At 61.3% G+C, this 57,188-nt stretch carries 54 protein-coding genes and 4 pseudogenes (1 of these 58 running past the window's edge); 36 read left to right on the top strand and 22 right to left on the bottom strand.

The window, feature by feature from the left end; all coding sequences use genetic code 11:
• The 3 genes from GWE18_RS24910 to GWE18_RS24900 form a co-directional block, all read right to left on the bottom strand.
• Positions 1-2,267 carry the 5' portion of a phosphoketolase family protein gene (locus tag GWE18_RS24910; protein WP_275188338.1) on the bottom strand. It extends 148 nt beyond the left edge of the window, so 2,267 of the gene's 2,415 nt are visible here — the first part of the coding sequence; its start codon is at positions 2,265-2,267; its stop codon lies off the left edge, out of view.
• Positions 2,268-2,401: 134 nt separating this feature from the next.
• Positions 2,402-2,569: a hypothetical protein gene (locus GWE18_RS24905; protein ID WP_275188337.1), complete on the bottom strand. Its 168-nt coding sequence runs from the start codon at positions 2,567-2,569 to the stop codon at positions 2,402-2,404.
• Positions 2,570-2,707: 138 nt separating this feature from the next.
• Positions 2,708-3,313 (bottom strand): Hsp20/alpha crystallin family protein, encoded by a 606-nt coding sequence (locus GWE18_RS24900; protein ID WP_342804293.1) that lies wholly within the window; start codon positions 3,311-3,313, stop codon positions 2,708-2,710.
• On the opposite strand from GWE18_RS24900, the pseudogene GWE18_RS24895 reads away from it, so the two are divergent.
• The 6 genes and pseudogenes from GWE18_RS24895 to GWE18_RS24870 form a co-directional block, all read left to right on the top strand.
• Positions 3,308-3,501, top strand: a pseudogene (locus tag GWE18_RS24895) (alcohol dehydrogenase catalytic domain-containing protein); the annotation flags it as partial. The gene GWE18_RS24900 and the pseudogene GWE18_RS24895 sit on opposite strands and share 6 nt — an antisense overlap.
• Positions 3,502-3,632: 131 nt before the next feature.
• Positions 3,633-3,758 (top strand): hypothetical protein, encoded by a 126-nt coding sequence (locus tag GWE18_RS24890; protein ID WP_275188336.1) that lies wholly within the window; start codon positions 3,633-3,635, stop codon positions 3,756-3,758.
• Between the two features lie 348 nt (positions 3,759-4,106).
• The gene (locus tag GWE18_RS24885; protein ID WP_275188335.1) at positions 4,107-4,940 is read left to right on the top strand and encodes a universal stress protein; all 834 of its coding nucleotides are present in this window, start codon (positions 4,107-4,109) and stop codon (positions 4,938-4,940) included.
• Between the two features lie 36 nt (positions 4,941-4,976).
• A complete protein-coding gene (locus GWE18_RS24880; RefSeq protein ID WP_275188334.1) occupies positions 4,977-5,363 on the top strand; it encodes a hypothetical protein in 387 nt (128 codons plus the stop codon).
• 111 nt (positions 5,364-5,474) lie between these two features.
• Positions 5,475-5,837: a hypothetical protein gene (locus GWE18_RS24875; protein WP_275188333.1), complete on the top strand. Its 363-nt coding sequence runs from the start codon at positions 5,475-5,477 to the stop codon at positions 5,835-5,837.
• 18 nt (positions 5,838-5,855) lie between these two features.
• Positions 5,856-7,712 (top strand): alpha/beta fold hydrolase, encoded by a 1,857-nt coding sequence (locus GWE18_RS24870; RefSeq protein ID WP_275188332.1) that lies wholly within the window; start codon positions 5,856-5,858, stop codon positions 7,710-7,712.
• 24 nt (positions 7,713-7,736) lie between these two features.
• On the opposite strand, the pseudogene GWE18_RS24865 reads toward GWE18_RS24870, so the two are convergent.
• Positions 7,737-7,943 (bottom strand): annotated as a pseudogene (locus GWE18_RS24865) (DUF2892 domain-containing protein).
• A gap of 225 nt (positions 7,944-8,168) precedes the next feature.
• Here GWE18_RS24865 and GWE18_RS24860 point away from each other — a divergent pair.
• Entirely contained in the window at positions 8,169-10,862 is a 2,694-nt protein-coding gene (locus GWE18_RS24860) for a bifunctional acetate--CoA ligase family protein/GNAT family N-acetyltransferase (protein ID WP_275188331.1), read from the top strand.
• 115 nt (positions 10,863-10,977) lie between these two features.
• Here the strand turns inward: GWE18_RS24860 and GWE18_RS24855 are convergent, their stop codons facing one another.
• From GWE18_RS24855 to GWE18_RS24825, 7 genes are all read right to left on the bottom strand, one after another.
• Positions 10,978-11,247, bottom strand: a complete 270-nt coding sequence (locus GWE18_RS24855) for a hypothetical protein (protein WP_275188330.1) — start codon at positions 11,245-11,247, stop codon at positions 10,978-10,980.
• Positions 11,248-11,332: 85 nt separating this feature from the next.
• Complete coding sequence (locus tag GWE18_RS24850; RefSeq protein ID WP_275188329.1) at positions 11,333-12,172, bottom strand: universal stress protein; 840 nt, start codon at positions 12,170-12,172, stop codon at positions 11,333-11,335.
• Between the two features lie 86 nt (positions 12,173-12,258).
• Complete coding sequence (locus tag GWE18_RS24845) at positions 12,259-14,817, bottom strand: cation-translocating P-type ATPase (RefSeq protein ID WP_275188328.1); 2,559 nt, start codon at positions 14,815-14,817, stop codon at positions 12,259-12,261.
• Complete coding sequence (locus tag GWE18_RS24840; RefSeq protein WP_275188327.1) at positions 14,817-15,494, bottom strand: hypothetical protein; 678 nt, start codon at positions 15,492-15,494, stop codon at positions 14,817-14,819. Before GWE18_RS24840 ends, GWE18_RS24845 begins: the two co-directional genes overlap by 1 nt.
• 13 nt (positions 15,495-15,507) lie before the next feature.
• The gene (locus GWE18_RS24835) at positions 15,508-15,918 is read right to left on the bottom strand and encodes a hypothetical protein (RefSeq protein ID WP_275188326.1); all 411 of its coding nucleotides are present in this window, start codon (positions 15,916-15,918) and stop codon (positions 15,508-15,510) included.
• A 21-nt stretch (positions 15,919-15,939) separates the two neighbouring features.
• Positions 15,940-16,434, bottom strand: a complete 495-nt coding sequence (locus GWE18_RS24830) for a phage holin family protein (RefSeq protein ID WP_275188325.1) — start codon at positions 16,432-16,434, stop codon at positions 15,940-15,942.
• 1 nt (position 16,435) lies between these two features.
• The gene (locus GWE18_RS24825; RefSeq protein ID WP_275188324.1) at positions 16,436-16,768 is read right to left on the bottom strand and encodes a hypothetical protein; all 333 of its coding nucleotides are present in this window, start codon (positions 16,766-16,768) and stop codon (positions 16,436-16,438) included.
• 107 nt (positions 16,769-16,875) lie between these two features.
• Between GWE18_RS24825 and GWE18_RS24820 the strand changes: the two genes are divergently transcribed.
• From GWE18_RS24820 to GWE18_RS24745, 15 genes and pseudogenes are all read left to right on the top strand, one after another.
• The gene (locus GWE18_RS24820; protein ID WP_275188323.1) at positions 16,876-18,012 is read left to right on the top strand and encodes an MlaE family lipid ABC transporter permease subunit; all 1,137 of its coding nucleotides are present in this window, start codon (positions 16,876-16,878) and stop codon (positions 18,010-18,012) included.
• Between the two features lie 2 nt (positions 18,013-18,014).
• Positions 18,015-18,788 carry an ATP-binding cassette domain-containing protein gene (locus GWE18_RS24815; protein WP_275188322.1) on the top strand — a complete coding sequence of 258 codons (774 nt, stop codon included), beginning with the start codon at positions 18,015-18,017 and terminating at the stop codon, positions 18,786-18,788.
• A gap of 3 nt (positions 18,789-18,791) precedes the next feature.
• Positions 18,792-19,895 carry an MlaD family protein gene (locus GWE18_RS24810; protein WP_275188321.1) on the top strand — a complete coding sequence of 368 codons (1,104 nt, stop codon included), beginning with the start codon at positions 18,792-18,794 and terminating at the stop codon, positions 19,893-19,895.
• Positions 19,896-19,981: 86 nt separating this feature from the next.
• A complete protein-coding gene (locus GWE18_RS24805; RefSeq protein WP_275188320.1) occupies positions 19,982-20,641 on the top strand; it encodes a DUF6064 family protein in 660 nt (219 codons plus the stop codon).
• Between the two features lie 635 nt (positions 20,642-21,276).
• Positions 21,277-21,906: a helix-turn-helix domain-containing protein gene (locus GWE18_RS24795; protein WP_275188318.1), complete on the top strand. Its 630-nt coding sequence runs from the start codon at positions 21,277-21,279 to the stop codon at positions 21,904-21,906.
• 382 nt (positions 21,907-22,288) lie between these two features.
• Positions 22,289-25,027, top strand: a complete 2,739-nt coding sequence (locus GWE18_RS24790) for an MFS transporter (protein ID WP_275188317.1) — start codon at positions 22,289-22,291, stop codon at positions 25,025-25,027.
• Between the two features lie 11 nt (positions 25,028-25,038).
• Positions 25,039-28,791, top strand: coding sequence for a nitrate reductase subunit alpha (locus GWE18_RS24785; protein ID WP_275188316.1), 3,753 nt, complete (start codon positions 25,039-25,041; stop codon positions 28,789-28,791).
• The gene (gene narH, locus GWE18_RS24780) at positions 28,788-30,308 is read left to right on the top strand and encodes a nitrate reductase subunit beta (protein WP_275188315.1); all 1,521 of its coding nucleotides are present in this window, start codon (positions 28,788-28,790) and stop codon (positions 30,306-30,308) included. The genes GWE18_RS24785 and narH overlap by 4 nt, the downstream gene beginning before the upstream one ends.
• On the top strand, positions 30,308-31,015 hold the full coding sequence (gene narJ / locus GWE18_RS24775; protein ID WP_275188314.1) for a nitrate reductase molybdenum cofactor assembly chaperone: 708 nt from the start codon (positions 30,308-30,310) through the stop codon (positions 31,013-31,015). The genes narH and narJ overlap by 1 nt, the downstream gene beginning before the upstream one ends.
• Positions 31,016-31,025: 10 nt before the next feature.
• Positions 31,026-31,742: a respiratory nitrate reductase subunit gamma gene (gene narI / locus GWE18_RS24770; RefSeq protein WP_275188313.1), complete on the top strand. Its 717-nt coding sequence runs from the start codon at positions 31,026-31,028 to the stop codon at positions 31,740-31,742.
• A gap of 3 nt (positions 31,743-31,745) precedes the next feature.
• A pseudogene (locus tag GWE18_RS24765) lies at positions 31,746-32,571 on the top strand (peptidylprolyl isomerase).
• Between the two features lie 9 nt (positions 32,572-32,580).
• Positions 32,581-32,919 carry a hypothetical protein gene (locus GWE18_RS24760; protein ID WP_275188312.1) on the top strand — a complete coding sequence of 113 codons (339 nt, stop codon included), beginning with the start codon at positions 32,581-32,583 and terminating at the stop codon, positions 32,917-32,919.
• A gap of 21 nt (positions 32,920-32,940) precedes the next feature.
• A complete protein-coding gene (locus GWE18_RS24755) occupies positions 32,941-33,699 on the top strand; it encodes a carbonic anhydrase (protein ID WP_275188311.1) in 759 nt (252 codons plus the stop codon).
• Between the two features lies 1 nt (position 33,700).
• Positions 33,701-34,240, top strand: coding sequence for a molybdopterin adenylyltransferase (mog, locus tag GWE18_RS24750; protein WP_275188310.1), 540 nt, complete (start codon positions 33,701-33,703; stop codon positions 34,238-34,240).
• Positions 34,241-34,277: 37 nt separating this feature from the next.
• Positions 34,278-34,799, top strand: coding sequence for a DUF2478 domain-containing protein (locus GWE18_RS24745; RefSeq protein ID WP_275188309.1), 522 nt, complete (start codon positions 34,278-34,280; stop codon positions 34,797-34,799).
• A gap of 282 nt (positions 34,800-35,081) precedes the next feature.
• On the opposite strand, the gene GWE18_RS24740 is transcribed toward GWE18_RS24745, so the two are convergent.
• Positions 35,082-35,441, bottom strand: coding sequence for a hypothetical protein (locus GWE18_RS24740; protein WP_275188308.1), 360 nt, complete (start codon positions 35,439-35,441; stop codon positions 35,082-35,084).
• Here GWE18_RS24740 and GWE18_RS24735 point away from each other — a divergent pair.
• Positions 35,434-36,084, top strand: a complete 651-nt coding sequence (locus GWE18_RS24735) for a molybdopterin-binding protein (RefSeq protein ID WP_275188426.1) — start codon at positions 35,434-35,436, stop codon at positions 36,082-36,084. The genes GWE18_RS24740 and GWE18_RS24735 overlap by 8 nt on opposite strands.
• 248 nt (positions 36,085-36,332) lie before the next feature.
• On the top strand, positions 36,333-37,547 hold the full coding sequence (locus GWE18_RS24730; RefSeq protein ID WP_275188307.1) for an OpgC domain-containing protein: 1,215 nt from the start codon (positions 36,333-36,335) through the stop codon (positions 37,545-37,547).
• 754 nt (positions 37,548-38,301) lie between these two features.
• On the opposite strand, the gene GWE18_RS24725 is transcribed toward GWE18_RS24730, so the two are convergent.
• The 5 genes from GWE18_RS24725 to GWE18_RS24710 all read right to left on the bottom strand — a co-directional run bounded on the left by GWE18_RS24725 (position 38,302) and on the right by GWE18_RS24710 (position 40,705).
• Positions 38,302-38,781 (bottom strand): hypothetical protein, encoded by a 480-nt coding sequence (locus tag GWE18_RS24725; RefSeq protein ID WP_342804292.1) that lies wholly within the window; start codon positions 38,779-38,781, stop codon positions 38,302-38,304.
• Positions 38,726-38,911, bottom strand: a complete 186-nt coding sequence (locus GWE18_RS42345) for a hypothetical protein (RefSeq protein WP_342804291.1) — start codon at positions 38,909-38,911, stop codon at positions 38,726-38,728. The genes GWE18_RS24725 and GWE18_RS42345 overlap by 56 nt, the downstream gene beginning before the upstream one ends.
• A 110-nt stretch (positions 38,912-39,021) precedes the next feature.
• Positions 39,022-39,555: a PepSY domain-containing protein gene (locus GWE18_RS24720; protein WP_275188306.1), complete on the bottom strand. Its 534-nt coding sequence runs from the start codon at positions 39,553-39,555 to the stop codon at positions 39,022-39,024.
• Positions 39,556-39,666: 111 nt separating this feature from the next.
• The gene (locus tag GWE18_RS24715) at positions 39,667-40,254 is read right to left on the bottom strand and encodes a hypothetical protein (RefSeq protein ID WP_275188305.1); all 588 of its coding nucleotides are present in this window, start codon (positions 40,252-40,254) and stop codon (positions 39,667-39,669) included.
• 241 nt (positions 40,255-40,495) lie between these two features.
• A complete protein-coding gene (locus GWE18_RS24710; protein ID WP_275188304.1) occupies positions 40,496-40,705 on the bottom strand; it encodes a hypothetical protein in 210 nt (69 codons plus the stop codon).
• 120 nt (positions 40,706-40,825) lie between these two features.
• Between GWE18_RS24710 and GWE18_RS24705 the strand changes: the two genes are divergently transcribed.
• The 3 genes from GWE18_RS24705 to GWE18_RS24695 are packed head-to-tail and all read left to right on the top strand — an operon-like array spanning position 40,826 to position 42,292.
• Positions 40,826-41,170, top strand: a complete 345-nt coding sequence (locus GWE18_RS24705; RefSeq protein ID WP_275188303.1) for a hypothetical protein — start codon at positions 40,826-40,828, stop codon at positions 41,168-41,170.
• Positions 41,171-41,174: 4 nt separating this feature from the next.
• Positions 41,175-41,612, top strand: coding sequence for a hypothetical protein (locus GWE18_RS24700; RefSeq protein WP_275188302.1), 438 nt, complete (start codon positions 41,175-41,177; stop codon positions 41,610-41,612).
• 11 nt (positions 41,613-41,623) lie between these two features.
• Positions 41,624-42,292 (top strand): TetR/AcrR family transcriptional regulator, encoded by a 669-nt coding sequence (locus GWE18_RS24695; RefSeq protein ID WP_275188301.1) that lies wholly within the window; start codon positions 41,624-41,626, stop codon positions 42,290-42,292.
• Position 42,293: 1 nt separating this feature from the next.
• Here GWE18_RS24695 and GWE18_RS24690 read toward each other — a convergent pair whose 3' ends face one another.
• Positions 42,294-42,956, bottom strand: a complete 663-nt coding sequence (locus tag GWE18_RS24690; RefSeq protein ID WP_275188300.1) for a TetR/AcrR family transcriptional regulator — start codon at positions 42,954-42,956, stop codon at positions 42,294-42,296.
• Between the two features lie 246 nt (positions 42,957-43,202).
• Between GWE18_RS24690 and GWE18_RS24685 the strand changes: the two genes are divergently transcribed.
• The 5 genes from GWE18_RS24685 to GWE18_RS24665 are packed head-to-tail and all read left to right on the top strand — an operon-like array spanning position 43,203 to position 49,914.
• Positions 43,203-44,033 (top strand): sensor histidine kinase, encoded by an 831-nt coding sequence (locus tag GWE18_RS24685; protein WP_275188299.1) that lies wholly within the window; start codon positions 43,203-43,205, stop codon positions 44,031-44,033.
• A complete protein-coding gene (locus GWE18_RS24680; RefSeq protein WP_275188298.1) occupies positions 44,030-45,163 on the top strand; it encodes an efflux RND transporter periplasmic adaptor subunit in 1,134 nt (377 codons plus the stop codon). The genes GWE18_RS24685 and GWE18_RS24680 overlap by 4 nt, the downstream gene beginning before the upstream one ends.
• Positions 45,160-46,230, top strand: a complete 1,071-nt coding sequence (locus GWE18_RS24675; RefSeq protein ID WP_275188297.1) for an efflux RND transporter periplasmic adaptor subunit — start codon at positions 45,160-45,162, stop codon at positions 46,228-46,230. The genes GWE18_RS24680 and GWE18_RS24675 overlap by 4 nt, the downstream gene beginning before the upstream one ends.
• 2 nt (positions 46,231-46,232) lie before the next feature.
• On the top strand, positions 46,233-49,385 hold the full coding sequence (locus GWE18_RS24670) for an efflux RND transporter permease subunit (RefSeq protein WP_275188296.1): 3,153 nt from the start codon (positions 46,233-46,235) through the stop codon (positions 49,383-49,385).
• A gap of 13 nt (positions 49,386-49,398) precedes the next feature.
• Positions 49,399-49,914, top strand: coding sequence for a hypothetical protein (locus GWE18_RS24665; protein WP_275188295.1), 516 nt, complete (start codon positions 49,399-49,401; stop codon positions 49,912-49,914).
• A 10-nt stretch (positions 49,915-49,924) separates the two neighbouring features.
• Here the strand turns inward: GWE18_RS24665 and GWE18_RS24660 are convergent, their stop codons facing one another.
• A complete protein-coding gene (locus tag GWE18_RS24660) occupies positions 49,925-50,074 on the bottom strand; it encodes a hypothetical protein (RefSeq protein ID WP_275188294.1) in 150 nt (49 codons plus the stop codon).
• Between the two features lie 221 nt (positions 50,075-50,295).
• Here GWE18_RS24660 and GWE18_RS24655 point away from each other — a divergent pair, with 221 nt between their 5' ends.
• The 4 genes and pseudogenes from GWE18_RS24655 to GWE18_RS24640 all read left to right on the top strand — a co-directional run bounded on the left by GWE18_RS24655 (position 50,296) and on the right by GWE18_RS24640 (position 54,803).
• Positions 50,296-51,447, top strand: a complete 1,152-nt coding sequence (locus tag GWE18_RS24655; protein WP_275188293.1) for a DUF3734 domain-containing protein — start codon at positions 50,296-50,298, stop codon at positions 51,445-51,447.
• A gap of 35 nt (positions 51,448-51,482) precedes the next feature.
• Positions 51,483-52,275, top strand: a pseudogene (locus GWE18_RS24650) (acetoacetate decarboxylase).
• 85 nt (positions 52,276-52,360) lie between these two features.
• Positions 52,361-53,149, top strand: a complete 789-nt coding sequence (locus tag GWE18_RS24645) for a 3-hydroxybutyrate dehydrogenase (protein WP_275188292.1) — start codon at positions 52,361-52,363, stop codon at positions 53,147-53,149.
• 631 nt (positions 53,150-53,780) lie between these two features.
• Positions 53,781-54,803 carry an alcohol dehydrogenase catalytic domain-containing protein gene (locus GWE18_RS24640; protein WP_342804290.1) on the top strand — a complete coding sequence of 341 codons (1,023 nt, stop codon included), beginning with the start codon at positions 53,781-53,783 and terminating at the stop codon, positions 54,801-54,803.
• Between the two features lie 1,086 nt (positions 54,804-55,889).
• Here the strand turns inward: GWE18_RS24640 and GWE18_RS24635 are convergent.
• From GWE18_RS24635 to GWE18_RS24625, 3 genes are all read right to left on the bottom strand, one after another.
• Positions 55,890-56,243 carry a hypothetical protein gene (locus tag GWE18_RS24635; protein ID WP_275188290.1) on the bottom strand — a complete coding sequence of 118 codons (354 nt, stop codon included), beginning with the start codon at positions 56,241-56,243 and terminating at the stop codon, positions 55,890-55,892.
• Positions 56,244-56,303: 60 nt separating this feature from the next.
• Positions 56,304-56,768: a hypothetical protein gene (locus GWE18_RS24630; protein WP_275188289.1), complete on the bottom strand. Its 465-nt coding sequence runs from the start codon at positions 56,766-56,768 to the stop codon at positions 56,304-56,306.
• Between the two features lie 70 nt (positions 56,769-56,838).
• The coding region (locus tag GWE18_RS24625; protein ID WP_275188288.1) for an Hsp20/alpha crystallin family protein at positions 56,839-57,188 on the bottom strand (350 nt) is incomplete at its 5' end.

Below are 57,188 nucleotides of genomic sequence, written 5' to 3'. Positions count from 1 at the left end.
GCGATGCCGAGGCCGGGAACGCGTTCGATGACCTCGATCGCCAGATGAAACCGGTCAAGCTCGTTCAGCACCACCATGTCGAACGGTGTTGTCGTGGTGCCTTCTTCCTTAAAGCCGCGGACGTGCATTCCGGCGTGGTTGGTCCGATTATAGGTCAGGCGGTGGATAAGGTAGGGATAGCCGTGATAGGCAAAAATCACCGGCCTGTCGCGGGTGAAGATGCCATCGAAATCGCGCTCGCTAAGGCCGTGCGGATGCTGCTCGTTCGGCTGCAGCGTCATGAGATCGACCACGTTGACAACGCGGATTTTCAGCTCGGGCAGGGATTTTCGAAGCAAGTCTACCGCAGCCAGCGTTTCGAGCGTCGGAACGTCGCCGGCACAGGCCATCACGACATCCGGCTCGGAGCCTTCGGTTTCGCTACCGGCCCATCTCCAGATTCCGATGCCCGCGTCGCAATGCGTCGCTGCCTGCTGCATAGTCAGCCACTGCGGCGAGGCCTGTTTGCCGGCGACAATCACGTTGATCCTGTCATAGGTCCGCAGGCAATGGTCGGTGATCCAGAGCAGGGTATTGGCGTCAGGTGGAAAGTAAACGCGTACAATGTCGGCCTTCTTGTTGGTGACGAGGTCGACAAAACCCGGATCCTGATGACTGAAGCCGTTGTGATCCTGCTGCCAGACGTGCGACGTCAGGAGATAGTTGAGCGAGGCGATCGGGCGTCGCCATGGCAGGCTGCGCGAAACTTTCAACCATTTGGCGTGCTGGTTGAACATAGAGTCCACGATGTGGATGAAAGCCTCGTAGCAGGAGAAAAGGCCGTGCCGGCCGGTGAGCAGATATCCCTCAAGCCAACCCTGGCAGAGGTGCTCGCTCAGCACCTCCATCACCCGGCCGTCTTGGGCGAGATGAACATCATAAGGCTCAGTCCCCTCCATCCATACCCGCTCGGTTGCCTCGAACACCGCATCGAGACGATTTGATGCGGTTTCATCCGGCCCCATGATCCTGAAGTTCCGCGCCTCAGCGTTCAGGCGCACTACGTCGCGAAGGAAGCGCCCCATCAAGCGCGTCGCCTCGGCATTGACGCCACCGGACCGGGGCACATCAACCGCATAGTCCTGAAAGTTCGGCAGCTTCAGGTCGCGTTTCAACAATCCGCCGTTAGTATGGGGATTGGCGCCCATTCGTCGCTCTCCGGTTGGCGCAAGCGCCTGTAATTCAGGGAGGAGGCGGCCAGTGTCGTCGAACAAGGTCTCGGGCTGGTAGCTGCGCATCCATCGCTCGAGGAGTTCAAGATGCTGGGGATTTTCGCGTGGATTGGCGATCGGAACCTGATGGGCGCGCCAGAACCCTTCGACCTTTAACCCATCGACTTCCTTGGGGCCGGTCCAACCCTTAGCACTGCGGAGCACGATCATCGGCCATTTTGGGCGGTCGCTCGTCGTACGTCCGTTGCGCGCGTTTCGCTGGACCGAACGAATGCTCTCGATGGCCCGATTCAGTACCTCGGCCATCTGCCGATGCATCAGCCCGGGCGCGTCACCTTCCACGAACAGGGGTTCGTGACCATAGCCGGCAAAGAGCTGACGGATCTCGTCGTCGTCCATCCGGCCGAGCACGGTCGGGTTGGCGATCTTATAGCCGTTAAGATGAAGGATCGGCAGAACCGCGCCGTCATGGACGGGGCTCAGAAACTTGTTGGAATGCCATGAGGCCGCGAGCGGCCCGGTTTCGGCTTCGCCGTCACCCACCACGCAGGCAACGATAAGGTCGGGGTTGTCGAAAGCTGCGCCATAGGCGTGCACCAGCGCGTAACCGAGTTCGCCACCCTCGTGGATCGACCCCGGCGTCTCCGGGGCGACGTGACTGGGGATGCCGCCCGGGAAGGAGAACTGCCGGAACAGACGTCGCAGACCATCGGTATCCCGACTGACATCGGGATAGATCTCGCCGTAGGAGCCTTCCAGATAGGCATTGGCGACGACGCCAGGGCCGCCATGGCCGGGCCCGCAAACGTAAATGACATTGAGATCCAGGGCACGGATCGCACGATTGAGGTGAGCGTAGATGAAGTTTAGCCCAGGTGTCGTCCCCCAATGTCCCAGCAGGCGCGGTTTGATGTGCTCTGGCCGCAGCGGTTCCTTCAGCAGCGGATTATCAAGCAGATAAATCTGACCGACCGACAGATAGTTGGCGGCGCGCCAGTAGCGGTCCAGCAAGTTCAGGTCATCGATATTCGGCAGCTCATCGTTCGCTCTTGTCATTCCCATCTCGATCCCTCCGGGACGGCCTCCGTATCAACCGGATCGAAGGCCAATCGATCCGTCCCGCCAGTCAAAAAGGTCCGCATTGATGGTCTATGCGGGGAGCAGAGTAGGACGCGGTTGGCGTGGTCCATCTAGAGTTCGCGTCGCGCTTTCCATGCGACGGCGATGGCAGCGGCCCCGATAATCAACGTAATCATCAGCAAGGTTTGCATGATGCCAAAATTCAAAGCGTCGCGCGCGACGAACAGCGAGGTGATCGCCGCGGCAACTGCCGAGAGGAAACGAAAAAGCCAAGCCATTTTGAAGCCATTTCTATCTGTACGTTACTGTAGCGCGACGGGTCATGATTTGATGGGCGCGCATGGTGATCGCCAGTTCGATGCCGTCTTACAGCCGGCGGAATGCCGCCGATTTGCGCGGCATTCTGCCAACTTTGGTCAGGCGGCGGTCTTGAACTCAATTTTTTTGCTCTGCTTGGGGGCAGGCTTCTGCACCGTCACCTTCAGAACGCCGTTAGCGATCTCGGCCGAAATATCCTCGACCTTGACGCCAGAGGGCAGTTCGACCAAACGCGAGAACGAGCCATAGCTGCGTTCGACTAGGTGATAATCCTTGTTCTTCTCCTCGCGTTCGTTCTTCTTTTCACCGCGAATGGTGAGGAGATTGTCGGCAACGTTGAGCTCGACATCCTTCTTCTCCAGTCCCGGGAGCTCGGCGGTAATCTCGATCACCTTGTCGGTCTCGCTGATATCCATGCTGGGCATAGTCGTCGCGGCGAGGCCAGGAAGATTGCGTGTGACGCCTTCAAAGAGCCGATCGATCTCTTGCTGCAGAAGTGAGAACGGATTGGTTTCGCGGCGGGTCACAGCACGCTGGGTTCCAACTGGGATCACGGATTTCGCATTCATGTGCACCTCCTGATAAAAGCGTACCGGCATGCGCATATTAAGAGAGGCGAGCCCTGCTTCTTTGACGAGGGTCAAACTTGAAGAACGTGTATCTTGCACACGCTTGCGTGAGAGATGAGAGGGCGAGAGATGCACGCAATGGTCCTGACGGCACCTGGAGCGCCGCTTCGGCTGAGGCGCGGCAGGATCCGGCGCCCGGGCGTGGAGATGTGCGCGTGAAGGTCGGCGCCTGCGGCGTATGCCGGACCGATCTGCACGTCGTCGAAGGAGAATTGCCTGATATTGTCTATTCGGTCGTTCCCGGCAGGAAGCGGAGCGGGCAGAGCCCGCGAGCCTGGCGTGCAAGCTCGGCGTCCGCTTCGTCGGCCTGTTCCTGACTGCGGATCTGGCGACCCGGCTGGCGCGGATCGAGCAGCGCAAGAGCGATGCATCCGATGCGACGCGGGATATTGTCTTGATGCAGGAGACCTTCGCGATCGGCGCGGTGGATTGGCACATGGTCGATGCCTCGGGTACGCCTGGTCAGTCGCTGAGCAGCGTTCGTGGGTTGTTGCTTGATTCGGGGCCGGGCGAGGCCTGAAGATGGCGAGGCGCCCAACCAAGACGTCCTGCTGGCGCGAGACCTCTGCGGCAAGTGGCCCCGATTGCGTAACCGCATTCCAGAAGAGCGGCAGCTCGGCGAATTAAGGTCATCAAGGCGCGTCCCAGCACGGCGAACGCCGATGATGCCCAAGGCGGTGCATCAGATCCGCGTCGCGGCCACGCGGATGCGCACAGCCGTGGCGCTCTTCGCGCCGATCCCAGTCGATGCGAAATGGCGACATTTCCCCAGTTTGATGTGCATCAACGTCGACCGGGCACCCGTGAGTTACGCTCCACGCAGAAACCAAGGGGCCGAGCGTCCTCGCGAATGTTTGGGAGAACGGCGATGTTCAGGAACATTCTGGCTCATATTCCCTCGGAGCGTCCGGTCAGGCCGGTGATTGAGGTCGCCATCGCATTGGCGATGGCGCGCCGGTCGCATCTCGATGCGGTGGCCATCGGCTATGAATCGATGGGCGGCGTCGGAATGTTGGTGGGGAGCGGTGGAGCCGCCATTGCCTCCGCAGTGGGGGCCGAACAGGAGCGGGCCCAGGAAAGGGCCGACGCGGCGATTTCGGTTTTCAAGGTCGAGGCCAAACTCGCCGAAATTGCCTATGGCATCAGGAGTTTCGCGGCGATCCCGGCCGAAGCCGGAGAAGCCATCGGAGCGCTTGCGCGGCTTTACGACATGACCATCGTGCTCCAGCCCGACTCGTCGAAATCCAGGTACGACAATGACATTCCGGAGGCCGTCCTGTTCAATTCCGGCGGTCCGATGCTGATGGTTCCCTACACCCACAAGGGGCCGCTCGACACGCACCATGTCGGGATCGCCTGGGACGGCAGCCGTCTCGCCGCCCGTGCGTTGCGCGATGCGATGCCGTTTCTAATGGGCGCGAAAGCAGTGACCGTGATTGCGGTTAACGAGGAAGCAGGCGAGGCATCCTCGGACCAACTCGTAGGCCATTTGGCCCGGCGTGGCGTCGCAGCGAGGGTCCAACGGCTGGCCGTGGAGCGCGGCGATGTTCAAGCAGCCATTCTATCGATTGCAGCCGAGAGCAATATGGGTCTGCTGGTGATGGGCGGATATGGCCATTCGCGATTGCACGAGCGAATTCTCGGCGGCGTCACACGAGGCATGTTCGAATCGATGACCGTGCCGGTGCTGATGTCACACTGATCTGATTTCGATCCGTTCGTTCACAAGGGAAAAAGCATGACCGTACACAACCACGCCGTCGTCTGGGTCGATCACCGCGTCGCCAAGGTTTTCTACCTGGGCCTGGAGACCGTCGACGAGCGGGCCATTCATGCCGACCTGGCAAGGCCGCATCTGCATCACAGGGCTAACACGATCGGCTCCGGCAAGGTCGAGGACGATCCGGCCTTTTTTCCGCGGATCGATGAGGCGCTGGAACATTGCGAGGCGGTCCTTGTCGTGGGTCCCGGAAACGAGAAGACGCTGCTGCTGAAGCATCTGAAGGAGAGCTGTCGTGCGCCCGGGGATCGCGACCTTCGCGCCAAGTCCTGCGATCACCCGACTGACCGCGAAATCGTCGCGCTCGGGCGCCGTCACTTCCATCTCGGCGAGCCCGTGCGTTGAAATCGGGCGTGGGCTGACCGGCCGCTATCCCGCCAGTTTGATGCATCTCAATGTCCGCCCGATGACTGTCGGTATCGTTTCCCAGACCCCAGAAATCGAAGGGAGATTGTCATGGCAGAGCTATCTGAACGGGCCGTATCCGATTCCTCCCAATCATCCGTCAACGGGGAGGCGCAAGCCTCCAAATTGAACCAGAGTGCACTGGAGTTCATGTTCGGCGCGCAAAGGATGATGTTTGAGGAGTTCGTTTTCTTCACCGACGAGATGCTGGAGCGAGCGCGTACCGAAATGCATCTTTTTTCGGAGTTCGCGGCGAAGTCGGCGGGCGCGAATTCCGTCAAGGACATCAAGACGATGTGTCAGGAATGCGGGCAGCATCAGCTCGACTTCCTTCGCCGCGACTCCGAACGGCTGTTCAAGCATGGCGAGCGGATGATAGCGACCACGTCGAACCTGATTAGCGGCGTTCGCTGAACTGATCGGCCAAATGCCATGCAGCCGAAATCAACACTGCCAACGGCGGAGGTGACCGTTCTGCCACTCCGTGCCCGTGCCGCGGACCTGGGCGACGACCGGCAATCCGCCGTGCCGGCCGAACTGCCAGTTGCGCCCGTAACGCAAGTCGTGGACGGCGAGACATATCAGGCCGATCGCGCCCTTCATGCAATGCTGGCGCGCCTGAGCGGCGGCATCTCGCCGGCGGCGCTGCTGTTGGCCTATACAGACTGGCTTTCGCATTTCGCCTCGTCGCCGCAGCGACAGATCGAGATTTCGCAGGACGCGCTGGTCGAAGGGAAGCGGTTTCTTGAAGCCGTACAGCACTTCTATTCGCCCGGGCAGGGAGGGTGGTCGCTGATCAGGCCGCAAGCGCAGGACCGGCGCTTCGATCGGCCGGATTGGGAACATCCACCATTCAATCTGATGGCGCAGGCGTTTCTCTTGGGCCAACAATGGTGGCACAATGCTACCACGGGCGTGCGCGGCGTGGCGAAGCAGAACGAGGCCATCGTCGAGTTTTCGGTCCGGCAGATGCTGGACGTGTTGTCGCCCTCCAATTTTGCCGCGACCAATCCGGAAGTGCTGCGGAAATCGTTCGAGAGCGGCGGCAAGAATTTCGTGCGAGGCTGGCGAAATTTCTGCACCGACTGGATGAGCCTGGCGTCCGCGGGTCTTGGACCTGTCAAAACCGGCGATTTCGTTGTCGGCGAAACCGTCGCGACGTCGCCCGGCAAGGTGGTGTTCCGCAACGAATTGATCGAGCTGATCCAGTATTATCCGACCACCAAACAGGTGCATCCGGAACCTATCCTGATCGTGCCGGCCTGGATCATGAAGTACTACATTCTCGATCTGTCGCCGCAGAACTCGCTGGTGAAGTATCTCACTGGCGAAGGCTTCACCGTCTTCATGGTTTCGTGGCGCAATCCGGACGCGACCGACCGTGAAATCGCCTTCGATGACTATCGAAAGCTCGGCGTCAAGGCTGCGCTCGACACGATCGGCGATATCGTGCCCGATCGCCAGGTTCATGCGCTGGGCTATTGCCTGGGTGGAACGCTGTTGTCGATATCAGCTGCGACCATGGCGCGGGATGGCGACGACCGCTTGAAGTCGATAAGCTTGCTTGCCGCGCAAACGGATTTCACCGAGGCCGGCGAGCTGACGCTATTCATCAACGAGAGCCAGGTCGCGTTCCTCGAAGACATGATGTGGGAGCGCGGCGTGCTCGACACCACGCAGATGGCAGGTGCATTCCAGCTGCTGCGTTCCAACGATCTGATCTGGTCGCGGCTCACCCGCGACTATCTAATGGGAGAGCGGGCGGTGCCGAGCGATCTGATGGCGTGGAATGCCGACGCCACCCGCCTGCCATACCGGATGCACTCGGAATATTTGCGCAAGCTGTTTCTCAACAACGACCTCGCCGGGGGCCGATACGTTGTCGAGGGAAAGCCGATCTCGCTGTCGGATATTCACACCCCGACGTTCGTGGTCGGGACGCTTCGCGATCACGTCGCGCCGTGGAAATCCGTCTACAAGATTCACTACCAGGTCGATGCCGACGTGACCTTCCTTCTCACCAGCGGCGGCCATAACGCGGGTATCGTGGCGCCTCCTAGCGAGCAGGGCCACACCTATCGGGTCAAGACCGAGGCGGCGGATGCGACCTATACTGGTCCCGACGAATGGCTGAAGACGGTGCCGGTGGTCGAAGGATCGTGGTGGCCGGAATGGACAAAATGGTTGGCGGCACGATCCGGTGAGCCATCCGAGCCGCCGCACATGGGCACCAAAGTTGCGGACGAGAACAATCTGCCCGATGCGCCGGGCGACTACGTGCGTCACTGATCGCGCATCTGGGAAGCCGTCGATCTATTGGCGGACCGGACAGCTTGAAACGCCCAGAGCGGCATAAAGCGGGCAACTCCTGAAAAACGCCGTCGCAAGCGGCACCAGCCCGAGCAGCCCGGCCCAGCGCTATCCCTCGATGGCAAGACCGTCCTGTAACGCATAGGCGACCAGCGCCAATCCCAACACGATCCGCACGTACTGATCAATGGTCCCGATATTTACCTGCATGGCACTGCTCCCTCGGATGTGCCTCGGTGAAACCGAAGTAAGTTCTCATGCGAAGTCGGTGCCGGCTTTGATCTGTCTCAACAATGAGTTGGCTACGACGGATACGGAAGACGAGAGCGGATTTGTCATCAGGCCGAGACCGGTGCCGGGCTATCTTGCCGCGCTAGAAACACATTGTGTGGGATACCTTCACAGGGCCCGCGACCCACCGGGTATTGAACACCGATGTCCACCTATCGCCTGAAGAATCTGCTTTCGCCGCATTCCGTCGCGCTGGTCGGGGCCAGTCCGCGCCATGGCTCGGTCGGCCGCGCCATTCTCAACAATATTCGCAAAGCCCAATTCAAGGGCGAATTCGGCCTCGTCAATCCGCGCTATCACGAGATCGATGGTGTCGCGACCGTCGGCAGCATCGCAAAACTGGCTTTTGCGCCGGAGCTCGTTGTCCTGACCGCGCCGGCTCGTGCCATCGCAGGCCTGATCGATGAGGCGGGCCGCCGCGGTACGGCAGGCGCCGTCATTGTCAGTGCCGGACTCGGTCACGGTCCGGGTTCGCTGGCGGATGCAGCGGAGCGCGCCGCGCAAAAACACGGCATGCGGCTGATCGGACCGAATTGCCTGGGCATCATGATGCCTTGCGTCAGTCTCAATGCGAGCTTTTCCGCGCATATGCCGGCCGCGGGAAATCTGGCGCTGATCTCGCAGTCCGGCGCCATTGCCGCGGGCATGGTGGACTGGGCGGCACAGCGGGCCGTTGGATTCTCCGGAATCGTGTCGATCGGCGATCAGCTCGATGTCGATATCGCCGACCTGCTCGATTACTTCGCGCTGGACGAAAAAACGCATGCCATCCTGCTTTACATCGAGGCGATCAAGGATGCCCGCAAGTTCATGTCGGCGGCGCGAGCCGCCGCGAGAATAAAGCCCGTCGTGGTCGTCAAGTCAGGCCGGATGGCGCAGGGCGCGCGGGCGGCTGCAACCCATACCGGCGCGCTGGCCGGGGCAGACGCCGTCTACGACGCCGCGTTTCAGTGCGCCGGCGTCCTGCGCGTATCGGATCTTCGGGAATTGTTCGACTGTGCCGAAACGCTCGGGCGGCTCAAATCGCCACCCGGAAAGCGGCTCGCGATCCTGACCAATGGCGGCGGCATCGGCGTATTGGCGACTGACCGGCTGGTCGAACTCGGCGGTATTCCCGCCGACATCTCGCCTGCGACCCGCGACAAGCTCGATGCGGTATTGCCCCCGACATGGTCGAAATCGAACCCGGTCGATATCGTTGGCGACTCCGATCCCGCGCGCTATGCCGCGGCGCTCGAAGTGTTGCTGGCCGACGCGAGCAACGACGCCGTGCTGGTGATGAATGTCCAGACGGCGATCGCCCGTGCCGATGATATTGCAGCGGCCGTGATCGGCGTGGTCGGGAAATATCGCGCCGAACGCCGCATGTCGCCGAAGCCCGTGCTGGCGGTCTGGGTCGGGGCGGACCAGTCGATCAGCGATTTGCTGAGCGGCGCAGGCATTCCGAACTATCAAACCGGTGGCGACGCCGTCCTCGGCTTCATGCATCTGGTGCGCCATCGCGAGGTGGTGGAGGCGCTGGCGCAGGTTCCGCCCGCCATGCCGAGCGAATTTGCGCCCGATATCAATGCGGCGCGGCAGATCGTTGCCGCGGCGCTGGCTGACGGCCGCTCCTGGCTCGATCCGATCGAGGTCAAGCGGCTGCTCGACGCCTACGAGATCGCCGTCGTGCCGACGTTTGCCGCCGCCAATGCCGAAGAGGCGGTCGCGCATGCGACCGCAATCTTTGCACAGGGCTCGACCGTCGTGCTCAAGATCACGTCGCGCGACATCGTGCATAAATCCGATGTCGGCGGCGTCGTGCTCAACCTCACCAGCGCCGAAGCGGTGCGCAAGGCGACCGCCGAGATTCTCGCGCGCGCAAGATCGTTGCGGCCGGAGGCGCGGATTTCGGGCGTGATGGTGCAGGCGATGGTGGTGCGGGCGAAGGCGCGCGAACTGATTCTCGGCCTCGCCGACGATCCGACCTTCGGCACCGTGGTCGTGTTCGGCCGCGGCGGCACGGCGGTCGAGATCATCAACGACAAGGCGCTGGCGCTGCCGCCGCTCGACCTGCAACTGGCGCGCAGCCTGATCGAGCGCACCCGCGTCTCGCGGCTGCTCTGCGCCTATCGCGACGTGCCGGCGGTGAAGCCGGACGCCGTCGCGATGGTTCTGGTCAAGCTGGCGCAGATGGCCGCCGACATTCCCGAAATCCGCGGGCTCGACATCAACCCGTTGCTGGCCGATGAAGCTGGCGTGCTCGCCGTCGACGCGCGCGTCGTCATCGGGCGCGTGGAGCGGAAGTTTCGCGGATCGGGCCCGGCGAATTTCGCCGTGCGGCCCTATCCCTCGCAATGGCAGCGTCACATCGAGGTCAAGGACGGCTGGCGCGTATTCGTTCGTCCGATCCGGCCCGAGGACGAGCCGCTGATCCACGAGATGTTGAAGCACGTCACGATGCAGGACTTGCGGCTGCGGTTTTTCGCCCCGATGAAGGAGTTTTCCCATGAATTCATCGCCCGCCTGACCCAGCTCGATTATGCCCGGGCAATGGCCTTTGTCGCGTTCGACGAGGGGACCAACAAGCTGGTCGGCGTGGTCCGGATTCATTCGGACTCGATCTATGAGAGCGGCGAATATGCGATCCTGTTGCAGTCGGACCTCAAGGGCAGAGGACTCGGCTGGACCCTGATGCAGATGATCATCGAATATGCGAAGTCTGAAGGGCTGAAGGCGATCTCCGGCGACATCTTGGCCGAAAACACCGTCATGCTCGCAATGTGCCGCAGCCTCGGCTTCGAGGTGAAGTCGGACCCGGTGGAACACGACATCTGCAACGTCAGGCTGGCTCTCTAACTGTTTTCTAGCGCACCGGCTGAAGCCGCGGAAGACATCGGGCCGCAAGCGCTGGAGTGGCGTGAGATCACGACCACGTTTTCCCGCCCGGTATCCAGGCAGATCCGACGGACTTTCAGCGGAGAACGGGAGGTGTCGGTCTTTCGATCTTCGGGCATTCTTCGCGGGCTTCTTTCCACATTGCGGCACCGGCTACAACCACCAGGGCCATGCCTCCGAGGCCGATCCATTCGATCGATCTCAGGAAAAACGCGAGCTGGAGGTACCATTGCGGCTGTTCGCTGTCGGCGACCGGAACGGCGTCGGGAACAAGAGTTCGACTTGCCAGCCAAGCGGCACCGGCCGTGATGGCGAACAAGAGTAAAAGCTTTAGATAGGTGCGCATCGATTGTCTCCGTTGCGATTGATGCGACGAGCAGCGGCGGTGGTGATCACGCCCGTGCCCAAGGTGCCGGTACCGCTATTGATCATCAGTGCGATAGCAGGATTGGGAGTGGCGGCCTGGACAGCAGGCTCTTGGTGGCGCCGCCCAGGATGAACTCGCGCCATCGCGAGTGCCCATAGGCCCCCATCACGAGAACGTCGATCTTATGCGAAGCCGTGTAGGCTTCGAGAATGTCGCCGATCCCCCGACCGTCGGCGTCGACCTTGTCCAGAACCACGTCGATGCCGTGGCGGACAAGGTTCTTTGCCAGTTCCTCGGCGGAATGCTTGGTATCAAGTTTCTTTTCGTTGATGACGGTAACGATGCGCACCTTCCTGGCTTTTTCGAGCAGGGGCATCGCATCGGAAACAGACCGCGCGGCCGCGCGGCTGAAATCCCAGGCGACTGCCACGGTTCCGAGTTCAAACGGGCGAGGACGAGGGCTCTCGGGCAGAACGAGCGTCGGCCGGCCGGATCCGAATATGACCGCCTCTGCGTACCACTGGTCGTAGCTCTCCGGCACGGGGACGATAGTGAGGTCGCGAAGCCGCGCATAATCCACCAGCAAGTCCGGCACAGCGAAGGTCGGGCTTCTTTCGAGATAGGTTTCGTGCAGAATGCCGGCCTTGTCTGCGGCGGCGGTAAAGGCGGCCAGCATGTCCTTGGCGCTCTTGCGGCTCTTTTCGGCCTCGCCCGCGATGATGCCGGGGACATTGGCAATCGAGCCGGAAAGGAAATGCCCGGGCACCTGCACGTGCACCTCGCAGGCGACGGCGGCAAGGTGAGCGCCGAGGCTTGCGGCGATCGCGACCGCCTCCTCGGTGACCGCGACCGGGGTTGGCTCGGGATAACTCGTCAGTGTCAGCAGAATATCCTTGAATGCCATCAGGCTCTCCTTTTCTTGCGAGACGTAATCTAGCGTCTCGTTGGGATGCGCGTTTGATCCATCGCAAGAGGCAGGATTTGCCAGCTCTAGGATTGCAGCCGCGGGCGCAGCACCGGCTTCAGGAGTTCGAGGGCGATCAGCGCGATGATTCCCGAGCCAAGCGTCAGGGCAAGGTCATCTGCGTGCAGAGGTCCGAAGGCAAAAAGCTTGCTTGCAAACGGCCACAGCAAGGTAAGGGCGAGGATAGCGGCAACGGCGGCGAGCACCGCGGCCAGGGTTCGGTTTGGCCGGCGCAGCGCTGTCAGCAGTGACGCACTGAAAGAACGGTTGACCAGGATCAGGCTGACGATCACGACGACAAGCGAGAAGAACGCCAGCGCACGCACTTCCGGCACTGGCATGCCCGACTGGAGCGCCAGGACGTAAATGGCGGCGACCACCGCAAAAGCCAGCGTCCCCTGCAGCAGGCTCCAGGCGATCAGCGCCCACGTGAACAGCGGTTCGTCGGGAGCGCGCGGCGGGCGGCGCATGACGTCATCTTCCTCGGTTTCGGCCTCGAATACCAGCGAGCAGACGGGATCGATGACCATTTCGAGGAAGGCAATATGGATCGGTCCGAACAGCAGGGGGAGGCCGAACAACAGTGGCAGCAACGCCAGCCCCGCAATGGGTACGTGAACGGCAAAGATGAAACTCATGGCCTTGCGCAAATTGTCATAGATGCGGCGGCCCAGACGGATCGCCATGACGATCGAGCCAAAATCGTCGTCGAGCAGCACGATGGCCGAGGCTTCGCGCGCGACATCCGTTCCGCGACCGCCCATCGCGATGCCGATATGGGCCGCCTTGAGCGAAGGCGCATCGTTGACGCCATCGCCGGTCATAGCGACAATCTCGCCATTGTTCTTGTAAGCGTTGACGATACGAAGCTTCTGCTCCGGCATGATCCGCGCGAAAACGCTCGCCGTCTCCACCCAGCCAGCCAATTCTGCCTCGCTCAACTTCTCGAGTTGTTCGCCGGTGATGAGCTCACCGCGCTCGAGGCCGGCTTGTTGCGCGATCGCCTTCGCCGTCGCCGGATAGTCGCCGGTGATCATGACAGCCTTTATGCCGGCCGATCGGCATTCGCGGACAGCCTCGACGACGCTGGCGCGGAGCGGATCGGCAAGGCCGACAAGCCCAAGAAATTCGAACGTCAGTTCACGCGGCGAAGCCGGCCAATGCGGCCCGGCATGCGTGGCACGCGCGACGCCCAACACGCGCAAACCTGCGGAGGCCATCGCGTCGACGGATTGTGTCAGCGCCGCGCGATCGGCGCTGCTCATCCGGCAAAGGCCGGCGATTGCCTCGGGCGCGCCCTTGCTGGCAACGACGTATTCCTGCCGGTGACCGTCCAGTTGCCAGATCTGGGTTACGGCCAGCAGATCGGGCCGAAGGCCGTAGGCGTGCACCAGCTTCCAGTTCGGGTGGCAATACGAGGCCTCGGTCAGTCGCTCGCGCGCCAGGGTATGGAATGCCCGCTCCATCGGATCGAACGGCTCAGGCGCGCTCGCGAGCAAGCCGAATTCGCTCATTGCCCGGAACGATGCCGGCATTTCCAATCGATGGTGCGGACGAAGAATATTGCCATCGATCGCGTGCAGCTCGACGATCGTCATCCGATTCTCGGTGAGGGTGCCGGTCTTGTCGGTGCACAGCACGGTGGCGGAACCAAGCGTTTCGATCGCCGCCGCGCGCCGCGTCAGCACGCGCGCCAGCGAAATTCGCCACGCGCCCATCGCCATAAAGACGGTGAGGACGACCGGAAACTCTTCCGGCAGCATCGACATGCCGAGCGCAATTCCAGCCAGCACGGCGTCCAGCCAACCGCCGCGCATGATTCCGTAAAGCAGGACGGCCAGCAGGCTCACTGCGCCGCCAAAAACGGCAAACAGCCGGACGACGCGCCGGGTCTGCGCCTGCAGGCGCGGTGGTTCGGTTTCGAGCCCGGCCAGCGATTGGCCGATCTTGCCGATCTCGCTTCGCGGGCCAATGGCGGTCACTTCCGCCAGTCCCGAGCCTCGCACCACCAGGGAGCCCGAGAATACCTGCGGTAGGTCGTCGCCTCCCGGCCGCTGGGGTCCGGACCCAGGACGATTGTCCCATGCGACCTTGCGCACGGGTACGGATTCGCCGGTCAAGGTCGATTCGTCGGCCTGCAGATCCTGGCACTGCAGGAGAACGGCGTCGGCAGGAACCCGGTCCCCCTCGGAAAGGACGATGAGATCGCCCCGTACGACGTCGCGGCCGGCGATCCGTTGACGCTGACCGTCGCGAATGACAAGCGCGCGGGGGCTCGTGAGGTCGCGCAGCGCCTCCAGGACGCGCTCGGTGCGCGTCTCCTGCACCACGGTGATCACGATCGACATCGTGGCGAAGGCGACCAGGATGATCGCCTCCTTCAGATCGCCGAGCAACAGGTAAACGGTGCCGCCGACCAGGAGCAGCGCCAGCATCGGTTCGCGCAGTACCTCAATCGCTATCCGAAACGGCGTGCGCCGATCGGGTTGGGGAAGCTCGTTATGCCCCTCGGCCTGCAGCCGCGCCTGGGCATCGACTTCATTGAGGCCACGGAACGGTCCCTGGGATTTCGGGAAGTGAGACACTACACCTCACAATCGGGTTCAATCGATGTGCGCGCGATGGAGGACGTCTCGGCTTTGATCGGATATGGCTTGACCTCGACGGTTGCTACCGAGAGACGATTATACAGATCGCGCCGATGCGCGAGCGGCCACCAATCGTAGAGAAAGATCTCAAGGGGTCGCCAATTAGCAACCCAGCCGAGGATCAAGAAGCTCTCTTCAGCCAATCTCTTGAAAGCGGTTTCAGTCAGATAGCTCCCAGCCAAATGCGCGAGCAAAAAACAGGCGGCAAGAATTGAGGCGCCAATTACCAGCGAACGCCGGCCTATGCGGAAAAGTTCGTTTAGATCATGCTGGACGACGACGGCCCGACCGGCAAAATAGCGATTGAATGCCTCAACAAGATCGCGCGATGCTCCTTTTTGCGACTCGTTATCCGGAATGTGCACCACAATCTTGAAGGGGCGGTTGCTGGGCATCTCTCGTGCCCAACTTACGATGTAATCCTCGGCCTCATCAGCGAGGTCTCTATCCCGAAATGGAAACGGATCAAGGGTGTGAAACAGCTGCGCGATGTCGTTCACACGAATTTCGATCAGGTTTTCCGTGGCTTTAGACGCTCGCTCACTTTCCTTTACCATCGGATGCTGCCTTGCATCGCTCGTTGCCATTCCATTTGGACCGACTAAGGATGGCATGGCGCTGGCTCTCTCAAATGTAAGACACCGACGTCACGCGATAGGTGTGCATCTTGCCGCTGTCGTTGATCGAAACATACTCACCAACGATGAAGCGTTCGTCCGCGAAGTGGTAACCGACTTCGTCGGACAGGCCGGTTTCGTCGTCATAGTGAAAAGCCCAACGACCGCCCGACCGATGAACGAGTTGACCATGCTGGTCCTGCTCACCAGGGCGCTGGCGCACGACCCTGCAGGCGTCGCGATGCTCCCGCCATAGCCTTGCATCGATGCGGTCTTCGGAATCGAGCGGCGCCACGATGATGTAGGCCACCTCGGCATCGCCCTCGGGATAGCCGGGCTCGCGGGCAAGCGCGAGCCGGAATTGCCGGAACTGCGCCGGCAGGGAGGCGTTCAGGATTGGCTTCGGCTGGGTCGTGGACATTTCCTATGGCTCCTTGGTTGATTAGCTCTGTTCAGCCGCAGCGCCTGCCGTTGGGGCGGCGCCGGCTCTGGATTTCCTCAAGCTCTTGACGATGATCGTGATCAGCGGCACCAGTACCAATGGCAGTACGCTGTTCAGGGGGTGATGCACTATGCCGGTGAATTGCGATTGCAGCGCGCGGGCCTCGGTCTGCAGCGCTTCGACCGCCGAGCCGTGAATCTCTGTCGCGAGCTCAATTTCGCGACCCGAAGGCGGCCTGCCGGCAACGACAAACAGCACGGCCGCGATCACAAAATTGACAATGCCGAGGATCGCCGCGGCCGAAATCGCGCTCCAGATCTGCACCAGCGCGAAATAGGCCGACAGTTCCAGCATCAACAACCCGAACCCCGCGATCAGCGCGGCAAACGCCCGTAGCCCGAGCCCGACCAGCATGTGCCGCAGCCGGATCTCGGCGATGATGCGGTCGGTCCGCCACAGAGCGCGCAGCTGCTTGACGACATTCTCGCTGTTCACGTTAGTGCCTCCTCAGCATGAAACCAATGGCGACGCCGAGCGCGAAGGCGGATGCCAGCGCCGCAATCGGCCGCTCCGCGATCAGTTTCTCGACATGCTCCTCTTCCGCGCTCAAGGTGTCGCCGAGTTCGTGCAGGGTGTCCTTGATTTGCTCGACGAGCGCATCGCTGCGGCTCTTCGCGGCATCAAACATGCCGTCGGCGGGCGCGCTCATAAGGTGCGACAGCTCACTCTTGAGCGCGTGCAGCTCGTCACTCAGTTCGCTTAATTTGACCATCGCCCGTTCTCGTTGCCTGCATCTAAGAAACTCTAGGTGAGGCGCCGGCACCACCATTTGATTTGGCTCAACTTTCGAGAGGCATTGCTGACTTGAGGCAGGTCAACATGGCCGCCGCGCGCAGGGCCTAGAAGGGAGCACTATGTAATTGTGGGAATATCATCTTGGCGACCGCACCCTTGTTAACGGCTATGCCGTCGGGCGATACGCTTGAACTGCGTCCGGGCGGGTCCTGGACGGCGGCGAATGCCGCCACCCTTGAACGGCTTTCCGACGACGTTGCGCCGCAGCTCGACCAGGCCGGCATCGTCAAGGTCGATATGGCCGGGCTACGCGAACTCGACACGCTCGGCGCCTGGCTGCTCGAAAGAATGTCGCGGCGGGTGACTTCTGCGGGTCGCCGTGCTGAAATCATCGGCGTCGCGGACAACTATTCCGGCCTGATCGAGGAGGTTCGCCAAGTCAACCGACGGCCGCCGACGCCGCCCCCGGCGCGCAATCCCATTGTGGCGAAGATCGGTGACATCGGCCGCGGCACCATCGGCGCGAGCGAAGACGTAACCGCATTCCTCCAGATGCTGGGCTCGCTGTGCATCGCCATTCTGGGCGTGATGCGCCGGCCACGATCGCTGCGGCTGACGTCGCTGACCTACCAGCTCTACCGCGTCGGCTGGCAGGCGATTCCGATTATCGTGCTGATCACCTTCCTGATCGGCGCCATCATCGCGCAGCAGGGTATCTTCCATTTCCGAAAGTTCGGCGCGGATTCCTACGTCGTCGACATGGTCGGCATTCTCGTGTTGCGCGAGCTCGGCGTGCTGATCGTTGCCATTATGGTCGCCGGCCGTTCCGGGAGCGCCTACACCGCCGAACTCGGCTCGATGAAGATGCGCGAGGAAATTGACGCGCTTTCGACCATGGGACTGGACCCCATCGAAGTGTTGATGTTGTCGCGGATTCTCGCGCTGGTTTGCGCGCTGCCCATCCTGAGCTTCATCGGCTCGATGGCGGCGCTTTACGGCGGCGGCCTCGTCGCCTGGTTCTACGGCGGCATGGGGCCGGCGATCTTCATCGCGCGGCTGCATGAGGCGGTCTCCGTCACCCATTTCCAGGTAGGCATCATCAAGGCGCCGTTCATGGCGCTGGTGATCGGTATCGTCGCGTGCAGCGAAGGGCTGCGGGTGAAGGGAAGCGCGGAGTCGCTCGGCAAGCAGACCACCACTTCGGTGGTCAAATCGATCTTTCTGGTGATCGTGCTCGATGGGCTGTTTGCGGTGTTCTTTGCATCGATCGGAATGTAGCGATGCAGGAGGGCGCGGAACAGTTTGCCATTCGGGTGCGCGATCTCGTGGTCGGCTTCCGCCGCCATATCGTGATTGATCATCTTGCGCTGGATGTACGCCGGGGCGAGATCCTCGGTCTGGTCGGCGCTTCCGGCGGCGGCAAGTCGGTGCTGATGCGGACCATCATCGGCCTGATCCCGCGACAGGGCGGCGAAATCGAGGTGATGGGTTCATCGATCAACCATGACCGCGCCACGCGGAGCGCGGCCGGGCGATGGGGCATCCTGTTCCAGCAGGGCGCACTGTTCTCATCGCTCACGGTGCGGCAGAACATCCAGTTTCCGCTGCGCGAGAATCTCGCGCTCTCGGAAGCCCTGATGGACGAGATCGCAACCGCCAAGCTCGAAATGGTCGGGCTCAAGGCGGAAGACGGCGACAAGTTTCCTTCCGAATTGTCCGGCGGCATGACCAAGCGCGTGGCGCTGGCGCGCGCACTCGCGCTCGATCCCGCAATCGTGTTTCTCGACGAGCCGACCTCGGGGCTGGATCCGATTGCCGCCGGCGATTTCGACGCCCTGATCAAGACATTGCAGAAAACGCTGGGGCTGACGGTGTTCATGGTGACCCACGATCTCGCCAGCCTCAATACCGTCTGCGACCGCGTTGCGGCGCTGGCCGACGGCAAGATCGTCGCCATCGGGCCGATGCGCGAACTGCTTCAATCCGAGCATCCCTGGGTGCGAGCCTATTTCCACGGCAAGCGCTCCCAGATGCTGCAACCCAAAGCGAGTTGAGACATGGAAACCCGCGCACCCTTCGTCGTTGTCGGCGCCTTCGTGCTGGCTGCTATTGCCGCCGTGTTCGGCTTCGTCTACTGGCTGCAGAATGCCGGAGGGCTCGGCCCGCGTACGTCTTACCATTTGCAGTTCGAAGGCTCGGTGCCTGGGCTGTTGGTCGGCGCCGCGGTGCTGTTCAACGGCATCCGGGTCGGCGAAGTGACCGAGCTTGGCCTCGTATCCGACAACCCGCGCGGCGTCAATGCGACTATCTCGGTTGCCTCGACGACACCGGTGCGTGCAGACACCAAGGTCGGCCTGGAGTTTCAGGGCTTGACTGGCGTTCCCGTGATCGCGCTGGAGGGCGGCTTGCTGATGGCGAAGGCCGACAAGGTACCGACGCTCGTCGCCGAGCCCGGCGCGGGGCAGGGGATGACGCAGGCCGCCCGCGATGCGTTGCGCAAGGTGGATTCGGTGCTGACGGAAAATTCTGGCGCGTTGAAGGACACCATCGCCAATTTCAAGGTGTTTTCAGAAGGCCTGGCGCGCAACACCGGCAAGCTCGACGGCATTGTCGCTGGCCTCGAACGCATGACCGGTGTGACCAGCCCGCCGCCGAAAATCACCTACGATTTGCGCGCGCTGCAAAATCCGGGGCCGGTGGGCAAGGTCATCAATGTGCAATGGGCAATCCCGGAGCCGACGGCGGTCGCGATGCTGGAGACGCAACGCTTCCTGTTCTCGCCAGCGCAGGATTATCCCGTATTCGCGGAGGCGATGTGGGCCGATGCGCTGCCGAAATTGATACAGGCGCGACTTATCGAAAGCTTTGAGAATTACGACATCGCGCATGCACCGCTGCGCATGGCCGATATCGGACAGACCGAATTCCAGCTGCTGATCGATGTCAGACGGTTCCGCATCGCCGTCGAATCCGGGCCGGTAGCCGAAATCGGATTGTCGGCCAGGATCGTCGACAAGAACGGTAAGGTCGTCGCCTCGCGGCTGTTCGAGGAGAGCGAGAAATTTGCCTCCGTCATGCCGCCCGAAGCCGTCGCCGCGTTCAGCGAGGCGTTCGGCCGGATAGCCAGAAACATAATCGCCTGGACGGTACAGGCGTACTAGGCGCGTTTTCATAGTTTGCGCCAAGTCAAAGTGCCCTCATTTCGCACGTGGTTTCTTGTAGCGATTCGAAGCGCAGGAGCATCCCCATGTTGCCCTTTACACCAGAGCAATTCCTTGGGGTGTTTGTGAACTACAACCACGCTATTTGGCCGATCCAGATCGCAGCGTATGTGCTTGGCGCCCTCTCAATCGCATCATTTTTTCGGAGAACACGAGCCGATGATCGCGTCATCACAGGGATTTTGGCCGCGATGTGGCTATGGACCGGTGTTGCCTACCACGCGCTTTCATTCTCCGCGATCAATAACGCGGCCTACATTTTTGGTGCGCTGTTCATAATCCAGGGCTGTTATCTTGTTTATGCCGGCGTGTACCGCGATCAAATTCGTTTTGGCCTACGACCCATCCTAGCGACTGGAGTAGGAATTTCCTTGGTGGCTTATGCAGCGATCGCCTATCCATTGATTGGCCTAGCCACTGGGCATCGTTATCCCGAGATGCCAATGTTCGGCGTCACGCCTTGCCCAGTAACAATTTTCACGTTTGGGATGCTACTGCTGACGGTGCATCCTGTGCCGAGCTGGCTCTTTGTCGTTCCTTTCGTCTGGTCACTGATTGGTGGCAGCGCCGCCGTTCTCCTGAATGTGCCGCAAGACTGGCTTCTGCTCGTCAGCGGCTTCATCTCTTCACTATTGGTGTTTTTCCGAGATCGACATCAGACGCTACAGAGTACCCGGGCAGCATAGGAACGAGTTTGAGCACTTCTGCTCAAGGTCATTCGACCGGGTCGAGCGTCAGCAGGTCGGCAATCTTCAGGATCGGGCTGGAAGGCGGACATGGTGGGATGTCCAGTTAAAATGCCTTCGGCCAGCGCCTCTGCGAAGGGCTCGATCGGGTAACGCTTGTGCAGCGTCCGGAACGGCGGTGCGATCTTGAGAGGCCTCGGTGAAACCTTGTCGCTCGAATGACACTTCGCGCAATTGTCTACTGCAAAAATTGCTCCGCGCAGTTCTTGAGGTGAAGCCGCTGCCGCTGGCGTCAAGGTGCGAGCTTCAACGCTAGTGGCATCAGAACTCGTCCCATCAACTCCGACCCTGTGGAATGCGCTATCCAAGCTGGAATCGTACATTGTAAATCCCAAACCTCAGCCAAGTTGATCTGAATCAACGGCGAGTGGTGAAATGAAATTGTATCTTCGAGCTCTTGAGAAGCGGGCTAAGCATGGGAGGTGCGGCTGCCGGGATATTCGGCGACCAATCCGATGCTCGATCGGGCAGGGCAATGATACGGACCGAGTTCAAGTCCGGCGACTTTCGGCCGCTGCGCGGCCTGTACCGTCCGATCGCTCTCGATCTGCGGCGCGCTTGATCAGGTCGACATCGTGCAGTTCGAGCGGATTGTCCACCACGTTAAGCTGGCGCCCAATGAGGCGCTTTTCATGGCAGGTCAGGTTGCCGGTTCCGTCCACGGTCTGACGGCCGGTGTTGCACGTATGTACAAACTGCTGCCGGACGGAAGGCGGCAGGTGATCGGCTTTGCGTTGCCGGGAGATTTTCTCGGCACGGTGCCGTCCGATCGCTACAGCTTCTCGGCAGACGCGATCGGGTCGGTGTCACTGTGTCACCTTTCCCGGGAAGCGTTCGCACAGTTTATCGAGCAGCGGCCGCAATTTCTCATTCGAATCAACGAATTTGCCGCACGTGAACTTATGCTGGCTCAGGAGCAGATGCTGCTGTTGGGCCGGCGCACGGCGGAAGAGAAGGTCGCGTCCTTCCTCGTCGGTTGGCGACAACGTCTGGCGCATATCCGCAACGGGCCGCAAATTCTCGCACTGCCGATGAGCCGGCAGGACATCGCAGATTATCTGGGGCTGACGATCGAAACGGTGAGCCGGACGTTGACCCGGTTCGAGCGCCAGAAAATGCTCATCATTGTCTCCGGCGGCGTCCGCCTACTGGACCCAGCCAGGGTCGCGGCCGTGGCGGCGGCAAGAAAGATTCGGCGCAAGTGATGATCCGATGATTCGGGGCGAAGCCTGAAATTCAGTGTGCGGAGAGTTCTCTCAAAGGCCGACCCGTTCCCCTGCAATTGACATGAAAATGCCCCGCGACGCTCAGTCAGTTATGACCGGGCGATGACGGGGCAGTCTTAGGAGAAAACGGCGAGACTGCCGAATGATGATGCGAGACATCCTTGTCGTGCATCATGTGGGTCCATAATTCATCCGTTACGCGACGCTCGCATTGACATGGATCAACCGGCTGTTGGCGGAGATTCACGCGGTACGGCGATAAAGATTGCCTGATCGCACTTCAATTTGACGTAGCGCAAACTTCCAATCGGCATTCTGGGCGATCCATACCCTCAGCACACGAGCTGGCGAGGGGACTATCATGGACGCAACAACCACTGCGCATCAGGGCCGAGCGCTCTGGCTTTCAACCATCGCCTTCACGATTTGCTTTGCGGTCTGGACGATCTTCTCGATCATCGGCATCCGCATCAAGCAGGAGCTGGGGTTGAACGATACCCAGTTCGGTCTTCTCGTCGGCACGCCCATCCTCAGCGGATCGCTGATCCGATTGCTGCTCGGCATCTGGACCGATCAGTATGGCGGACGGCGGGTCTACACCGTCGTCATGCTAGCAGCGGCCGTCGCAACCTATCTGCTGACTTGGGCGACTACGTACTCCGAATTCCTGGTGGCTGCGTTCTTCGTCGGCATCGCCGGCGGTTCATTCGCGGTTGGTGTCGCCTACGTCTCGCGATTTTATCCCGCGGGCAAGCAGGGCACCGCCCTTGGCATCTTCGGCGCCGGTAATGTCGGCGCCGCCGTCACCAAGTTCATCGCGCCCTTCGTGCTGGTTGCCTATGGCTGGCAGACCGTTGCCCAGGTCTGGGCGTTGGTGATCGGCTTGATGGGAATCGCGTTCTGGCTCTTCTCGGAAGAAGATCCGGTCGTTCGTGCGCGGCGGGCGAAGAACGAGAAGCCGAGCAGCGCCTGGCTCGAGCTCGAGCCGCTGAAGAACATCCAGGTCTGGCGTTTTGCGTTGTACTATTTCTTCGTGTTCGGCGCCTTCGTCGCGCTGGCGCTGTGGCTGCCGCAATACCTCATCAAGGTCTACGGCGTCGATATCAAGACCGCCGGCATGGTCGCTGCGATGTTCTCGCTGCCCGCCAGCGTGTTCCGGGCCTATGGCGGCCACCTCTCCGATCGCTACGGCGCACGGCGAGTGATGTACTGGACCTTCCTGGTCGGCGTCGCCGCCACATTCGTTCTGTCCTATCCGCCGACCGATTATCTTGTGAAGACGGTCAACGGCACGGTGAGCTTCCACCTTGAAATGGGGCTGGTGCCGTTCACGGTGACCGTGTTCGTGCTCGGCTTCTTCATGGCGCTGGGCAAGGCGGCCGTCTACAAGCACATCCCGGTCTATTATCCCAACAATGTCGGCGCCGTCGGCGGACTGGTCGGAATGATCGGCGGTCTCGGCGGCTTCGTGCTCCCGATTACGTTCGGTGCGCTCGTCGACCTGACCGGCCTGTGGACCAGCTGCTTCATGCTTCTGTTCTTGTTGGTCGCAGGCTCGCTGATCTGGATGCACATTGCGATCCGGTATATGGAACGCGGCGTCGTCGGCGAGGCGCTGAAGAAGCTTCCCGAGCTTCCCGAAATGCAGGAGATCCACAAGCCCGAGCATGTCGGCGCCTTGTCCGGCGCTGTCCTGATCGACTGGCGTCCGGAGGACAGGACCTTCTGGGACACCACCGGGCGTGCCATCGCGCGGCGCAATCTCTGGATTTCCATCCCGGCGCTGCTGCTGTCGTTTGCGGTTTGGCAGGTCTGGTCGGTCGTGGTCGCGAAGTTGCCGTCCGTCGGCTTCACGTTCACCACCGCCGAACTGTTCTGGCTCGCGGCGCTGCCGGGCATCTCCGGCGCGGTGCTCCGGATCTTCTACTCCTTCATGGTGCCGATCTTCGGCGGTCGGCTCTGGACCACGCTGGCGACCTGGTCGTTGCTGATCCCGGCCGTCGGCATTGGCTATGCCGTGCAGAACCCGTCGACGCCGTATCCGGTGTTCCTAGCGCTGGCGCTGCTGTGCGGCTTCGGCGGCGGCAACTTCGCCTCGTCGATGGCCAACATCTCCTTCTTCTTCCCGCGGGCGGAGAAGGGCAATGCGCTTGCGCTGAACGCCGGCCTTGGCAATCTCGGCGTCTCTACCGTGCAGTTCGTGGTGCCGATCATCATCACGGTCGGGGTGTTCGGCTGGTTCGGCGGCGACCCGGCAACAGTCACCAGCGGAACGCAGGCGTCATCGTTGTGGCTGCAGAACGCCGGCTTCATCTGGGTGCCGTTCATCATAGCCAGCGCGTTCGCCGCGTGGTTCGGCATGAACGACATCGCCTCCGCCAAGGCCTCGTTCGCCGATCAGGCGGTGATCTTCCAGCGCAAGCATAACTGGATCATGTGCTGGCTCTATACCGGGACGTTCGGCTCCTTCATCGGTTACTCCGCCGGCTTCCCGCTGCTCGCCAAGACCCAGTTCCCGATGGTTGACGCGCTGCCGTTCGTATTCCTCGGGCCGCTGGTCGGCGCGCTGTCGCGCTCGGCCACGGGGTGGATCTCCGACAAATGGGGCGGGGCGCGCGTCACCTTCTGGGTCTTCATCCTGATGATGCTCGGCGTGCTCGGCATTCTCTACTTCATCGGCATCAAGCACCAGCCGGGAGCGTTCTGGGGCTTCTTTGCGATGTTCCTCGTCCTGTTCTTCGCAACCGGTGTCGGCAACGCATCGACCTTCCAGATGATTCCCAACATCATGCGCAAGGAAATCGACCGACTGATGCCGACCGCCGACGCCTTGACCCGCCAACGCCAGGCCGAAAAGGAATCGGCTGCCATCACCGGCTTCACCTCGGCGATCGCGGCCTTCGGCGCCTTCTTCATTCCGAAGTCCTACGGGACCTCGATCGAGCTCACTGGAGGCGTCCAAGGCGCGCTGTGGGGATTCTTCATCTTCTACGTGATCTGCGTGGTGGTCACCTGGGCCGTCTACTCCCGCAAGGGCGGACTGCTCCATGACGTCGAGCGCACTCCCCGCATCTTACCCGTCACACAAGCTGCCGAATAAGGAAGCGAACGATGAGTCATTTTCTCGACAGGTTGTCGTTCTTCACGCGCCCCAAGGCCGAATTCGCTGACGGGCACGGCGTGATGACCACTGAGGACCGTTCCTGGGAGGACGGTTACCGGAAACGCTGGCAGCACGACAAGATCGTCCGTTCCACCCATGGTGTGAACTGCACGGGCTCGTGTTCATGGAAGGTCTACGTCAAGGGCGGCATTGTCACCTGGGAGACGCAGCAGACCGACTATCCGCGCACGCGGCCGGACCTGCCCAATCACGAGCCGCGCGGCTGTGCGCGCGGCGCGAGCTATAGCTGGTACCTCTATTCGGGCAACCGGGTGAAATATCCGCTGGTGCGCTCGCGGTTGCTGAAATTGTGGCGCGAAGCACGCGTGCTGATGACGCCGGTGGCGGCCTGGAAGTCGATCGTTGAGGACCCGAAGAAGCGCGCTGCCTATGTGCAGAAGCGCGGGCTCGGCGGATTCGTCCGCGCAAGCTGGGCCGAGGTCAACGAACTCGTGGCTGCGGCCAACGCCTACACCGCCAAGACCTACGGCCCGGATCGCGTCTTCGGATTCTCGCCGATCCCCGCGATGTCGATGGTGAGCTACGCGGCCGGCGCACGTTATCTGTCGCTGCTCGGCGGCGTCTGCATGTCGTTCTACGACTGGTATTGCGACCTGCCGCCGGCCTCGCCGCAGACCTGGGGCGAGCAGACCGACGTTCCCGAAAGCGCCGACTGGTATAATTCCGGATTCCTGATCCTGTGGGGATCGAACGTCCCGCAGACCCGCACGCCAGATGCGCATTTCTATACGGAGGTCCGGTACAAGGGCGCCAAGAGCGTGGTGATCTGCCCTGATTATTCCGAAGCTTCGAAATTCGCTGATCTTTGGGTGTCGCCGAAGCAGGGAACCGATGCGGCGCTTGCGATGGCGATGGGCCACGTCATCCTGAAGGAATTCCACGTCGAGCGTCAGGCCAAGTACTTCAACGACTATGTGCGCCAGTACACGGACATGCCGATGCTGGTGCGGCTGGTGAAGCGGGGCGATCACTTCGTGCCGGAGCGTTTCCTGCGCGCGTCCGACTTCGTAAAGGGGATGGACGAGGCCAACAATCCGGAATGGAAGACGGTCGCCTATGACGAGGCCTCCCGTGAGATCGTTGTGCCCAAGGGCTCGGTCGGCTTCCGTTGGGGCGAGAAGGGCAAATGGAGCCTGGAAGAGAAGGCGTCCGGCAATCAGGAAACAAGGCTCCGGCTGTCGCTGAGCGAGATCAAGGACGACACCTCGCCGGTCGGCTTCCCCTATTTCGGCAACCGAGAGCACGATCATTTTGCAGGCACCGACCATCCTGATGTGCTGAAGCGCAACGTGCCGACCAAGACGCTGCAACTGGCCGACGGCGAAACCGTCGTGGCGTCGGTGTTCGATCTGTTCCTCGCCAATTACGGCGTCGATCGCGGTTTCGGCGGCGAGAACATCGGCAAGACCTACGACGACCTGGAGCCTTATACGCCGGCTTGGGCGGAAAAGATCAGCGGCGTGCCGCGCGACCAGATCATCACGGTGGCCCGCGAATTCGCGCTCAACGCCGAGAAGACCGGCGGCCGCTCGATGGTGATCCTCGGCGCCGGCTTGAACCACTGGTACCACATGGACATGAACTACCGCGGCATCATCAACATGCTGGTGATGTGCGGTTGCATCGGGCAGTCCGGCGGCGGCTGGTCGCACTATGTGGGCCAGGAGAAGCTGAGGCCGCAATCGGGCTGGACGCCGCTGGCGTTCGGTCTCGACTGGGGCCGTCCGCCCCGGCAGATGAACTCGACGTCGGCTTTCTATGCCCACACCGACCAGTGGCGCTACGAGACGCTCGATGTCAAAGAAATCCTGTCGCCGACGGCGCCCGCCGGCCCCTGGGACGGCGCGCTAATCGACTACAACGTGCGCGCCGAACGGATGGGCTGGTTGCCGTCAGCGCCGCAACTGCAGACCAATCCGCTGGAAGTTTCCAAGCATGCCGCGGCGGCGGGGATGGAGGCAAAGGATTACGTCGCCAAGTCGCTGAAATCGGGCGATCTGCAATTGTCGTGCGAAGACCCTGATAATCCCAAAAACTGGCCGCGTAACCTCTTCGTTTGGCGCTCGAATCTGCTGGGCGCGTCGGGCAAGGGCCACGAATATTTCCTCAAGCATCTGCTCGGCACCAAGCACGGTGTGTTGGGCAAGGACCTCGGCGAGCACGGCCTGAAGAAACCGGTTGACGTAAAGTGGCACGAGGAAGCGCCGGAAGGGAAGCTGGACCTGCTGGTCACGCTCGATTTCCGGATGTCCACCACCTGCATGTATTCGGACATCGTGCTGCCGACGGCGACCTGGTACGAGAAGAACGATCTCAACACGTCCGACATGCATCCCTTCATCCACCCGCTGTCGGCGGCGATCGATCCGGTCTGGGAATCGCGCAGCGACTGGGACATCTACAAGGGCATTGCGGAAGCGTTCTCTCGGGTGGCGCCCGAAGTGCTCGGCGTGGAAAAGGACGTCGTGCTGACACCGATCATGCACGATACGGCCGGCGAGATCGCGCAGCCGTTCGACGTCAAGGACTGGAAGAAAGGCCAGATCGATCCGATCCCCGGCAAGACCATGCCGGCGGTGACGGTGGTCGAGCGCGACTATCCGAACCTCTACAAGCGCTTCACCTCGCTTGGGCCGTTGATGAATAAGCTCGGTAATGGCGGCAAGGGTATGAGCTGGAACACCGGCCATGAGGTCGACCTGCTCAAGAAGCTCAACGGCATCGTGACCGAGGAAGGCGCGAGCAAGGGGCTTGCCCGCATCGATAGCGCGATCGACGCCTGCGAAGTCATCCTGAGCCTCGCGCCGGAGACCAATGGCGAGGTCGCAGTCAAGGCCTGGGCTTCGCTCGAGACCTTTACGGGGAGAGATCACCAGCATCTGGCCCTTCCCAAGGAAGACGAGAAGATCCGATTCCGCGACGTCGTCGCGCAGCCGCGCAAGATCATCTCCTCGCCAATCTGGTCCGGCCTGGAATCGGAAAAGGTCTGCTACAACGCCGGCTATACCAACGTCCACGAACTGATCCCGTGGCGGACGCTGACCGGCCGCCAGCAACTCTACCAGGATCATCTGTGGATGCGCGCCTTTGGCGAAGGGTTCTGCGTCTACCGGCCGCCGATCGACACCAAGACGGTCAAACCGGTGATCGACCGCAAGCCAAACGGCAACGCGTCGGTGGTGCTGAACTTCATCACACCGCACCAGAAGTGGGGCATCCACTCCACCTACACCGACAATTTGCTGATGCTGACGCTGTCGCGTGGCGGGCCGATTGTCTGGATCAGCGAGATCGACGCCAAGGCCGCAGGCATTGTCGACAACGACTGGATCGAGGCCTTCAACACCAACGGCGCACTTGTTGCGCGCGCGGTGGTCTCGCAGCGGGTCAAGCAGGGCATGTGCATGATGTACCATGCCCAGGAGAAGATCGTGAACGTGCCTGGTTCGGAGCAGACCGGGCAGCGCGGCGGCATCCACAACTCGGTGACCCGGGTCGTGACCAAGCCGACGCACATGATCGGCGGCTACGCCCAGCAGTCCTACGGCTTCAACTATTACGGCACGGTTGGCGCCAACCGTGACGAGTTCGTCATTGTCCGGAAGATGTCGAAAATCGACTGGCTCGACACGCCGACTTTAGATCAGCCTGGTACCCCCCGTTTGGAGGCCGCAGAATGAAAATCCGCGCTCAAATCGCCATGGTGTTGAACCTCGATAAGTGTATCGGGTGTCACACCTGCAGCGTTACCTGCAAGAACGTGTGGACCAGCCGCGAAGGCATGGAATACGCGTGGTTCAACAACGTCGAGACCAAGCCGGGCATCGGTTATCCCAAGGATTGGGAAAACCAGGCGCGCTGGAAGGGCGGCTGGAAGCGCAAGCGCAACGGCAAGATCGAGCCGCGCATCGGCGGCAAATGGCGCGTGCTGGCGAACATCTTCGCCAACCCCGATCTGCCCGAGATCGACGACTACTACGAGCCGTTCACCTTCGACTACGCGCATCTGCAGCAGGCCAAGGAAATGCCGGCGATGCCGACCGCACGGCCGCGCTCGCTGGTGTCGGGCGATCGGATCGAGAAGATCGAATGGGGTCCGAACTGGGAAGAAATCCTCGGCGGCGAATTCGCCAAACGTTCGCAGGACTACAATTTCGAGGGCGTGCAGAAGGACATCTACGGCCAGTTCGAAAACACCTTCATGATGTACCTGCCGAGGCTGTGCGAGCACTGCCTCAATCCGGCCTGCGTCGCGGCATGCCCCTCGGGCGCGATCTACAAGCGCGAGGAGGACGGCATCGTCCTGATCGACCAGGATAAGTGCCGCGGCTGGCGCATGTGCGTCTCCGGGTGCCCCTACAAGAAGATCTATTACAACTGGTCCTCCGGCAAATCCGAGAAGTGCATCTTCTGCTACCCGCGCATCGAGGCTGGCCAGCCGACGGTGTGCTCGGAGACCTGCGTCGGCCGCATCCGCTATCTCGGCGTGGTACTCTATGACGCCGACCGCATCGCGGAAGCCGCAAGCAAGCCTGACGAGCGCGATCTGTACCAGGCTCAGCTCGACGTGTTCCTCGATCCGAACGATCCCAAGATCATCGCGGAAGCGGAGCGGCAGGGCATTCCGCATGCATGGCTCGAATCCGCCAAGGCCTCGCCGATCTGGAAGATGGCGATGGAATGGAAGGTGGCGTTCCCGCTGCATCCGGAATACCGCACGCTGCCGATGGTCTGGTACGTGCCGCCGCTGTCGCCGATCACCTCGGCCGCCTCCGCCGGCAAGATCGGCCTCGACGGCGAAATGCCGGATGTGAAGTCGCTGCGCATTCCGATGAAGTATCTCGCCAACCTGCTCACCGCCGGCGACGAGAAGCCGGTGACCTTGGCGCTGGAACGCATGCTGGCGATGCGCGCCTATATGCGGACCAAGACCATCGACGGTGTCGTCGACGAGGTGATCGCCCGGCGAGTCGGGCTCACGCCCGCACAGATCGACGAGATGTACCAGATCATGGCGATCGCCAATTACGAGGACCGGTTCGTGATTCCGACCGCGCACCGCGAACTCGGCGCGGACGCCTACGACATGCGCGGTTCCTGCGGATTCACCTTCGGCAGCGGCTGCGCGGGCGGCGAAAGCGAAACCAATTTGTTCGGCGCGCCGCGCAAGGCCAAAAATCCGATGGAGATGGCGTGATGAAGACGTTCAAGGTCCTGTCGGCCCTGCTGAGCTATCCGGCCCAGGGGCTGATCGACGCAGCGCCGGATTTCCTGGCCATTCTCGATGCCGAGAAAGTCGTGCCCTCGGCCTGTCGCGGCGCGCTCGACTTGCTGATCGAAGAAATCGCGGTTGGCGAGCTCTACGATCTCCAGGAGCGCTACGGTCTGCTGTTCGATCGCAGCAAGACGCTGGCGCTGCATCTGTTCGAGCACGTCCATGGCGAAAGCCGCGACCGCGGCCAGGCTATGGTCGACCTCAAGGCGATGTACGAGAAGGCCGACCTGTTCATCGCGGCGAACGAGCTGCCCGATTACGTGCCGCTGTTCCTCGAATTCCTGTCGACCCGGCCGCTCGCTGAATCTCGCGAGCTGCTGGGCCAGACCGCCCATATTTTTGCGGCTCTCGCCGAGCGGCTAGAACGTCGGCAATCGAAGTACAAGGCGGTGTTCGATGCGCTGGTCGCGGTCGCGGCGGCAGCCCCGTCGCGCGAGATTGTCGACGAGCTGTTGAAAGGCATCGATCCCGATCCGATGGATCTCGAGGCGCTTGATGCCGCCTGGGAGGAAGAGGAGGTGCGGTTCGGTCCGGGGAGCCAGGGGCAGGGCGCCTGCGGCCATGAGAGCCTGATCGCAAAACTTCGCCATGCCAGACGCGCGGTCGATCGCGCACCACGTCCGCAGTGAGGAGAGAGCCATGCAAATGCTCAATTCAATCGTCTTCGGCTGGTATCCCTATCTGTGCCTGACCGTATTCCTGTTCGGCAGCCTGTTCCGGTTTGACCGCGAGCAATATACATGGCGGACCGGATCCAGCCAGTTGCTGCGGCGGCGGCAACTGACATGGGGCTCCAACCTGTTCCACGTCGGCATTCTCTTCATCTTCCTCGGCCATCTCGTTGGCCTGTTAACCCCGATATGGGTGTTCGACTGGCTCGGCGTGTCGCACAGCTTCAAGCAGATGCTGGCGATCGTGGCGGGCGGCGTTGCTGGCCTCATGTGCCTGGTCGGCATTGCGCTGTTGACGCATCGCCGCCTGTTCGACCCGCGCATCCGCGCCAACTCCTCGTTCGGCGATACCGCGATCCTGCTGCTGCTGTTTGCGCAGTTGCTGCTCGGGCTTGCGAGCATTCCAGTTTCGATGGGCCATCTCGATGGCCATGAAATGGTGAAGTTCATGGACTGGGCGCAGGGCATCCTGACACTGCAGCCGGGCGTCGCCGCCAACATTCTCGACGTGCATCCGATCTTCAAGGCGCACCTCGTGCTGGGCATGACGCTGTTCCTGGTCTTCCCGTTCACGCGGCTGGTCCACATCTGGAGCGCGCCGGTCTGGTATCTCGGCCGACGGGGCTATCAGGTCGTCCGCAGCCGCGACGGCTCGCTACAGCGGCCCATTCAACCGGCGGAGTAGGTCATGGATTGCTCACTGACGAATACGCTGCCGAAGCCCAAGACCATCAGCGTCAACGGCAAGGTCATTCCGCGCGAGGTGATTGCCCGGGAGGTTCAGAACCATCCGGCCGAAAAGCCGATCCTGGCGTGGCAGGCGGCGGCCCGCGCGCTCGTCGTGCGCGAACTGCTGCTGCAGGAATCGGCGCGGCAGAGGATTGAGGCGGAGCCGCTTTGCGATGCCGAGGGGCGCTCCGAGACTGACGAGGAAGCGGCGATGCGCACCTTGATCGAGCGCGAGGTGACGACGCCCGAGCCGGATGAGGCGGCATGTCTACGGTTCTACGAGCAGAACCGCCAGCGTTTCCGGTCGGGAGACCTGTATGAGGCGGCGCATATCCTGATCGCCTCGCGTCCCGACGACGTCGCGGCACGCACCGAGGCTCGGCTGATGGCGGAAAATATCCTGGCCGCTGTCAGGTCCGATCCAGTACTGTTCGCCGAGTTCGCCCGCAGCCATTCGGCCCTGCAAGACCTCGGCGCAGGAGGGCGGCCGGCTTGGTCAGTTGACGCGCGGCCAGACGGTTGCCGCGTTCGAGGCGGCGCTGGAGCGGATGCGGCCCGGCGAATTCGCTATCGCTGAAACCCGCTACGGCTTTCACGTCATTCGCTTGGACCAGCATGCACCAGGGCAGGTCCTGCCGTTCGAACTCGCCCATGACCGCATCGCGGACTATCTCACGACCAGCGTCCAGCATCGCGCGTTGGCGCAGTACGTCTCGGTGCTGGCCGGCCGAGCTGAGATATCGGGTGTCATCCTTGCCGCGGCGGCGTCGCCGTTGTTGCAGTAGGAGCAACCGATGCAACTCGGCGACATCATCCGCAGCTTCAGCGAGGACGCGGCCGCCAGCGAGGCGCTGCTCGCTTGCAACGACATCGTGCTGTTCGCGCGCGTCGGCGATGCGGCTACCCGTTATGAGGAAACCGTCGGCGAATACGCCTCCGGCGCCGTCAGGCGCTTTGCCAATCTTGCCGGCAGTGAGGACTGGCTTGGTCTGATGAACGTGGTCGAGCGAACCGACGATCCCGGCACCGGCTGCCTCGTCTACATGGTCAACTGGTCGCTGAAGAAGGACGAGACGCCTGAGCCGCCCGCCCATGCCGGCTGCACCTGTGGCGGCGGGGGAGGCTGCTCATGAGTTCGCATCCCCTGAACGCCGATGCGATCGGCTCTGGATCGTGACGTTGCCATGATCGACGAGCTGTTCGACCGCAACGTGGCCTGGGCGACGGGCAAGACCCGCAGCGATTCCGATTACTTTCGGCGGCTCGCCGAGCAGCAGGCGCCGCGCTACCTCTGGCTCGGCTGCTCGGACAGCCGCGTTCCCGCCAACGACATCGTCGGCCTCGATCCCGGCGAGGTGTTCGTGCACCGCAATGTCGGTAACATCGTTCATACCGGCGACATGAACCTGCTGTCCGTGCTGGAATTTGCGATCGATACACTGCAGGTGAAGCACGTCATCGTGTGTGGCCATTATGGCTGCGGCGGCATCCGCAGGGCGTTCGAGCCGCCGGGCGGCGGTGGTCTGGTCGATCACTGGCTGGCGCCGGTGCGAGAAATGTGTCGGCGATGCGCGCCCGATCTGGCGCACCTTCCAAGCGAAGCCGCCAGAATGGACCGCGCCTGCGAGCTGAATGTCGAGCTGCAGCTACGGCGGATCGCTGCCACACCGATTTTGCGCGGCGCCTGGCAGCGCCAGCAATCCATCACCGTTCACGGCTGGATCTATGGCCTGGGCGACGGGCTGTTGCGTGATCTCGGATTGAAGCTGTCGTCGCTGGATGAAGCCGAGACGCTCGACCGGGAAGACAATTATGCGGGGCTCGCCGAGCCCATCACCATGGTCCGTCGCCACGCCGAGGAAGCCTTTGCAGGGCTCTCGATGCTGGAGCCGCAGTTTCTGGAGGAGGGCTGAGATGCCGGACAATTTGCTGGCACGAATTGGCGTGCTGACAATATCCGATCGCGCCAGCCGCGGAGAATATGAGGACATCAGCGGCAAGGCCATCAACGATTTCCTTGGCCAGGTGGTGCGCTCGAATTGGGTCGCCGTTGCCCGGATCGTTCCCGACGGCACCGACAGCGTGGCGCAGGCGCTGACCGAGATGGCGGATCGCGAGGGGTGCGACCTGATCCTGACCACTGGCGGCACCGGGCCGGCGCCGCGGGACCTGACACCGGAAGCGACGCGGATGGTGATCACGCGCGAACTGGAAGGTTTTGGCGAACTGATGCGCCGGATCAGCCTCGAACAGGTGCCGACCGCCATTCTCTCTCGGCAGACCGCCGGAACCCGCGGAAGGTGCCTGATCGTCAACCTGCCGGGACGTCCCTCGGCCATCGATATCTGCTTGAACGCAGTCTTTCCCGCGATTCCCTACTGCCTCGACTTGATCGGGGCGCGACGAATAGAGGTAAATCCAGATGTATGCGCAGCGTTCCGTCCGGCCGCATAGCGCAAGCGTGCGGCCTCAGCAGGCTCTGGTAGCGATCGTGTACGCCAACGAGGCCTATCCGCAATCAACATTCGAACGGATCGTGGAGAATTGCCGCAGGCGCGGGCTCCGGATGGCCGGCGTTCTGCAGCACCCGGTCTGCTCCGATACGGCCGGTCATTGCGACGTGGTGCTGGAAGAGCTCACGACGGGGGTACGAACGGATCTGTTCGAAGACCGCGGGTCGGGCGCCCGCGGATGCCGCCTCGACGTGGCGGCGCTTGCCGAGGTGAACGGGCAGGTGGCGCGCTCGCTCGATTCCGATCCGGAAATCCTGATCCTGAACAAGTTCGGCAAGGTGGAGGCCGAAGGCCGCGGCCTGCTCGACCTGGTCGCAATCGCTGTCGATCGCGGCATCCTGGTCGTGATCGGGGTCCCGATCCGAAACCTGAAGGCGTGGCGCAATTTTGCCGGCGGCATGTCGGTCGAGTTTTCGAGCGATCCGTCCGAGGTGGCGGACTGGCTGAACAGATCCTTTCCTGTTGCGGTAGCGCAAAGTCCGGAGCCGGCGTCCTGCTAGACGGGGAACGCCGAACCACCGAAGAGACATTGCGGAGGAAAAATGCCCGGGTTGCTACAAACACAGACCGACGCGTGCCTGGCCTCCGCCAAAGGAGATGTCGTTTCGGTGGAGCAAGCTCTCGCCATCGGCTTGGCGGAGGCACAGCCCATCGCCGAGACGGAGCTGATCGATCTGTGCAACGTGACCGGCCGGATCCTGGCCCAGTCCATCAAGGCGGATGCGCCCCTCCCGCGTTTCGATTACAGCGCGATGGACGGATACGCCATCGATACGAAAAGCCTATCTGCTGAATTTCCAAGCCGGTTGAAAGTAACCGGCAGCATCGCAGCTCATCGCACGATCGGGAATCCGGTGCTGCGGAACGGCAGCGCCTTTCGCATCCTTACGGGCGCGCCGATTCCCGCTGGCGCCGATGCCGTCGTCGCTCAGGAAGATGTACGTCGCGAAAACGACCGCATCATTCTCTCCAGCGCGCCGCGACCGGGGGACAATATCAGAAGGCGGGGCGAGGACGTCAGGTCGGGCGACTGCCTGATCGAAGCCGGCACGGCGATGGGCCCGCTGCAGGCGGGCGTCGCCGCGGCCTGCGGCTATCCCGGCGTTTCGCGTGTTCCGCAGGCTTCGCGTGGCGATGTTCACGACCGGCTCCGAGCTTCGCCAGCCGGGCGAAAACATCCAGCACGGCGAGCTCTACGACGCCAACCGCTTCATCCTGCGCAGCCTGCTCGCAAAGCCGTGGATCGAGATCGTCGATCTCGGGAGCTGCATCGACAAGCCATCCAGATTGCGGACCGTTTTTCAGACGGCTGCGGCGCGCGCCGACGTGATCGTCAGCGCTGGTGGCATATCAGTCGGCGACGAAGATCACGTTGTAGATTCGTTTCAGTGCTGCGGCGGCAAGCTATGGGTTCGCAAGGTTGCCATCAAGCCCGGCAAGCCGGTCGTCCTCGGCGAGATGGCTGACGCAACCTACATAGGCCTTCCCGGCAATCCCGGCGCGCTGTTCACGACGTTCAAGGTCATTGTCGATGAGATCCTGGCAAGTCGCGCTGGGATCAGACCTGCGGGCGATCCTGAGCGCGCCGCGGTCGCCAATTTCGATTGGAAGGGAAGCCCAGGACGCACCACCTATCTGCCCGCTGTTGCTGCGGGTGACGCGCAAGGCCTCCCGCTGATCGAACTGTTGCCCGCCGCCAATTCCGGCAAGCTGCATCAGCTCAGCCTCGCCGGCGGATTCGTCGTTATCGCGCCAGAAGTGAAATCCATCGAACGCGGCGCGTAGATACGCTGGCGGCCGATTGTGAGATAGGAGTTGTAGCTACCGCCACGCTGCCAGCTATTATGATCAACGCTGTACATGAGAGGCAAAGAATGGGGGGCGATAGCTAGGCGGCGTGGAAATCCACTTCGAAGATACGGGGACCCCGGGCGGCACCTTGATATAGCTCAAGTAAGGCTTGCGGCTTGCGCCTATGATTGCGGAAGGGCTTGCGGAAGTCTCGACGCTTATCAGATGTGAGCTGGAAGTAAATGAAGGTTGAGCTTGCACTTCCACCGTCGAAGCGGGATTTGCGGCTAGACCTGTTTCGGGGCCTCGCCAACTGGCTGATGTTCCTTGGTCATGTCTCCATCAGCGTGTTGGCCTGGTTTTCGTTCCGAAACTACGGCTTCAGCGACGGTGCCGATCTTTTTGTGTTCATTTCCGGCTACACCTCGGCTCTCGTCTTTGGGCGAAGAATGCTCGAGGGTGGCTTTGTCTTCGGAACAACCAGGCTGCTGCGGCGCGTCTGGCAAATCTATGCCGTCCACATCTTGCTGTTCGTGATCTATCTGGCCTCGGTCCATTTCCTCTCAACCAGATTCAACGCTCCCGATTTGATCGATCGCTTCAATGTTGCGCCCCTATTGAACGCCCCAGTGGAAACCATCACGCAGGGGCTGTTGCTCCGGTACAAGCCGCTGAACCTGGATGTGCTGCCGCTTTACGTCGTCCTGATGGGCGCCTTTCCGCCCGTGCTCTGGCTGATGCTCAGGCACCCGAACTGGGGCATGCTGGGATCGGTGGCGCTCTATCTAGCCGCCCGTCAATTCGACTGGAATCTCCCCTCGTATCCGTCGGGAGTTTGGTATTTTAACCCGTTCGCGTGGCAGCTGCTTTTCGTGCTGGGCGCGTGGCTGGCGCTGGGCGGAGCCAATACGCTGCATTTCCTGGTGCGTTCGAGGACCGTCCTGGTCTTCGGGCTGGCTTATTTGCTCTTTGCGGCCGTCATGACGCTGTCCGGGCTGATACCGGAGCTTCAGAAGTTGTTTCCGCGCGTTCTGTTCGAAACCTTCAACCCCAACGACAAGACCAATCTGGCGCCCTATCGCTTCCTGCATTTGGCGGTCCTGATCATCCTGGGCGCGCGGTTCATACCGATCGATGCGGCGGGACTGCAGGCCGCCATCTGGAAGCCGCTGGTTAAATGCGGCCAGCAATCCCTCGAAGTGTTTGCCGTCGGCATCTACCTTTCGTTTATCGGGTTCTTTGTGCTGCAAATGACTTCCAGCGGCATTATCGCCCAATTGGTGGTGGGAACAGGCGGCATTTCGATCATGACAGCAGTCGCTTACTATCGATCGTGGTCGAAGCGCGTTGAAAAACATGCTTACGGCCATGCCAATCAGCCTGCTGTGCAAAAGCCACACGCTCCCGCTAGCGAACCAGTCCAACCAGGTCATAAAATAGTCGTGGGCACGGCCTGAGCCCGCATGCTGTACGGTTTCGCGGCGGCCACTTCGCCTCAAATCGCAATTCGAACTCAATTATCGGCGTCCGTGGTTGCGCCCTGCAACCATGCGGGAAAGGGGGCAGTCACTCGGGCCCAACCTCGACATTCAGGATTGGCACGCGGCAAATGCTGACGAGTGATCTCCAATCGCTCTCCCGCGTGGTCGGTAAGTGGACCGTCCGGTCTTCGGCAAGATGGTTTGGGGGATCACGCTAAGAGCGTGAACTCCCAGTGAGGCACGCTTTCCCCAAACTTTTCGGTAACACGTTGAAATTGTTTGATCTACTGACTTCCCTTGGGAGCGCCAAGGCGAGCCGCAACGTATTGAGCTTACAAGATTATTTCTGGGTTTGGGCAAGCCTCCTAGAAAGGGAGTGCCATACCAGGTTTGAGGTCGTAGTGACGTGTAACTCTCCCCTTTGAATCAGGCGTCACGAGAGCCTCGTCGCTTGAGTCAAAAGTTGGAGCATCGGTGACGGCTTTGCCGAAGAACCTCGCTTCGGCATCCGTTCGCGGAATGAACGGTTATGGAACGACCGCTGCTGATGCAAAGCGGCCTTTCCAAAAATGGGCTGCGTCCGATGCGGGACATGCTACGAGATCGTAAGGATCTCAAGCTTCTGACCCGATGCGTCGGCCAGAGGACACGGCATCTCCGACGAGCCCGCGAGTTGCACTGCAGGGCGGGGGTGGCAAGGATGGTAGGCCGTTCGCTATGATTGTTGCCTTCAGCTCTTCGAGCCAGAGCCTCTCAGTGCGTCCCACACCGTCTGGTTGGCCTGATCGAAAGCCTTGCGCGACCCTGCGAGTGCAGTGCTGAGCACGGACCAGGACTCGCTTCCCGCTTGGTTGAGCTTTTGCAGGCGTGCTTCGGCTTCGGAAGCATCGGACTTCATTTGCTGAAGCGCGGCCTCGAGATCGGCGCGTCGGGCCGCAGCCACTTTGCCCGCTGCTAACTTGAATTTATCCGCCGCCTCGCTCCAGGCTTTTGCTTGCGCGGCAGCGATGTCCTTGAACGTGGCCTGCTGCTGCTCGATTTGCTTGCCGGCGCTTTCGAAATAGGTCTGCACCTGGGCTTCGAAGCCGTTCCACTGCTTGTCCAGCTCCGTCTTGGCGCGTGCCCAGGCAGCTTCGCCCGATTCGGCTTGTGTCTTAAGCAGCGCCTGAAACTCGTCGCGGCGCTTCTTCAGATCTGCGGATAATCTCATCCGCCTTCTCCCTGGAGTCGGCCTTGGCTTGACTGGCTTTGACCTCGAGCGAAGCTAACGCAGCGTCCATCTCGTCGATCCGCTCCTTGGTCCAATTCAGATATAAATGCATGCTGCTCTGCTCTGTCATGACCGTCTCCGTCCATTGGTCGAATTATTCATCATTTCCGAGCTTGGCCTTGCTCACGTTGACCTGCGTCAAATTCTGGTGCGATTTTGCGACGTGACTTGGCTGCGCGGTTAGTGGCGATTTGCCCCTTGCCTACCGACTCTGGGCGGTTCGAGCATGACCTCCTTCAAGCGATCACCACTGGCAATGACGACAACGAAGTTGAGTTTGCCGTCCTGCTTCATCAGACCTCCGGCCAGAGCGCTTCCCTCTCCAGCTTTCTCGGCGATGCGCACGGCATCCGACAGCTCCTGCTTAACTGACTTCATGGCAACGATGTTGCTCAGATCCTCTCTGTCGAGCTCCCTCAGCGATGACGAAATTTCTTTTTCAGCAACGCTTCCGGTGTTCGCATCTATGACGTTCTCCCAAATTTGCTCATTTCTTGCCGTCCGCACTCGATAAACGGACCGACCGGTTATCTCAAAGCTAACGTCCGCGGTCCGTGAACCGTCATGTAAATGCTCGGCGATCGCTACAGCCTCACTGAGTGGTATTTTTATCGCTCGAAATTGCTCGAGCAGGCGATGAATCGCTGCCTCCTCGGCATCGCGCTGCGCGGCTACGCCTCGATTTGCGGCGTCCAAAAGGTGAATGGGTGACATCGGCTATTGCGCCCGTAGCAGCAAGCGTGGCGGACAAAACGATAATCGCTAACAATCGCTTCTTCGACATGAGGTAAATTCCAGTCTCTGGGTCAAACCTGACCGGTGGCCTTATTGGCGTGGGCGAGGGTGCATGATGGCGTATCGACACGAACCTTGGCCGTCGCTCAGTGAATCGCACCATTCGCGAGTGGTATCGAAACTCGGATGCCGAGCAGATCGCCGCCGCTTCTCGGACCGGGTCTGAGCGAGATTGCGCTGTGATTTTGACGCGAGGCCGAACTGACTCCTGCTGGAACTGGCTTGATCGGAAACTTCCGGACCTAACTGCGCCAGCGTTTCACGGACATGGGTCGAGATTGCAGGGCTGCCGTCACTCCCATCGGCTTGCCCGGACGATGATACGGGAGACTGTCGTACAGCATTGGCCACATCAGAGCTGAGCGGCGGCGAGGGGGCCGCGGCAATCTCCTTGTCCGGGAGCGTAGGCAGGAAGCCGAACTGGCTGGTATCGATGACAACTTTTTCCGGTCCCTTCAGCTCGGACGTGATCCGGATCGGCGGAAGCGTAGAATGCGATTCGATGAGCTTGCCTGGCAGGGGCGCGGGTAGCAGCGAATCGGCTGCAAACAGCAGCACGAGCAACGCTCCGCCGACCCACAGAAAGTAACCCCGCAGGGGAGTTTGAGCATCGACCAAGCCGCGCTCACGTATTGACAAAACGGATGTTCTGCTCACAGGGCCCGGCCCCCGCGCTGAAGCCCCTTAAACGCGATCCAGGACCGCTCGTCGCCTGTTCGGCCTGACGCGGATGGCATGTGTTGCTTCCGTTTCGATTTCAGATGGCCGACGGCCGCCGATGCAGATGCGTGAGCTTGGCGTGGCGCGAGCCAGACGTTGACTGAACCGATGATGCAATCGCGAGCGAGGAGGGCTGACGTCATGGGGTGGCCCTACGCTGCTGTGCCTGCCGCTTGATCGGCACCGCCTCTCGATCGACGAACGCGTGCAGCCAGGCAACCAAGGATATCGCAACGCCCAGCAGCAAGCTCAGGCCCACGAGAGACAGAGCCACGACCAGGTTCAGGGATGCGAGCGCAAGCCCCGGCCACGGATTTTCCTTCGCGAGCGACCACAAAAGTGTTGACATTCTCGGTCTCCGAAATACACTAAACCGTATAGTTCATATACATCCCGAACCACGGGATGTGTCAAGAGCGAAGACTCACAAGCGCGTGTTCAGACGGTTTGAGGGGCGGGGAATCGGAGCATGACGCTGCGTTTCCCAGTCGAAAGAGCGACGCGTCAGCAGAAGAAGGGATTCTGTATGTTCAAGTACACATTAGTCGTCATGCTGGCGGCGTTGTTCGGCAATGGGACTGCCTTTGCGCAGGAGAACCGCGGCACTCCCGAACAGAGGGCCGCATGCGCGCCTGACGCCTTCCGGCTCTGCCTTAGCTACATCCCTGACGCCACGAATGTGGAGGCCTGTCTCAGGCAAAGAAAATCAGACCTCAGCGATGCTTGCAGAGCCGTCTTCGATCACGCTGCGGAAGCTGCTTCGGTCAGGACCATAGGATCGCGCCGGTACCGGGGCGCAAGGGACGAGGAATGATCGCATGAACACGATTTATGTTCCTGCTTTTGCCGCGTTCGGGGGCTCAGCCTTCGGAGCGATCTCCACGATCGTAACTGGATGGGTGACTCGGCGCCGCAGGCTTCGCGAGCGCCACACTGCCCGGTCGATTTCCAAGCGCGAGCGGCTCTATCGAAGCTTCATCGAGGAAGCCTCCCGACTCTACGCCGATGCGCTCGTCAGCGACAAATCCGAGATTCCGCAACTGGTCAGTCTGTATGCGCTCATCGGGCGGATGAGGATTCAGTCCAGCGATGGCGTGGTTCAAGCCGCGGAGCGGGCAGGTCGTCTGATCATCGAAACCTACCTGTCACCAAACCGCGAATTTGTCGATCTACCGGAGTTCATGGAGGAAATGGATCCCTTGCGTGGCTTCGGCGAAGCCTGCCGACGCGAATTGCATTCGATCCCATCTCGCTGAGGTCGCAAGCGATGCCGGAGCAGATACGCCTAGCCAGATCTTCGTGCATTCGTCGGCGGATCGTACAAGCAGCGATCCGATTGCACCGCGAGATCGGGTTCAAGAAGACCACCGTCGCCGATATCGCTCGCGGAGCGTCGATGTCGCCCGCTAACGTCTACCGCTTTTTCCCTTCGAAGCAGGCGATCGAGGAGGCGATCGTGGCGGATATGTTCGAGCACGTCTCTGCGGCTGCAACACTTGCGGCTCGCGGTGGCTCCGCCCTGGAGCGTTTAGGTGCTGTATTGAGGGCAATTTCGCAGCTGCACGAGCATCGGCTGGAAAACGACAGCAAACAACATGAACTGGTCGCTGCGGCAGTACGCGAGAACTGGACAGTCGCCCTGGTTTACGCAGACCGCATCCAGGAGCTTGTGCGCACGATCATTGCTGCCGGACAGGCAAGCGGCGAACTACGACCGGCAAGTCCGATGGCGATGACTTGTTGCCTGCTTGAAGCAATGGACGGGTATCTCAATCCGTCGCGGATCAGCGCGGCTACCATTCGGCCCGCGTTTGACGAGATGATGGATTTCTGCGCAGGCGCCCTGCGTCATGTGCCTTGGGGTCCGTCGATCGACCTGGCCGCCGACTTGCGTGCGAAAGCCGTGACGCAGATGGCGAGCGGGGTCTGTGGCTGATTCACGGCCTCCAGTCTGCCTCGCAAGCCGCCAGAAAGAAATTGACCCGTTCGTGCAGGAACGTCGGCAGCTCTTTTCTGAGATCCTTCAGTTCCTCACCCATCAGCGATCTCATAAGCATCGGAAGCAGAATGAGGTCCATGAACATCTGCGCGGTCGCAACGCTCCGCTTTGCGCTGAAAGGACCTTTTGATGAGCGCGCGATCCTCTGCGTTGCCTCGTTCAAGAGCTGCGAAACTGCCCCAGCCGCGCGGTCGCGCGCCGCGTCGTGAACATTTCGGCTCAACTCGGGAAATCGCCGCGCCTCGGCGATCGTCGCGCGCGTGAGGTCCAACGTGTCCTCGACGAATCTCTCCACGATCTCGATGCCGAGATTGGTGAGCTTTTCCTGGATGGTGCGGCCTGCCGGCGTGAACCCGTCGAAATCTGTCAATCCGTTGATGGTCCGGGCCACCACAGCCACGAACAGAGCCTCCTTGCCGGGGAAATGGGCATAGATGGTCGGTTTGCTCGCAGGGGCCAACTCGGAGATATCGTCGATGCTGGCACTCCGAAAGCCTTTCTCGAGAAAGAGCTGCTGGGCTGCATCGAGAATCCGCGCCTGGACGTCTCCGGCAAGGTCCTTGGGTGGCCTGCCGCGTTTCGGGCTTTTGTTCTTCGCCATCACCGTCTCCTAATCACGAGCTTGTGCCCGCCTAGATCCCACTTGACATGCCCGGGACGGAAATGCAATAAAAAGAAAATATACGGTATAGTTTACTTTAACCCGTCGAGGGCCGGCTTTTGATTGCCGGGCCTGCGACAGCTCATCCGGACGACCGGCCCGCCGTCACATGCGCGTTCGGCCCCCGCTCATCCGGCGCAACCTGAGGAGATCGTCGTGACTGTGTGCAGGCCGGACTCGCCAAAAGTGGAGCAGGGCATTCTGCTGCGCGAATTGAATCACCGGATCAATAACGGGCTCGCCTCGGCGATCAACCTGGTCTCGGCCGCGGCCGTCCGAGCTGAGGGGCCTGAGGCCAAGCGCGCCTTAAGCGACATGGTCGAACTGTTGCATGGTTATGCCGATGTGCAGCAGGCGCTCGAAATGCCCAGGGGCAAGGCTCTGATCGACGCCGCGACATACATCCGCATGATGGGCTGCGCCATGCGCCGTTCATTGCTGGATCGAATGAATATCCGGCTGGCACTCGACACCGAATCTCTTCCGCTCCAACCAGAGCGATGCCGGCGGCTGGGATTGATCGTCCACGGGCTCGTAACCGAGGCCGCGAAGCATGCGTGCTTCGAGGCGCGGACCGGAGAAATCAAGGTCAAGCTGACACAAATCGGCGCGGTGGTGAATTGCGTCGTCCTGGACAATGGATCGCGGTCGGTACGGGGCGCCGCGGGGCGCGGAGTCCGGATCAGCAATGATCTTGCCAAGGGCCTCGGCGGCCGGGTCGAGCACGGCTTCGGCACGGATTTCACATCCGTCGTCCTATCGTTTCCGCTGACAGAGCGTGAGCGGCAGGCGAACTGGGCGATGGCGAAGCGTCGCATCATCCGGTCGCCTAGCCGGTCAAAAGTCAGCCCACCCGATGCCTCGGCGCTTTACCCAGGCGCGAAATGCCCGGATCGGGGCAGCCGCCCCGTTGCAACTCGACTGGATCCGAATCCCGCTCGCGGAGCCCAACCGATCTCTGCCCGTCCAGCGCCGGATGCGCTGCGGGAGTTGTTGTCACCTGGTCACGTGTCATGAAACATCACTCTGAGATCCAAACTGAAATCGTTGGAACTGCCCGCAAAGGCAAGCTGACGGGGTCCGGCGTCCTAGCGGCCGCGCTTGTCGCAATCGGGCTGAGTGGCTGCAACGATCATGCCGCTGCTCCCGTCACGCGTGCCGCGATCGTCCGCACAGAGATCGTGCAGCCGCGCGATCGACAAGCCTCCGTCACCCTGACTGGCGAAATCCAGGCCCGGTTTCGCACGGATATCTCGTTCCGCGTCAGCGGACGTGTGCTCGCGCGCTATGCCGATGTCGGCGCTCACGTCGAGGCTGGCGAGGTCCTCGCTCTGCTCGATCCGGCCGAGCAGCGGGCCGATGTCGATGCTGCGAACACAGCGGTCATAGCCGCAGAATCCCAGTTGCGTGTGGCCAGGGCGACCTTCGAACGGCAAAAGGCGCTGATCGCAAGCGGTTTCACCACGCGGACGGTCTACGATCAGGCGCAGGAAGGATTGCGAACCGCAGAAGGTGCGCTTGAAGCAGCAAAAGCGGAGCTTGGAACGTCGAAAGACGCCCTTGGCTATACCGCGCTGCGGGCCGAAGCGGCAGGCGTGGTCACCGCGCGCAATTTGGAAGTCGGCCAGGTCGTACAGGCCGCGCAGCCCGTTTTCTCGTTGGCGCAGGACGGTGAACGGGATGCCGTGTTCGACATCTACGAATCCCTCTTCTTTGGCGATCTCGACGACAGCCGCGTATCGCTGGCGCTTGTTTCCGACGCAGGCGTGACGGCGAACGGGCATGTCAAGGAAGTCTCGCCCGCGATTGATGCGAAGAGCGCGACCATCCGCGTCAAGGTTGCCATCCAGGATCCGCCGGCAGCGATGACGCTTGGAAGCGCCGTTGCAGGAACCGTCAAAGCAAAAGCCAAGCAGCAGATCGCATTGCCCTGGAGTGCATTGGCGGCGGCGGGATCGAAGCCCGCGGTTTGGACCGTCGATCCGGCGACTAAAACGGCTGCGCTCAAGCCGGTGACGATCGGCGGTTATGAAGCCCGTGAAGTGCTGATCAAGGCGGGCCTCAAGCCGGGCGAGCGCGTCGTGATCGATGGCGGCAAGCTGCTGAGCGTTGGCCAGGCCGTGACATATGAGGGAGACCCGTCATGAAGAGGCGCGCCATGATTGCAACCGGCACGTTTGTATCCGCGCTGGTGCTGGCTGGATGTCAGCAGGAGGCGAAAGCGCCCGAGCCAGTGCGACCAGTGCTGTCGATGGTCGTTGAGCAGAGCCGCACGGACGGCATCGTTGCCGTGGGCGTTGTTGAGCCGCGGTACAAGACTAACCTCGCGTTCCGCGTCTTGGGGCGTCTGACAGGGCGTCCCGTCTCCGTTGGCGACCTCGTCAGCGAAGGGCAAACTGTCGGTGTGATCGATTCCACGGCTCTGGAGCTTGCGGTACGCTCGGCCAAGGCTGAGCTTACGAAGGCCGAGGCGCTGCTGGCGACTGCAACGGCGACAGAGCAGCGGCAGCGAACCCTCATCACAACCGACGCCACCACAAAGCAGACACTGGACAATGCCGAGCAGGCGCGGGCCGGTGCCGCCGCGTCGGTGGCGCACGCACAGGCGAACCTGTTCAAGGCCATCGAGCAACGGGGCTATGCACAGCTCAAGGTCGATTTCGCCGGCGTCGTCACTGCGGTGGGCGCAGAAGTCGGGCAGGTGGTCTCTCCTGGCCAGAACGTCGTGACAGTTGCGAATCCCGACATCAGGGAGGCGGTGGTCGATATCGGGGAGGATTTCCCGGTGCCGCTTGAAATTGACTTGCCATTCACAGTTGGCTTGCAGCTGCTCCCTGACGTTCAGGTAGAAGGCAAGGTTCGCGAGATCGCCCCGCAGGCAGACCCCGCGACGCGCCTACGGCGAGTCCGCATCACCCTGAACAATCCCCCTGAAAGCTTCCGCTTAGGCACGACCGTTACGGCGAAGCTCGGCAAAGAGCAGAGTCCGACGTTGCGCGTCCCCGCCTCAGCGGTGCTCGCCAAGGATGGCGCTAATTTCGTCTGGGTCGTCGATCAGCGCGAGAGCACCGTGTCGCTGCACAAGGTCGATCTCGCCGGGGACCCCGCAGATGCCCGCGTCGCCGGCGGGCTTGCCCCCGGTGCGCGCATCGTGACCGCCGGAATCCACAGCCTCACGCCGGGGCAGCACGTCCGTATCAAGAAGGATCAATAGCCATGAAGTCGTTCAACCTTTCCGACTGGGCGCTCGAACATCGTTCGCTCGTCTGGTATTTCATGATCGCCTTCATGGTGGCAGGCTTCTTTGCGTACCTTCAGCTTGGTCGTCAGGAAGATCCCGACTTCACCATCAAGACTATGGTGATCCAGGCGCAGTGGCCGGGCGCATCGCCCGAAGAGGTGGCGCGTCAGGTCACTGACAGGATCGAAAAGAAGCTCGAGGAGCTGGAATCCCTCGATTACACCAAGAGCGTGACGGTCGCGGGCCAGACCACCGTATTCGTCTATCTGCGAGACACGACAAAGGCGCCTGACGTCAAGCCGACCTGGGTCCGCGTCCGCAACATGATCGCGGATATCAAAGGTGATTTTCCGCAAGGAGTGATCGGACCGGGCTTCAACGATCGCTTCGGCGACGTGTTCGGTAACATCTATGCCTTCACCAGCGACGGCTTGACCCAGCGTCAGCTGCGCGACGAGGTCGAGGGTATCCGCGCCAAGGTCTTGACCGTGCCGGATGTGGGTAAGGTCGACATTCTGGGAACGCAGGACGAGGTGATTTACCTCGAATTCTCCACGCGGAAGATCGCGGCCCTTGGCCTTGACGTCCACTCGATCATGGCCTCCCTGCGGGGACAAAACGCGGTCGCGCCGTCCGGGGTGTTCCAGGAGGGGCCCGAGCGGCTCAGCGTGCGGGTGAACGGCCGGTTCACGTCGGAAGCAAGCCTGAACGCGGTCAATCTCCGTATCAACGACCGCTTCTTTCCGCTGACCGACGTCGCGACCGTCACGCGCGGTTATGCTGATCCCGCCAAGACCTTGTTCAGGTACAACGGCCAGCCTGCAATCGGGCTTGCCATCGGCATGAAGTCCGGCGCAAACCTGCTTCACTTCGGCGAGGCGCTGAAGGAGGAAATGTCAAAGGTCATTGCCGACCTGCCGATCGGCGTCGGCGTTCATCTGGTCGCCAATCAGCCCGTCGTCGTCGAGCATGCCGTGTCGGGCTTCACCCATGCGCTGTTTGAGGCCGTGGTCATCGTTCTCGCCATCAGCTTTCTCAGCTTAGGCATGCGCGCCGGTCTTGTCGTCGCAATTGCGATCCCGCTGGTTCTCGCCATTACCTTCGTGGTGATGGCCTATGCCGACATTTCATTGCAGAGAATTTCACTGGGTGCATTAATCATCGCGCTGGGCCTTCTGGTCGATGACGCGATGATTGCCGTCGAAATGATGGTGGCCCGACTGGAGGCCGGCGATCCCCTGGAAAAGGCCGCCACCCACGTCTATACGTCGACCGCCTTTCCCATGCTGACAGGCACGCTGGTCACCGTCGCGGGCTTTATCCCGATTGGGCTGAACAGCAGCAATGCCGGTGAATTTACCTTCACCCTGTTCGTCGTGATTGCGGTCTCCCTGATCGTGTCGTGGATCGTCGCGGTGCTGTTCACCCCGCTGCTCGGCGTCACCATTCTGCCCGCAAAGATGAAGGGGCACCACGGGGAGAAGGGCCGGCTGGCGCAGATGTTCGCCCGCCTGCTACTCGTCTGCATGCATCACCGCTGGATCACTGTCGGCGTGACGGTTGCAGCCTTCTTCGTCGCGTTGTTCGGCATGACATTCGTGCAGCAGCAGTTCTTTCCCTCGTCGGACCGTGACGAACTGGTGATCGATTGGAATTTGCCGCAAAATGCTTCGATTGCAGACACCAATGCGCAAATGGCGCGCTTCGAACGTGAACAGTTGCAGGGCAATGGCTCCGTGGAGCATTGGTCGACTTATGTCGGCACGGGCGCGCCGCGGTTCGTGCTGTCGTTCGACGTGCAGACGGCCAATTCATGGTTTGGCCAGCAAGTAGTTGTGACCAAGGGCGGCATAAAGGCGCGCGACCTCGTCAAGGCGCAATTCGAGGAATATGTGCGGAAGACGTTTCCAGGCACCGACACCTACGTCAAGTTGCTCGAGGTCGGTCCGCCCGTGGGACGTCCCGTGCAGTACCGCGTGAGCGGGCCAGACATCGCGAAGGTCAGGGATCTCTCGCAGCAACTCGCCGGCATCGTCCGGAGCAACCCCGATCTCGGCAACGTCGTGTTCGACTGGATGGAGCCTGCGCGCGTCGTCAAGGTCGACGTTCTCCAGGACAAGGCGCGCCAGCTCGGCGTGACGTCGGAAGACATCGCCACGGCGGTGAACTCGGTGCTCGAGGGCACCCCGGTCACACAGGTGCGCGACAGCATCTATCTCGTGAATGTCACTGGACGTGCGACCGCCGTCGAGCGCGGCTCGATCGATACGCTCCGAGATCTGCAGTTAAGCGGGCTCGGCGGGCAGGCGGTGCCGCTCGGGGCCGTGGCCAATCTGCGCTACGAGATCGAGCAGCCGACGATCTGGCGCCGCGCGCGGATTCCCACGATCACGCTGAAGGCTGGCATCGTCACCAACGTTCAGCCGAAGACGATCATGGATCAGTTGGCGCCGAGGGTGGCGGAGTTCGCCAAACAACTGCCGGCGGATTACTCGGTGGTGATCGGCGGCTCTGTCGAGGAGAGCGCCAAGAGTCAGGCGCCGATCGTGGCCATCGTTCCGCTGATGCTTTTCGTCATGGCCACAATCCTGATGATTCAGCTGCAAAGCTTCCATCGCCTGTTCCTGGTGTTTGCGGTCGCGCCGCTTGCCGTGATCGGTGTCGTCATGGCCATGCTGCCGAGCGGCTCGCCTCTCGGATTCGTTGCCATCCTCGGCGTGTTGGCACTCATCGGCATTCTGGTCCGAAACTCCGTGATCCTGATTGTGCAGATCGAGGATCTGAGGAAGGAGGGACGCCGAGCCTGGGACGCCGTGGTGGAAGCGACCGAGAATCGCATGCGGCCGATTATCCTAACCGCGGCCGCCGCCAGTCTCGCGCTGATTCCGATCGCGCGCGAGATTTTCTGGGGCCCGATGGCCTATGCGATGATGGGCGGCATCATCGTCGGCACGCTACTGACGCTCTTGTTCCTGCCGGCGCTCTATGTGGCGTGGTTCCGGATCCACCCTGTTCAAGACGATGGCCGGCCAACCCAAGAGGCCGTTGACCCGGCGCACGACAGCCATTCGTCGAATCCGACTCTCGCGCCGGCCGCGCCGGTGCCGGTCCTCGAGACCCAAATCTAAAACGGAGACCATAATGTCCTGGAAGATACACTTGACGCTGTCTGTCAGCATGACGCTCGCAGCGATTTCCTTGGCGCCGACTGCGGTGTTTGCGCAATTCCCCGGTCCGCCTCCATTGGGGCCGGGCGGTCCTCGGCCGATCGCGGCCGGCGGTCCTCCCGCATTCGCTGGTCCTCCTCCCATGGGGCCTGGCGGTGCGGCGCATGCCGGCTTCGGCGGTCCGGCTCCTCGGCTGGGCGCCGGTGCTGGTCCGCGCGGCGATCTGAGGGCACTTGGCGGCGTCCGCGCTGGCGGTCGTGACGGACCCGCGGTTGCACGCTCGATCGAGGCTCGTTCTGCACCGGTCAGCGACGGCCGTTCAGGACGCTTCAGCCATGGTTATGGCGGGCGGCGATACAGTTATGGTGCAGCCTATGCCACTGGAGCCTATGCCGGATATGCCTATGGCAGTTCGAACGATGGCGCTTATTCCGATAGCGACTGCTACTACGTCTACAAGCGCCACCGACGCATTCTGGTTTGCAACTAGCGGACGGATCTCATCCTGCGAACACTGCGGTGGATATCGTAAGCGCCTTGGCTTCGCTGGTGCTGGTGATGGAGACCGGTTCGTTCACCGCAGTTGCGTGACGTTGAAGCGGACTTCGGCGCTGCGTCAGCGTGTCGAGCTGGTCGAGAACAGCACGCAACAGCTTTGAGCCTCCGCATTCAATTCCGAGTGGGAGGAAGACCAACATCCAACACCGAGAGTGGGCGGTCATTCAGCTTCAGCACGAGCTTGTGAACGTGCACGCTTGACAGGTCAATTATCAAACTATACGGTATAGTTTATTAAATCGGATCATGAAGCCCAACACGGACCCGTTCCAGACAAAACGCGCTTGGGCAATCGCAAAAGAGCACGACACCCATGAACTTTCAGCCTCGACCACACCTCACGATCATCGACCGGCCTCCGCCGTTCGATTGCATAGCGTTGCTCTTACAGGGCGGCGGCGCTCTAGGGGCTTACCAGGGGGGCGTCTACGAGGCCCTGGCCGAAGCCAGCATCCATCCGGATTGGATTGCCGGCATTTCGATTGGGGCGATCAACGCTGCAATTATCGCGGGCAATCCTCCCAATTCCCGCGTTGACCGTCTTCGCGAGTTTTGGACGCAGGTGACGTTGGACGCGCCGTTCACCGATTTGATGAATAGCGATCACACCCGCAATTTTCTCAATCAGGTGAATGCGAGCTTTGCGGCGGTGTTTGGCGCAAATGGATTTTTTTCCGCGCGGCCACTGACGCCATGGCTACAAGCGGGTGGAACGCTTGCCGCCACGAGCATCTACGACACGAGTGCATTAAGGACGACACTGGAGCGGCTCGTCGATTTCGATCGTATCAACGCCGGTATGACGAGGTTCAGCGCAGGTGCCGTCAATGTGAGGACCGGCAATCTGGTCTATTTCGACACTGCCACCCATACGATTCGGCCCGAGCATATCCTGGCGAGTGGGGCGCTGCCGCCGGGCTTTCCGGCGGTCGAGATCGATGGCGAACATTATTGGGACGGCGGACTCGTATCCAACACACCGTTGCAATATGTGATCGAGTGTGGCGCCCGTCAGGACACGCTTGTGTTTCAGGTCGATCTCTGGAGCGCACGCGGCCAAATTCCGCGCAATATGGCCGACGTCGTTACGCGTCAAAAGGAAATTCAATATTCGAGTCGCACCCGAGCGAGCACGGATCAGTTCAAGAGCCTGCACCGGTTGCAGCGAGAGCTGGCAGCTCTCTTGAGCAGGCTGCCTGAAGATCTGCGCGAGCAGGAGGATGTCAGGCTGCTCAGGACGGCTGCCTCTCACAACGTGCACAGCCTCGTCCACCTGATCTATCGCGCGCGAGACTACGAAGGCCACTCCAAGGACTACGAGTTTTCCCGCCTCTCGATGCAGGATCATTGGCGCGCCGGTTATCACGATGCGTTGCGCACCCTTCGTCATCCCGAGGTGCTGGCGCGCCCGACCAGTGCGGACGGCGTCTCCACCTTCGATCTTGAGCAGGATGGTCGCGAGTAGGCCAGCCGGTCATTCCCACTTACAGGAGAATTCAAATGCGCGAGAATGAGGTCGTGAGGCGGGCGTTCGCGATGCCGCTGACCAATCCGGCCTATCCGCCGGGGCCGTATCGGTTCGTCAACCGCGAATACCTGATCATCAGCTATCGCACCGATCCGGCGAAGCTGCGATCGGTCGTTCCGGCTCCGCTCGAATTTGACGAACACGAGGCGCTGGTCAAGTACGAATTCATCCGCATGCCGGATTCCAGCGGTTTTGGCGACTACACCGAGAGTGGCCAGGTCATCCCGGTGTCGTTCCGCGGTCGCAGGGGCGGCTACACCCACTGCATGTTCCTGAACGATGAGGGGCCCATCGCCGGCGGCCGGGAGCTCTGGGGCTTTCCGAAAAAGCTCGGTCAGCCGACGCTGCGGACCCGAGATCGATACGCTCATCGGGACTCTCGATTACGGTCCGTTGCGGGTAGCAACCGGCACGATGGGATACAAGCACCGCGAAGCCGACCTGGCGCAGGTCAAGGCCGCTCTCGAGGAGCCGAACTTTCTTCTCAAAATCATTCCGCACGTCGACGGCAGTCCGCGGATCTGCGAGCTTGTCGAATATCACCTCGAGCAACTTGTCTTGAAAGGGGCGTGGACCGGACCCGCGGCTCTCGCCTTGACGCCTCACGCCCTGGCTCCCGTGGCCGATTTGCCGGTTCTCGAGATCGTATCCGCGATTCACATCCGCGCAGACCTTACCCTGGGGCTGGGCAAGGTCGTTCACGACTATCTGCAACAGCCGGTTCGACGCCCGGTCCGGAGCTACGAGAGAAGTCTGGTCACATGATGGACGACCGCGATCGGCTGCGCGAGCCCGGAAGCAGCTCGCAGTCCAGCTGCAAGACCGTCACAGATCAATAAGGAAAGGCGAAATGGATATTCTGAAAGGTAAAGTCGCAGTTGTAACTGGTTCGACGAGCGGCATCGGTCTCGCGTATGCGCGGGCATTCGCGGGTGCTGGCGCCAACATAGTGCTCAACGGGATTGGGGCACCGGCCGATGTCGAAAAAACGCGGATTGCAATCGAGAGCGATTTCGGGGTGAAGGCCATCTATTCGCCCGCGAATATGGGCGAGCCAATGGAAATCGCCAACATGATCTCGTTTGCCGAGAGGACGTTTGGCAGCGTGGACGTGCTCGTCAACAATGCCGGCATTCAGCATGTTTCGCCGATCGAGGATTTTCCGGTCGAAAAGTGGGACGCAGTCATCGCAATCAACCTCTCCTCCGCATTCCATGCGATCCGTGCCGTTACTCCCGGCATGAAGCAACGAGGCTGGGGCCGTATCCTCACCACGGCGTCGGCGCATTCGCAGGTCGCGTCTCCCTTCAAGTCGGCCTATGTCGCGGCCAAGCATGGCATCGTGGGACTCACCAAGACGGTGGCGCTGGAGCTCGCCCGGTCGAAGATCACCTGCAATTGCATCAGCCCCGGCTACGTCTGGACGCCGCTGGTGGAGAAGCAGATCCCGAACACGATGAAGGCGCGCGACATGAGCAGGGATCAGGTGATCAACGACGTCCTGCTCGCAGCCCAGCCGACAAAGGAATTCGTCACGGTCGAGCAGGTAGCTTCGCTCGCGCTCTTCCTGTGTGGCGAAGGCGCCGCGCAGATCACCGGCGCCAACCTCTCTATCGACGGCGGCTGGACGGCCGCGTAGGGCCCGCCGAAATGCACACCGGCGCCTAAAACGCAGCGATAGACCAAGAAGACAACAATACCCAACACCTACGACGGCTGCCTACTGAACATCAACAATTCCTCTGGAGAGAAGATCATGAACAAGCGACTGATCGCTAATGTCATTGGCTGTGCCTGCCTTACGCTGGCGACGGCTGCCGAAGCTCGAACCTCTTACGACGGTCCATGGAATCTCGTTTTCGTAACGCAACGCGGGAGCTGCGATCCGACCTACAATTTCTCAGTGAACATAAACGACGGCGTTGTGACGCATCCCAATCTAGTGAAGTTTAGTGGGTATGTCGGAAGATCGGGCGCAGTTCGCGCGTCGGTGACGGTCCACGACAAATACGCATCGGGTTCGGGAAAGCTAACGCGAGACGTCGGCCGCGGGACTTGGAGTGGCCAAGCAGGAGGTGGGCGCTGCTCGGGATATTGGACCGCGCAACGAAACAACTAGGACGCAATCACCACTCCGCGCCGGCGAAACCCTGCGTAGCGCTGGAGCACTATGCCTTCAAGTTCGCAGTGCAGGGTTAGCGCTGCGGCCGGCGTGTTTGACGAATTGATCGTGCGGTTGGACTGTCCAGAAACTTCGCTAAGGCGGCAAGATGATGACGAATGCGACAGGCGGCTCACTGGTGTGTCTCGGGCAGAGTGATGGCTTCGAAGTCCAACCGGTTCTCCGGCGTAAGCCGGCGGCTGGCGAGATCGAGGTCGCCGTTGCTGCGGCATCGGTCAATCCGATCGATGTGCGGCGCGCGCAAGGCTATGGCCGGCGATTGCTGTCGCTTGTCGGGGCAGGGCGGTTTCCCATGGTGCTGGGCAATGATTTCGCCGGCACGGTGACGGCGCTTGGTGACAATGTCGACGCGTTCATGATCGGCGATCGGGTCTACGGCGTGAAGCCGCCATCGGCCGAGGGAACCCACGCGAGCCGCGTACTGGTCAAGGCCGCGCATGTACTGCTGGCAGGCGCGGGGCGGGACCTTCAGGCGCTTGCGGCACTTCCGTACAGCTTCGTGACCATGTGGCTTGCGGTGCGGGACGCTGGACTGACCCGGCAGAATGCCGCCGGAAAACGAGTACTCATCCATGGCGCGGCCGGCGGCCTCGGAACCTTGGCCCTCCAGATGATGTCCGCATGGGGGGCCAGCGTGACGGCGATCGCGCGGCCGTCGGACTTCGTAGCCTGCCGGGAGGTCGGCGCGATCGAGGTGGTGGACAGCAGCAAGCCGTTCGCGACGCTTTCCAGGACGTTCGACGCCACGCTCAACTTCGCCGCTTGGGACGATGATCTGGCGCTCATCGGCGCTCTGCGCGAGGGCGCGCTAGGCCATGCCACCACTGTGCATCCGCTGCTCGCGAATTTTGACGAGCTCGGCTGGGTACGCGGTGTTCTAAAGACGCTTTCCGACAAGCGCCGGCATCGCGCCGCCATGCCGAAGAATGGACGCTATGTATGGACTGTCTTCAAGCCCGAGATACCCGCGCTGCAAGAGTTGCGCAAACTCGTCGAGCAGCAGCGCGTCGGACTGCCCATCGCAGTGCGGGAATCTCCGGCCGGAGCAGCCCAGGCCTTCGATCATGTGAAGAAGGGCCGGCGGGGACGCGCGTTGATCCTGCCGGGCTGACCAAGGTCCCTCTCAATCAGCGGCTCTATCGGACTTTGCGTGTTTGCATGGAGTGCCTCTTCGCGGTCGGCGCACGCGGGGACTGATCCTCCCTGCCAGCGTCGCTTCTCTATTTGGAAACGACTGCCAAGTTATTGGAACTACTAGAGAGCTTTTTCAGTCTTTTTTCCAAATGCGCATTGAAATCGTGGAATAATCAAACTGATTGTGATTCGCCATTCGAAGGTTCGATCCCTCCCGCCCCAGCCACCCATTCCTGTTTTTTAGAGAATTTCCTTTTCTTGACGAGAAAGGTCCACCAAATGCGGGCTTTTCTTATCCTGGAAAGTCTCCGGAGACCGGCGTTCGCACTTTTTGGGCAAAAATTCCCGAAAGTCTCCAGCCGAATCTAGGAAAACTCCCATTTTTTGGAGACCCGCCTTGGAGACCGAAGAATAAGTCCACTGCGCGCTAGTGGTGGCATTAAGTTTCAGTCTTGATCGTTCGGTTTCAGGTTGTCGCAGCAGTGACGACGCAGATCGCAATGTTGCAGGTAGTCTCGTTGGCGCCTGAGCACAGCGCGGATGCGGGCGTGCGCGAGCTTAAGGCGGCGATGATGCTGGCGGGTCTTTCCGACGCGCGTTGAGTTCGTGTTCGTGCCTGGTCCAACGGGCGCAATAGCTTCGCCTACTGCGCCCGCGTGCGCGTCGCAAATCGCGCATCACAAATTGCGATCTCGGTCGCGATGTTTCTAGAAACAGGGGAACCGCAGGTTCCTAGGCCGGGCCACCTATTCGCTCACTTGGAAACGGCTGAGCGCACGCCTTTGCAGGTGACGTCGCTTATTGATGGCACGTTTGCGACACGCCTGCCCATCTCGAAGCTGAGCTGGACCCCGTCTAGCGAAAGCAGTAGCTTCCATCGGCGCGCAACGAAATGGTCAACGGAGGCCCTCCGTGGAACATCGCGGCATCAGTTTCTCGGTCGTCGAAATGAACTTTCCGCGCGGTTGGAAATGGACCGTAGGAAAGGGCAAAACGGTTACGGTCGGCGTTTGCGCCACCAGACTCGATGCGATCCGTCAGGCTCAAACCTTTATAGACGCAGTTATAGATTGGGCAGCGTAAACCACTGCGGGGCGGATCGCTCGCGTGGATATTCGGGCGAGCAAACGGACATTTGCGCGATCTCATCATTTCGGAACGCGCCGGCAGAACTCAAGCTTGCAACCGAAGCTTGGTTTAGAAACGTCGCGATCGCCTTGATCGCGATTCCGTGCAGCTGGATGAAGCGTAAATCAAGCTCCGCTGGCCGATGCGCCACGCCGACGACGACGGTGCCGCCCGGGCCAAACCCCGCCCGGCCTTTGCGCACGATGGCGAGTGCGTCCGAGAAGGTCGAGTGCTCGGCGACACAGTCGATCACGTGATCTATTCCGCTCACCCCTTGCTCGCCGCCCATTGGGCGATGGTCTCGACTAGCCCTTTGCTCTCTTAGCTCCTCTCCTGGTCAGAGACCCGCTTACTCCAACTCAATTTGCGTTTGAACAGACCGGACGATCCGATCGAACGCAGCTTTGGCCAGCTGATCGTCAGTGTTCCACTCCATTGTCCAATTCGGCTGACCTTCCAGTTTCTTGAACGTGGCGATGTCGTAGGCGCCGCCGGAACGTGAGAGCCACGCCTTGAGTGTTGGGTGGTCATGGACCAGCGACCAAACCCTGGCTTCGATATCGCGTCGGGCAGCCTTGACCGGATGCAACTCATATTTTTCCTGAAGGTGACTGGCGATCTGGTCGAGCCGCGTGTAGCAGGCCACAGAGACCTTGTGTTCCTTGCCTGCGATACCAAAGCCCCAATTGGCGCCAGGCCGAGGCGTCGGTCCAAATATGAAAAGATCTTCCAGCTCGCTGCACTCGACGTGTTGGCGAGCGGCCGCGAGCATCATCTGGCGCAGTTCCTTTTCGCTCCTCCGTTCCTTGACCACGCGGCATCTCCCTGAACGCAAATAACGCCGTCGTCCGGGCGCTCACCGATCGAGCGCCCGGACGGATGTGTCAGCCATTGCGATTAATCGCGATGCGGCGGACATTCTTCGCTTCGGCGGATTTCGGCACCGTTACGGTCAGCACGCCGTTCTTGAACGCGGCGGAGACCTTGTCCTCCTCGACGTCCTCTAGCGGTATGCGCCGTTCGAAGCGACCATAGTACCGTTCACTGAAGCGACGGGCCTTGTCTTCCGACTCCGATTTCTTCTCGCCGGAGATCGAAAGAACGCCGTTTGCGATTTCCAGGCTGACGTCCTTCTCATCGAGACCGGGCAGCTCGGCGGTGATGCGCACCTCCTTGTCCGTCTCCTCGATGTCGATCTGCGGCCAGCCGAGCCCATCCAGAGTCCGGGAGGCAA

The organism is Bradyrhizobium sp. CSA112 (assembly GCF_029051645.1).
Classification (GTDB): Bacteria; Pseudomonadota; Alphaproteobacteria; order Rhizobiales; family Xanthobacteraceae; genus Bradyrhizobium.
This window is presented reverse-complemented; position numbering and strand designations above follow the sequence as displayed.

Bases quoted from the DNA above. Each gene is read 5' to 3' on its own strand.
- GWE18_RS24905 (WP_275188337.1), bottom strand. From the start codon at position 2,569: ATGGCTTGGCTTTTTCGTTTCCTCTCGGCAGTTGCCGCGGCGATCACC.
- GWE18_RS24885 (WP_275188335.1), top strand. From the start codon at position 4,107: ATGTTCAGGAACATTCTGGCTCATATTCCCTCGGAGCGTCCGGTCAGG.
- GWE18_RS24880 (WP_275188334.1), top strand. From the start codon at position 4,977: ATGACCGTACACAACCACGCCGTCGTCTGGGTCGATCACCGCGTCGCC.
- GWE18_RS24875 (WP_275188333.1), top strand. From the start codon at position 5,475: ATGGCAGAGCTATCTGAACGGGCCGTATCCGATTCCTCCCAATCATCC.
- GWE18_RS24870 (WP_275188332.1), top strand. From the start codon at position 5,856: ATGCAGCCGAAATCAACACTGCCAACGGCGGAGGTGACCGTTCTGCCA.
- GWE18_RS24860 (WP_275188331.1), top strand. From the start codon at position 8,169: ATGTCCACCTATCGCCTGAAGAATCTGCTTTCGCCGCATTCCGTCGCG.
- GWE18_RS24855 (WP_275188330.1), bottom strand. From the start codon at position 11,247: ATGCGCACCTATCTAAAGCTTTTACTCTTGTTCGCCATCACGGCCGGT.
- GWE18_RS24850 (WP_275188329.1), bottom strand. From the start codon at position 12,172: ATGGCATTCAAGGATATTCTGCTGACACTGACGAGTTATCCCGAGCCA.
- GWE18_RS24840 (WP_275188327.1), bottom strand. From the start codon at position 15,494: ATGCCATCCTTAGTCGGTCCAAATGGAATGGCAACGAGCGATGCAAGG.
- GWE18_RS24835 (WP_275188326.1), bottom strand. From the start codon at position 15,918: ATGTCCACGACCCAGCCGAAGCCAATCCTGAACGCCTCCCTGCCGGCG.
- GWE18_RS24825 (WP_275188324.1), bottom strand. From the start codon at position 16,768: ATGGTGGTGCCGGCGCCTCACCTAGAGTTTCTTAGATGCAGGCAACGA.
- GWE18_RS24815 (WP_275188322.1), top strand. From the start codon at position 18,015: ATGCAGGAGGGCGCGGAACAGTTTGCCATTCGGGTGCGCGATCTCGTG.
- GWE18_RS24810 (WP_275188321.1), top strand. From the start codon at position 18,792: ATGGAAACCCGCGCACCCTTCGTCGTTGTCGGCGCCTTCGTGCTGGCT.
- GWE18_RS24805 (WP_275188320.1), top strand. From the start codon at position 19,982: ATGTTGCCCTTTACACCAGAGCAATTCCTTGGGGTGTTTGTGAACTAC.
- GWE18_RS24790 (WP_275188317.1), top strand. From the start codon at position 22,289: ATGGACGCAACAACCACTGCGCATCAGGGCCGAGCGCTCTGGCTTTCA.
- GWE18_RS24785 (WP_275188316.1), top strand. From the start codon at position 25,039: ATGAGTCATTTTCTCGACAGGTTGTCGTTCTTCACGCGCCCCAAGGCC.
- narH (WP_275188315.1), top strand. From the start codon at position 28,788: ATGAAAATCCGCGCTCAAATCGCCATGGTGTTGAACCTCGATAAGTGT.
- narJ (WP_275188314.1), top strand. From the start codon at position 30,308: ATGAAGACGTTCAAGGTCCTGTCGGCCCTGCTGAGCTATCCGGCCCAG.
- narI (WP_275188313.1), top strand. From the start codon at position 31,026: ATGCAAATGCTCAATTCAATCGTCTTCGGCTGGTATCCCTATCTGTGC.
- GWE18_RS24760 (WP_275188312.1), top strand. From the start codon at position 32,581: ATGCAACTCGGCGACATCATCCGCAGCTTCAGCGAGGACGCGGCCGCC.
- GWE18_RS24755 (WP_275188311.1), top strand. From the start codon at position 32,941: ATGCGATCGGCTCTGGATCGTGACGTTGCCATGATCGACGAGCTGTTC.
- mog (WP_275188310.1), top strand. From the start codon at position 33,701: ATGCCGGACAATTTGCTGGCACGAATTGGCGTGCTGACAATATCCGAT.
- GWE18_RS24735 (WP_275188426.1), top strand. From the start codon at position 35,434: ATGTTCACGACCGGCTCCGAGCTTCGCCAGCCGGGCGAAAACATCCAG.
- GWE18_RS24730 (WP_275188307.1), top strand. From the start codon at position 36,333: ATGAAGGTTGAGCTTGCACTTCCACCGTCGAAGCGGGATTTGCGGCTA.
- GWE18_RS24725 (WP_342804292.1), bottom strand. From the start codon at position 38,781: ATGAGATTATCCGCAGATCTGAAGAAGCGCCGCGACGAGTTTCAGGCG.
- GWE18_RS42345 (WP_342804291.1), bottom strand. From the start codon at position 38,911: ATGACAGAGCAGAGCAGCATGCATTTATATCTGAATTGGACCAAGGAG.
- GWE18_RS24720 (WP_275188306.1), bottom strand. From the start codon at position 39,555: ATGTCACCCATTCACCTTTTGGACGCCGCAAATCGAGGCGTAGCCGCG.
- GWE18_RS24710 (WP_275188304.1), bottom strand. From the start codon at position 40,705: ATGTCAACACTTTTGTGGTCGCTCGCGAAGGAAAATCCGTGGCCGGGG.
- GWE18_RS24705 (WP_275188303.1), top strand. From the start codon at position 40,826: ATGACGCTGCGTTTCCCAGTCGAAAGAGCGACGCGTCAGCAGAAGAAG.
- GWE18_RS24700 (WP_275188302.1), top strand. From the start codon at position 41,175: ATGAACACGATTTATGTTCCTGCTTTTGCCGCGTTCGGGGGCTCAGCC.
- GWE18_RS24695 (WP_275188301.1), top strand. From the start codon at position 41,624: ATGCCGGAGCAGATACGCCTAGCCAGATCTTCGTGCATTCGTCGGCGG.
- GWE18_RS24690 (WP_275188300.1), bottom strand. From the start codon at position 42,956: ATGGCGAAGAACAAAAGCCCGAAACGCGGCAGGCCACCCAAGGACCTT.
- GWE18_RS24680 (WP_275188298.1), top strand. From the start codon at position 44,030: ATGAAACATCACTCTGAGATCCAAACTGAAATCGTTGGAACTGCCCGC.
- GWE18_RS24675 (WP_275188297.1), top strand. From the start codon at position 45,160: ATGAAGAGGCGCGCCATGATTGCAACCGGCACGTTTGTATCCGCGCTG.
- GWE18_RS24670 (WP_275188296.1), top strand. From the start codon at position 46,233: ATGAAGTCGTTCAACCTTTCCGACTGGGCGCTCGAACATCGTTCGCTC.
- GWE18_RS24665 (WP_275188295.1), top strand. From the start codon at position 49,399: ATGTCCTGGAAGATACACTTGACGCTGTCTGTCAGCATGACGCTCGCA.
- GWE18_RS24655 (WP_275188293.1), top strand. From the start codon at position 50,296: ATGAACTTTCAGCCTCGACCACACCTCACGATCATCGACCGGCCTCCG.
- GWE18_RS24645 (WP_275188292.1), top strand. From the start codon at position 52,361: ATGGATATTCTGAAAGGTAAAGTCGCAGTTGTAACTGGTTCGACGAGC.
- GWE18_RS24640 (WP_342804290.1), top strand. From the start codon at position 53,781: ATGATGACGAATGCGACAGGCGGCTCACTGGTGTGTCTCGGGCAGAGT.
- GWE18_RS24635 (WP_275188290.1), bottom strand. From the start codon at position 56,243: ATGGGCGGCGAGCAAGGGGTGAGCGGAATAGATCACGTGATCGACTGT.